We start from the raw sequence: 57,671 nt of genomic DNA on the forward strand, positions 1-57,671 counted from the left end.
TTGCGCTCCTTCCGGACCTCAGATGCGGCGCGGCATCCCTGCTCTGTGTCGTCGTGACGACCGCCATTCACGGCCCAAACCGGACCTTCACCTCTCAGTCAAGATGCTGCGGTTGCAGCCCGCATAGCCGACATTCGCCGCGCCTGCGAAATCAATGGGTGGCCCGATGACTGCATCGCGGACAAAGTGTGAATTCGCTGCGGCTGCGCCAACGGCTGCTTTGGGGAGGGCGGCAAAACAGTTTTGTGGGCCCGAACTGTGTCTGGAACAGTGCGCAAACGCTGCCATTTAGTTGAGCATCTGAGCAGCACGCACATCTTCGGCAGCCTTCACAATCAAGCGTCTGTTCGCGGTTATGGCCAGTTAACCCTCGGGGAGGCCGGCTTTCCGCAAAGCGTCAAAATACAATTCGCCGCCTTCCGACTGTCCATAATCATTGGTCGCCTTCCACTCCCGCAATGTTCGGTTTGGAAGGAGGTTCCGATACTGTGCCATGACCTCTCGCGCCGCCTCAACCTTCCCTACTAGTACGAGCGCAGCGCTCTTCGCTGAGTAGAGCGTTGGGTAAGAGTCCGCCAACTTAAAGGCAGTATCGCAGTGCTGAATCGCTAGCAATGGCTGCTCCAATTGAACCAATGCAGTCGCCGCACCACCATGCGACGCCACAACAAACGGGCTCAGTTTTCCGTATCGGATGCTCTTTTCAAAGCAATCCAGTGCGGTTTGCGCGTCTCCCGACCAAAGGTGTGCCCAACCACAAAAGCTCAGCAGCCTTGCGTCAAAAGGGGCGAGGCGCAGAACAAGCGAAACTGTTTGGTTTAGCGGTGCGATCCGGCGATTTGACAAATAATCTGCCACCCCGATTGCCAATGTCAGCATTGCATGGCCGCTTGCCAGTGGTCTTGCAGCTTCTACCCATTGCGGCATCGACTGCATATAATCCTGCATCAGCGGGCTGGGCCCCATGGTGTGAGCCGCACATGTGACGATGATAGCTTCGGCATAGGCATCTGCCATGTCGGGTCTCAATCCAATCGCGCGGGCCTGAAATTGCGTCGCCAATTCAAAAGATTCATTTGAAAAAGTCTTCCATGCCATGACGCCCATCAACAGGCATTGTTCGGGAAGTAATTTGTCATCCGGCACAGATGAGAGGGCGAGTGTTTCCGCTTCAAGGATCAAGTCAGCAGCGTTGCCCGAAATATGTTCCAACATCCGGTCTTGCCAGTCAAACGCATCTTCGATGTCGCCATCGGACTTTTCGCTCCACACGGTTGCACCTTGATAGTCAGATAGCCTGATCTCTAGCCTGATCCGCTGACCCTGTGCCCGCAAGGTTGTCCTCAAAACATATGAGTCACTCGAAGGCTCTTCGCTGACCTGGGTATTCAGCCACGCAATACCACCGAAGAAGGTGACAAAGTCTGCCGTCAATGAGTTTGCAATCTCATTAACCTGCGGATCAATTTGGTTCGTCCTTATCGGCATAACTGTGAGAAGCGGAAACGCCGATGATCTGCGTTGCACTTTTCCCTCGGCCCTGTGGATCATCTCCCTGGATAAGGTGCGGCCCCATACCTGAACATCACGCGATATATTCTTGAGTGAACACGGGCCCAGACCCTCAAAGGATGGCGACAATGTGCCGTCCAGACTGGCGTAGACCGCATCAGAGATCAGTAAGCCCCCGTTGGGTGCAATGCCTTCCAGTCTTGAGGCAATATTGACCCCATCGCCGTAAAAATCCTCATCTGTTTTCGTGATATCCCCGATATTCACGCCAAGCCGAACAGAAATTGATGGGTGACTGGATACTCGATCTTGAATTTGCATGGCCGCATTTACAGCACCTGCTACGCTTGGAAATTCCACCAGCCAGCCGTCGCCCATAGATTTCAGAATGGCACCGCCGTATTCAGCGATAACAGGATCGAGTGTTTCCAATCGGAGCCTTCTAACTGCTTCGACTGTGCCCGCTTCATCTTGGCCCATCATGCGCGAATAGCCGACAATGTCGGCAGCTAAGATCGCCGCCAGCTTACGTTCCAAAAACCATCTCCAGTTCGCACTGGCAGTGTTGAGATGTTCGGCAAGTCAAGCCTTCAACCCTCATTTCTACTCGATCTCTATGGCTGAACTCTTGAGTTTTTGCAAATAACCACGACGGGTTCGTGCCTCTATATCAGGGATTTCAGCCTTCCCCAGAGAGCGGGCATTGATGCGGTACGCAGCATCGGGAAGGCTGGGCTCAGAGTTGCCTTGCGGCGGTGCAGCGATTGGATTTTTGCCCATCGCGCATTTCGCCAATATCGGTGGACGCATTGGATGGTCGGTGCCAGCCCAAAGCGGACTTTGGCAGGGGCACAACAATTTGCCGAAATGCGATACGCGTGGGGCGTAAAGCGCAACCATTTATGGTCAGCTCGTCCGGTTGCTCTGACTCAAAAATGTTCAATGATGAATGACTCAAATGGCATCGGGCAGCTTTAAATGAGGATCATCGTCTCGCTGAACTTGGATGACTGCACCAAGTTCAAAAATCAGTCTTCTATTTCGTGCTTTGCGTCCAGAGCGGCATCTCTGCGAGCTTCTTCTTTGGGTGGTAATGTTTCGCCACTGAAAGATCGCTCTCTCAACGGCTCCCAAATCTATAGTGCCTTCTGTGTTTGAAGGCTTTTGACCTGCCCCCCGAAACTTCAATTCAGACTCCCCCGAAAGCAAACGCAGTGTCAGGTGCACTTTTGAGGGAAATCGAGTTCTTGTACCCGGAATCAAAGCTGGTCCATGGCCATATAAAGAGCTTTCGACCACAAATTTTCACAGAGCATGAACATCTTATTCGAATGCATCTTTGCCCGTTTTGTGTGTCGCAACGGTCGCGGCGCACCAGCATTGTCCGAACAATATATCAACGTGCATTCATGTTCTCTGCATCGTCCCGTCTACTTCGCGGGCGTACAGCTGCCAGACCAACCTCTGAGACCGGCAGACCTGAAGGCCTGCTATTTAAGCGTTAAAGCTTCCAATATTCTCTGATGTCGCGACTGTCACTGTTTCAGGTTTGTATCGGGGAAATGTCCGTCTCGAGGCTATCGACGACGGTGTGTCCCATATCATGGCCAGTGATCCAAATCTGTGTCCGGAAGCAATACGTGACACGCAAACGCCGATTTTTCCGCACGGCAATAGCCGGAAGCATCGCTGAACATCGCAGAAATACTGAAACTTCCTTAAGCGCAGGATATGCTGACAGCCCGATAAACTCCAGAAACAGGTGGTCAGACAGCGTAGTGAGCCGCCACGCCTAAATTGTCCTGGCGGCCCGGCTCAGCCCATGGGCAAGCTGGTCAAAGACAATCCTGATACGCCTGCTCGTTTGCAACTCGCGATGTGTAACAAGCCAGATCGGAAACTGAGGCGTTGGAATCTCAGGCAGAACACGTTCGAGTTCCGGCTCAGGGTCGCAGAGGGCGGCTGGAAGAAGCGAGAGGCCGTAACCTGCCTTGACACATCCGGAAATGACAACGCCGGAATCGCTTGTAACAACGAAATTGGCCTGAGTCAGTGGAATTCCAAGGTCGCGCAGGGTTGCGACTACATCTGTTCCGTCGGGAACACCCACAAACGAATAGTCTGCGATATCTCGGGGTGTCTTTGGGCGCCCCTTCTGATCGAGATAAGCGCGCGATGCATAGAGATGGGTTTTAAGATCGCCGACGTGCCGCGCGATCAATTCCGGCTGATCAGGTCGCACGTGTCGTACTGCAATATCCGCCTCACGCTGCAGAAGATCTTTGATAGTGTTTGAAGACATAAGTTCCGGCCGAATGCCGGGTGCTTTTTCGCGCAAGGGGACCAGAATTTGCGGCAAGAGCTGCACAGCCAACATGTCAGCCGCAGTAATCCGGACGGCTCCGGCTACTTCTTTGGATTGGCCGACGGCGGCCATCGAGATCATTGCGGCCGCATCACTCATACCGCGCACGTGATGGAGCAGCTTTTCGCCAGCGTCTGTGAGTTTCGGTCCCTTAATGCTGCGTTCCAGAAGCGTCACGCCCAGCCGGTTTTCCAGCTCTGAAATCTGGCGCCCGATCGTGGGCTGGCTCGTCTTCAAAGCGCGTGCAGCAGCGCTGAATGTGCCTTCCTCAGCGGTTGCGAGAAAGGCGCGTACGTGGTTCCAGTCGAAAGAAATCGCATCCCAGTTCATACATCAGTGTATAGTTGCTATCAGCTTTTAGGCAATCGATCATTCGTCAGTGTATAGAGATAAGAAGGTCAGGGCCACGAACAACGCGTCTTGTCCCCTGAAACTGACTTCTGCTTCGAAGGCAAAAATCGTGAAAATGCAGTGTACTTCAGACTCATGGGCCAGCGTGGCCAAAGGCTGTGACCATGAAGAACTGACGCTTCTCTACAGGCGATCGAACAGGTATTTCGCTGATATCGTCCGCGGCTTTCGGATGGGCTGCCTCGCAGGCTGCGTCAAAAACCATGCCGGATTGCATCGTGCCCGACGACCTCCGAATGTCGCCTGGGTGTCGGACAGGTCAGAGGGTTCGGGGCGTCGCGATCTTTCAGACGGCAGTCATGTTCGCAGTCGCCCCACGAAAGTTACTTTGTCGCCGTCTGATCTCAGGCAGTTTGTTGGCTGCTTTGGTGCCGCCCCGGCTGCGCAAAAAATCCCCGGCGCGAGGTCCGCTGCGGCGTCTGAAGCTTTTCTGTACCTGGGCCGGAGCTTTCCCCCGATCCGTGTAACACGTCGTTGGTGTCGTATCGGACTCAGACGTAGTTGGCGAAACAAGTGCGCAAAATGACACTCATGAAAGCGGATCAACCGTGAGCTCCTTGTTGCGTCATCCCGCGCCTGCGGACTCCCGGGGCGCATCCCGTACGCCGTTGCGCGCAGGCGTCGCCGTTTGCGTCGGCGCACCGGCACCGTCCATAAGCCCGAGAAAAGGAAAACCGTCATGACCCTGTCCCGAAAAGAAAAGGCGTTTCTGGCGGCCGTCCTGTTCTATTCTTTTGTTGCTACTTTCGGCGGCCTTTTCAGGGTTGCAGAATTGGCGGGAGTCGGGTCTATCGCTCCGCTTAATCCTCGCGCGGTTACGGCGCCGTTTGCAATTGTCCTGCATATCCTGAGCAGCATAGTTTTCTGTATTGTCGGGGCGCTTCAGTTTCTGCCGGGGCTCCGACATAACAGGCGACCGTTGCACAGAAAACTGGGATATGTGGTCGCCCTATCGGGCAGCCTCAGCGCCGCTACGGGCCTTTGGATGACAACCGTCTTCACTTTTCCGCCGGAGTTACAGGGGCCGCTTTTGTATGTTGCACGTATCCTGCTGGGGACAACGATGCTTTGCCTGATTGCGTGGGGCACAGGCGCGGCGAGGGCAGGACAAAGGCATGTCCACGCTGCGGCCATGATCCGCGCTTATGCGATCGGGCAGGGCGCATCGACACAGGCTTTTTTTGGCCTGACCTTTCTGCTCATTTTCAAACATGAACCGAGTGGTCTTGAGCGCGATGTTCTGATGGTCTCGGCCTGGTTCGCGAACTTGCTGATTGCGCAGATTGCCATTCACCAACTCTCACTGAAGTCACGGAGCGGGTCGCATGCCACCGCCTGAATTCGATCTGGCCCGGCAATCGCGTCCGGGTCAGTGCGGACCACACACCGCGCGATGCCCATTTGCAAGATGAAAGATACCCGCCTGTGCGGCACCCTGATGAACCAATTCTCCTGTCCATCCCTTTGGTTCCTTGTTCTGATCAGCAGCATGTTTCACGAACTGTGCCAATCTGTCAGGAAGATGCCCCTGAGGTGCTGCCGGATGGAAACGAGCAAATACATGTTTTAGCTGAAGAAATGGCCCGCGTGGGCGAGTTTCCGATCCGTGTGCCATTCGGCAGGATCCTGTTCTTGCAGGTCCCGGAAAGACGCGTTGCGCGACCACTCTCCTTCGTCGCGGACTTCAGCCTGACAGTGACTAAGTCTTCCTGCCCATTCAGCGATCCAGACGACACGCTGCGCCCCCTGGCTCAGATTCTGAGCATGCTGGCCATTGTTGCGTCATCCTCGCGACGGGTTGCACGTGCCGCGTTGATGAGTGCGGCAGTGGACCGCGAGGCATAGGATCATGGCTCGTTCGACGCCATCAGAGGATAAGATGATCCGTGTCTATGACCATCTTGCACCGTTCTATGACGTGCTGCACCGGCGCTGGCTTCGGTTTGCAGGCGGTGAAGCACAGGCTGCTCTGGAGGCGGCGGTGCGCATGGCAATGACGCCGCACTCTCAGCTGCTTGATGTGGGCTGCGGGACGGGGCATTTTGCCCGCACGTTGCTGTCGGAAGGCACCTCACCCCGCCAGATCACTCTGCTTGATCCATCAGAAGCGATGCTTGCGCATTGCAGGGACATCCCTGTTTGCCAGCGGCGCAACCGGCTGGAAGCGATGCCGTTTGCAGATGAAACATTTGATGTTGTCACCTGTGCGTGGGCACTTGAGACTGTTCCCCATCCCGAGCGCGCTCTGCATGAACTGATCCGAGTTTTGCGGCCCGATGGAGCGCTTTGCCTGACATTCTGCGCCGGGGTACCTGCTCGCAGACCGACGGAGTGGCTCGTTCAAAAAAGCATGACGTTGCGCGGTACGGGCAGGTTCCTCGATCCGGCCCAAGTCATTTCAGTTCTCAGGAACACTGCGTTTTGCGACGTCCGGGTCGTGCCATGTGCTGGCCTCGCGGCAACGCTGATCGCAAGGCGCAGCCTTTCATCACACGACACACCCGGCCCACAGGCCACCACGCTTGACAGCAACGGTTCCGGGGCCTACCCAGCGCTCAGGCACCAGACGCCTGCCGCCCGCCGACACTTCGTCACGGTGAAGCTCTGGCCAGATCACTAATGCGTCATCCTCGGCAATTGTTGCGCGGATCGCAATGCGGGCCCCGTCCAATCCATGCGCGACATCTGTCAGAAGGATTACGGGGTCATGTCGTCCCAGACAAACAAATTTTCCAACGAGCCGCTTGGCCGGATCTACGCGAAAACTGCACTGCCAATCATTTTCGTCATGGGCATGAATGGTTTTCTCGCCGTGGCTGATGCGCTCTTTCTAGGACACTTTGCAGGACCGGAAGCTCTGGCGGCGGTCACACTGATGTTCCCACTTTACATGGTTATTGTGTCACTTGCGACGCTGGTGGCGTCCGGAATGTCCAGTCTGCTCGCGCGCCATCTGGGCGCACGGCGCGTAAACGAAGCCCGCGCGGTCTTTTCCGGTGCGCATGGTCTGGCTGCAGGCCTGGGTCTCCTCCTGATTCTTCTGTTTGTGATTGCCGGAAAACCTGTTGCTATGCTGGCCGCAGGAGGATCTGAAAACCTTGCGGAGGCGGGACTGGTTTATCTGCGGATCACCGTCTTTGCAGCGCCGCTGGTATTCGTCCTGTCGGTCAATTCCGACGCCCTGCGCAATGAGGGACTGGTCGGTTTCATGGCCGCGATGAGCCTTTTGGTGTCGCTGACCAACATTGCTTTCAATTACGTGTTGATCGGCATCTTTGCGATGGGGGTGGCGGGATCCGCTTATGGTACTGCCCTCGCACAGGCTTTTGCACTGATCATCATTCTTGCCTTTCGCACCTGTGGTAACACGGAGCTGCGTCCGTCAGCGATCTGGCGGCAGTCCCCGGTCAGGCGCTGGGGTGCGATGCTTGCGCTCGGAGCACCACAAAGCCTGAATTTCGTTGGTTTCGCGCTCGGCTCCGCCGCGATCATTGCAGCTCTGCAGTGGGTGGGCGCTCAGAATTACGACGCGACCGTTTCTGCGTATGGGATCGTTACGCGGGTTATCACTTTTGCTTTCCTGCCGCTTCTGGGTCTGGCGCATGCCATGCAGACCATTACCGGCAATAATTACGGCGCGGGCAAAATTCACCGAAGCGATGCGAGCCTGCAGACGGCTGTCCTGGCCGCGCTGATCTATAGTCTCCTGGTTCAGCTTGGCGTGACCGTCTTTGCTGAAGAGATCGGAGCGTCCTTTGTGGAAGACCCGGGTGTCGTTGCCGAAGTCGCGCGCATTCTGCCTGTAATCTCAGCCACATTTTTTCTGTCCGGTCCGCTGATGATGGTCGCAATGCACTTTCAGGCAATTGGTGACGCCGGCCGGGCCGCAGTGCTCGGGCTGTCCAAGCCATATCTGTTTGCGATCCCGCTGACCTTCATACTCGCTTTGTCGATCGGAGAGGCTGGGATCTGGCTGGCAGCGCCTGTGGCAGACAGTTTGCTGCTCGGGCTGACTGTTCTTGTGCTCGCACAACGGGCGCGAACGCGCGCACTGCGGTTTGGTCTTTTCCAGCACACAGCAGAGGCGCGGTTATGACCGGCCATTTCCCGACAACCGCGGAAACCGAAATGCAGGCAACAGGGCTACTTGTGGATCCAGCCACGCAGACTACGGGGGTCAGCCACAGGCAAACGCCGGGATCAGTCGCCCGCCGGATCGGTTTCCGCAACCGGAGGGCCTCTGGCGAAACCAACGGGGTCATTCCTGCTCACGGGCGAGTCTCCGAGCGTGACCCGCCGGCTGGTGTCCCAGTCCATGACCGGTTTTGTCGACGCCACCCTGTCTGTCTCTGGTGGTGTCGCAGAACAGACGAGGATTGTCCCGAAACTATCAAGCGGGCTGACGTCCTGCAGGTCCGCTGGATTTTGCCCTGTACCCCGGACTATCCCGAAAACTGACACGCGATGCGCGCACGTTTCAGTGACACCAGCCGAACGCAGATTTTATGCGCGGCGCCAACACGGGGCATCGACCCGGGTTTTCCGACAGTGGCGTCACATTCCAGATCACTGGGTCTTCCCGGATTTATCAGACGGCAAAAAGCCGGTTACGGAGACCATATGAACCAAAAAACCGGAATTTTCGGGCAGAGCCTGACCAGAGGCACACCATTACACATATCTTTTCCAGTATTGGCTGATCAGGTACCGGCGGGTCCGTTCCCGGCCGGCGTAGTCCGTCAGATCCCGTTTACGTCTCTGACAGGGACTGGTCCTGGATCCTGCGAACCGGGTGCAGAAGATAACTCAAGACAGATCGCTCACCTGTGAGAATATCCGCGGTTACCGTCATGCCCGGGCGTACGGCAACTGAATCATTGCCAGTCGGGACCGTATCGGGAAGATTGACTGTCACGCGGTACACGACATCGCCATTGCCCGTGACAAAACTCGTCGGTGAAACTTCGGTGACCTGTGCCTCTATTGCTCCAAAGCGGGTGAAATCATAGCTCGTCACTTTCAGGCGAACATCCATACCCTCACGAATTGCGCCGATCCGATCGGCTGAGATGTCAACGACTGCCCGATATTCGACGTCAGGCGGCACGATTTCGGCTATGATATCGCCCGGCGCCACCACTTCTTTTGATCGCAGTACTTCTAGCCTGCTGATCTGTCCGCCGATTGCGGAACGCACTTCTGCACGCCTGATACGCGCATCGGCATCGGCTGCTGCCTGACGGAGCGAGACCAGCTCTTCATTGATTTTTGTCCACCGGACAGCGGCATCACGGCGTCGCTGCGCGAGCAGCTCGCCCCTGTGCAGGGCATTCTCTCTGCGCGTTGCTTCCAGATCGATACGTCGGGCTTCCGTCTCCTCAATACTGCGCCTGAGCTGCAGGGCCTCTCGTTCCAGACGTTCACGATCAATCAGGCGAACCGTACCGTTCTGCGAAAAACGGTTGAAACGGACGAGCTGTTTTTCGACAATTTCCTGTTCTTCGCGAATGATGCGCGCGCGGGCGACCGCGCTGCGGATCTGTGCTGCAATGCGTGTATCTTCAGACTGGATTCTATCCAGCTGCGCGATCAGGAAAACCTGTTCAGCCCAGAATGCCTCGGAGCCAGCATCGCCGGTAATGCGATCAGCTGGCAGGTCGTGTCCATCTGTACGCAAAAGGAAACGAACACGCTCAGCTTCGTTTTCGAGCGTATCTATACGTGCCGCGAGAGCCAGCGACTCGCGCTCCAGATGGCTGGTGTCAAAGCGCAGCAGAATTTCTCCCGCATCAATAATCGCATTATCACTTGCAACCAGGGTTTCCACGACGCCACCGTCGGGATGCTCAATCCGTTCTACCTGTCCACGGGTTTCTATTGTGCCTGTCCCCGTTACTTTTTCTTCAACGATCACCTGGGCAGCCCACACCAGAGCAAAGGCAACACTGGCACTGCAGGCCGCAACAGTCAGACGCGCTGCGCCGCTGTCCCGCACTTCATCAAGGGCTGAATGCGTTGTCAGGTCCGGGGCCGGGACGGTTGGCGCGTGCACGGTTCTGTAGTGTGACGAAGGGGTCTGTTCGGGTGAAGCATGGCTGTTCATGAGGCTTGCTTTCTTGTCTGGTCCAGTAACTGGAAGCGGGTTCGACCTTCTGCAATCTGAAGGACCGCATCGGAAGAGCGGATCAGGCTTGGCCGGTGCGTGACTACAAGACATGTCATGTCCCGGCGCCGTTTCAGGGCAGTTTCGATGGCGCGGTCGGTTTCCGGATCGACATCCTCGGAGGGTTCGTCGAGCAGAAGCACGGCAGGTTTCATCAGGAGAGCCTGGGCAACGGCGATGGCGGTGCGGACGCCACCCGTAAGTGCCGAAGAATCAACGCTTGGATCAATCCGGGTGTGAATGCCATCTGGCAGTCTTGCTATGAGCCGGGTGAGCCCGACTTCATCGAGAACCGCGCTGATTTGTTCTTCCGGGATTAACGGATCGATAAAGCGCAGGTTCTGCGCAAGTGTGCCGTATATCAGCATCGGACGTTGCGGAATAAACATGATCTGCCGTCCCAGCGAGCGATTGGACATCTCCGTCAGACCGGTGTTTCCAAGCCGGACGCTTCCGGCCTGGGGTTGGATCTGCCCGGCCAGTACGCCCAGGAGCGCGGATTTTCCGGATCCCGAAGATCCGACCACGGACACGAACGTCCCTTTGGGGATCTCCAGCGAAACCCCTGCGAGCGTGGGGATGTGCGCATGTGGACCGCGCAAAAAGAGGTTCGCGGCTATGAGACGCTGATCCTGTTGTGGACGGGCTCCTGTATCTGAAGCACCTTCGTCTTCCTCAAACCGCATCATCATGTCGATCTGCCGGAAAAGGCGTACGAGATCCCGGGTGCCAGGCAGGATCAGCAGGCCTTGTTGCAATGGTGCAAGTGCACGCCAGGCCAGCATCGTCACCGCAACCAGTTCCCCGCCGCTCAGCGCGCCTGCGATCACGCGTTCTGCACCAAGAAAAATGACGCTGCTGGCAGTAAGCGGTACAAAAACGTATGAAAGCGCTTCCAGATGTGAAGCGGTTCTGGCAAGCCGGTATCTGGCGAGAACGACGCTGTTCAATGCGCGGTGGCTGGATTCAATCCAGGGCCAGGCAAGGCCATTTCGCGCAATGACTTCCCGTTTGCGGATCAGTTCCATCTGGCGTTTTGTCAGTCGGTTACGAGCTGCTGACAGGCTTGCTGCACGCCTTGCCAGCGCAGGAACCAGGGCAAGGCTCGACACAAAGAAAACTGCGATCAAACCAAGTATGACGAGTGCAAGCGCTGGTGAGAGGAAAGCGATTGCAGCAAGGAGCATCAGCGTAACTGGCAGTTCCAGTGCCACGATCGCAAAGGGACCCGAAAAGACATCCCGCAGCCCTTCAAGTTCCCGAAGCCGGACGGTCTGTTCGCTGATCGGAGCCTGATCGATCATCCGACGCGGGAGTTTCAGCAGTTTCGCAAAGAGTGCGCTGCCGATCAGATATTCGAACCGTCCGGAAACATGTCCCAGCAATCTGGCCTTCAGTGCACGGAAGACGAGGTCGAAAACGAAAAGGCCTCCGGCAGCGAGAAGGACCGCGGCAATGACACGCGGCTGCTGGCCTGTCACGACGAGGTCGAACAGGAAAATTACCATGATCGAGAACGCCACCGTCAGCATTCCGCTGATCAGTGTCAGGAGAAGAACGAGGCGAAGGTCCGGGCCGAAGCGGGCGAAGGTTTCCGGGATAAAACTGTTTTGTTGTGAGGCGCCCGCACCGGACAGGGTCTCGGTGTCCGGTGCGAAGTCTATAAAATCATAGCGTGTGCGGGCGTCGAGGGGGCGGGTGTCTGTATCTGCACTTCCGGACAAATGCCGGACTGCCTGGTATCCCGAGACTTCCGCGCGTCCGACCATCCACAGTCTGTCTTCGTTGTCTGCCAGGACGCCCGGACATTTCTGACGGATTATTCTGTCCGGCGGCAGCTTCCTTATGCGGCAGCTAAAGCCAAGATTTCTCAGAATTGTGCGCAATACGGCGCTGTTAAGCTCGGCTGCAAGATACGGAACAGCGGCCGCCAGCTGGCCCGCGTCCGGTTGCCAACCCAGCTTTTCCAGAAGCTTTACCAGGAGATGGGCGTCCGGGCCGCTCATTGGCTGACCTGAAATATTCCCTGCAACAAGACCATCCAGAATGCGGTCAAGATGCCATTGGGCAGCCTTTTCCGATCTCTTCGGCCGGGGAATTCTCTGGTCCGGTGTCAGTCTGAGCGGCTCCATCGCATCAGACCTCAGCCAGAACCGGTTTGCGGTTCGCAGGCAGATCGAGTGTATGGGTTGCCAGTGACATGTAAGACGGGCGGTTGGTCACCAGGATCAGAATATGCTGGCTCGCGTGGTCCCGGAGCCAGCCAAGCATCTTCTGGTCAGTGTCGTGGTCGAGGCCTGAGTTTGCTGTGTGAAAAACGATCAGGTCTGGTGAGGTCACAAGCCCGCAGATGTTTGATGCGATCCGCTGAGCGGACTGAGGCAGGCCATCGTTGTCCGCGCGCACCTGGGTCATGACCCCACGCGGGCTGTGCCGCATTATCTTCTGCAATCCCAGGATCTGTGCGAGGCGCAGTGCGTCAGTGCGATACTTTTCGGGACGGAAAGCGCAGATGTTGTCAAGCAGACTGCCTTCCAGCAGCTGAGCGTCTTCGGACAAAAGCCGGATCCGCTCCTGCCTGTCTTCCAGTCTGAAGTTTTCAAGGGGTCGATCGTTCACCTCAATGGTTCCGTCTGCAAGATCCTGCTCGCCCAGGAACAGTCTTACGCCTGCAGAAATACTTCCCGGGTTGTCGCTGCGCAGCAGAACACAGTGACCCGGCCGAAGGGTCAGGTTAATTCCGGAAAGGACGGCGCCGGTCTGCGGATCCGGCTTGGTCGAAACATTCCGCAGCGCCACTGATCTGATTGCAGGCAGTGGCAGGAGGCCACCGGAACGCTGGGGCAGCCCGGTCAGGGCGTGGAAGTCCGCAGAGCTCTGCCGTGTACTTTCGAGGCTGGAAAGGTAGCCCTCGAATCTAAGAACAGGCTGGACGATGCGGCCGCTCAGTACAACGACGGCTGCAAGAACGCCGATGCTGGCCTGACCATTGACCACCAGATAGCCTGCAGTCGCAGCAGTGATCAGCGGGACGAGGTTCCCAACCGCAGCGGTCAGACCCTGTGCCATGTGAATGCCGCGTGTCATGTCGCGCGTGTGGCCGGCGGAACGTGCCAAAAGGCGCTCCTGCCGTCGGTTCATAAGATCGCCGATCTGAAGGGCGCGTACAGATCGGATGCCTTCCAGCACCTCGCTGAAAAAACTGTAGCGGCGCGCTTCGGTCTCGAGGCGGTTCTGCCGGTCGCCATCGATCCTGTGGCGGAGAATTGCCAGCACGATAAAAGTCAGCATCAGGGTCACTGTGACTGTCAGAGCGACGAAGGGCGACAGGATGGCCATTACGATCAGGAAAAGCGCTGCAAAGGGCAGATCCAGCATGGCAGCGGCGGCACCGTCCGCACGCTGGCTGCGCAGGCGGTCAATCGACGACAGGCGCGTAACAAGCGTACCGCTGTCAACGCGACGTCTGTGTGCAGGATCTTCCATAATCAGCGACCAGAAGGCATGCCCGTAGGCGCGCTCTTCAAACCGCGCGGAAAAGTAAGCCAGCAGACGAGCCCGCGAAAGGCGCAGCGCCGCATCTACGACAAGAGCGGCAGCGACCATGAGAGCGAGGACAATAAGCGTCTCATGGGCCTGGTTCGGGATCACCCGATCATAAATCTGCAGCATTGCCAGGGGCACCGCGAGTGAAAGCAGGTTCGCCACCAGCGAGGCTGCAAGGATCGCGGGATCCCAGGTCACAGATTTCAGTACTGACAATTCGCTCATTGCACCGCTCCAGAAACGGTTTTGTAGTCCGGAGACCTTAAAATTGAGCTAAGTCAGACAGTTCACCACGTGATGCGTTCAAGGTCCGTGAAGGAGACGCTGCCTCCGTCATCAAACGAGACGACCCCTGATGCATCGCTGGACATCTCAAGTACGCCACTGTTGAGCGATGTGACCGTGTGACCACCGTCCAGCATCAGCGTCCATCCGTCGCCATCAACAGTGTTTCCGCTGATATTCGCGCCACCGCCGCCCATGCCGTCCAGGTGGAGCGTATCCGTCCATGAAGCGCCGGCACCTCCGTCAATGGTGTCGTTGCCCTGCATTGCAGCAATATAGAACGCGTCGTCTCCTGAACCGCCGGAAAGTAGGTCGTCGCCACCACCGCCGATGATCTCATCGTCCCCGCCGTATCCCGAAACCACAGCACCTGAATCATGGCCCGTCAGATCGACCGTGTCGTCATATCTGCTGGCCTCAATCGCCTCTATCCCGGTAAAGGTGCCGTTTGAGCCACCACCGTCTGTATAGGCATAGGTACCTGATCCATCTCCGGTGAAAGCGATGTCTGTTCCTGCCCATCCGACAAAATCGAGTGTGTCCATGCCGCTGCCGCCCGCGATACTGTCGCTGTCAGCGGACTCCGATATCTGGATGCGGTCATCGCCACCACCTGCGTCAATGGTGTCATTACCCCACTGGCCCTGGATCAGGTCGTTTCCGTCTCCGGCCTGAATGACATCGTTGCCTGTGCCGCCGTAGATGCTGTCATTGTCTGCGCCGGAAATAACAGTGTCGTTTCCGCTGCTTGCCGAGATAAAATCATTGCCGGCACCTGTGACAATGCTGTCGCTCCCACTGCCGGCATAAATGGTGTCGGCACCGGATCCGCTGTCGATGGTGTCGGCGCCATCACCCGCGCTGATATAGTCGTTTCCATCACCGGATATGAGCGAGTCATTGCCGCTCCCGGACTGGATCGTATCGCTGCCTGAGCCGGTTGTGATCCTGTCATCGCCCGTGCCGGCTGTGACCCAGTTAGCACCATTGCCGGCGTTAACGACGTTGTCGCCGTTACCAGCGGCGACATAGTCGCTTCCGCCGCCAGAATTGACGGTATCGTTTCCGCCACCTGACTGGATAGTGTCGCTGCCACTGCCGGAGGAAATACTGTCGTTTCCGTCCCCTGTAGCGACATAGTTTGCGCCTTCGCCCGCATTGACTGTGTTCCGGCCACCGCCGGAAACAACGGTATCGTTTCCGTCCCCGGAGGAAACTGAATCGTCTCCGGTACCGGCATCAATCGAGTCCGCTCCGCTGCCGGATGTGATGGTGTCGTTCCCGTCACCTGCAGACACAGAATTCATGCCGCTTCCGGCATCAATTGAATCCCTGCCAGCCCCGGTTACAACAGTGTCGTTTCCCTCGCCCGACGCGATCAGATTATCGCCGCTTGCTGCGGTAATGTTGTCGTTGCCATCACCCGAAGTGATGCTGTCGTTGCCTGCTCCGCTATCTACCTGATTGGCCCCGTCGCCGGCGGCAATTGTGTCGTGGCCTGAACCCGCCGCGATCGTGTCATCGCCCGATCCGGTGCTGATGACGTTGTTCCCATCGCCAGCGTCGATATTGTCGTGCCCGGCATTACCCGAAATCGTGTCGTTCCCGCCGCCAGAGGTCACGCTGGTTTCGGCTACACCTGCATCGCTGAAACTGACGCCGCTCCCGATGTTCAGGGCTTCAGCAATGTCTGATACAGTGATCGTAATGGCCTGCGGCGCAGAAGTCGCATCACCGTCGCTTGCCACGACATAGACGGTGTGGCTGTCTGCGCTTTCAAAGTCGAGATCGGCACCGGACCTGACCCGGATCTCATTGCCGGAGATTTCAAACCGGGTGTCGGCAACAGGGTTGCCGTTTGCATCAGTGATCGCATAGCTGACCGGATCGCCGTCCGGGTCCGTCGAAGACAGCGTTGCTGCCACGGTCCCGCCGGCGCTGTTTTCCGCGACCTCTCCACCACTGGCCACGGCGGGCTCCGCTGGTGCCGAATTGCCCCCGCCAGCAATTCCAACCATTTCGTCATGCGAGTACGCGGTACCGCCGAACACAAAGTTTTCGACACCTGTGATGGTGTCGGTGCCTTCATCCAACCCGTCAGAAGTGTTTGTGTCTGTGACCGAGAAAGTATCGGTCGCATCGTCATAAACGATCGTGAAACCAGCAATATCACCGCTGTACACCACGGTATCGGTGCCACCGTTGCCGCCTGTCCCCAGCGAAGCTATGCCCGAGGCATCAATCTGCTCTCCATAGACGACAAAGTCATCCAGCTGACCGGTGAAATAGTCCTGCAGGTTGTCAGCCGTCCCGTCACCTGAGGTGATCTGGCTCGCCCCAAGTGTCCAGGGTTCGTCATTTCCGGTCAGGCCACCGGTGTAGCTGTCGCTGTCGACCTCGGTTCCGTCCACGTATAGGTGCAGGCCATCGGGACCGAAGGTCACCGCAACATGGTGCCACTCTCCCGGGCTGACCACGCCCGCACCGGAAGTCACATAATAACTGTCGCTGTCACTCTGCAGCCGCACCCGGACGCTGCCATCTGTACCGATTTCCGCGTCAAGATGGCCGCCGTCATCAAAGTAACGGCTGTCGCGGGAGAAGAGGGTCCCCCGGCTGTCAAGGTTGTCCGCATTGAACCGGATTGAGATGGATCCTTCTGCGAGATCGAAGTCACCGCTGTCGGGAATTTCGACGTAGTCCCCGCTGCCATCCAGAACGAGCGCCGACCCCGTGCCATTCCATCCACTGCCGCCGGAAACTGCATTGCCCTGGTAGATGCCATCATGACCGTTACCGCTGCTGTCAGCAGCAGTACCCGATCCGTTATCGGAGAAATCCATTCGGATGACAGGCGCCGGCCCGCTGGCGCCGGGGCCGCCATCAATCACGTCATCTCCCGCACCACCGGTCAGCGTGTCGGCTCCTGCACCACCGGTCAGTGAGTCGTTGCCCGCACCGCCATCCAGTGAGTCGCTGCCAGACCCGGCACGAAGCGTGTCGTCTCCGGCACCCCCGTCCACGGCAGTCCCGGCACCGTCACTCGTGGCGTCCAGTATATCCGCCTGCTCTGTCAGGATCAGTTGCTCGACCTCTGAGAAGGTGATTGTGTCGGTGCCATCGGTAATCGTGCCTGCCTCATCCCCGCTGTAGATTGCCGTTACCGGCCCGGTGACAGCGGACAGGTCAATAACGTCCTGATCGTTCCCACTGCCTGTGGTTTCGCCACCCGTGATCGAGTCGTTGCCAAAACCATCTTCAACAACAAAACGATCCGCGTCACCGCCGCCGTCAAGAGTGTCGGCACCACTGCCGCCCCGGATCAGGTCGTCGCCGTCCCCGGCATGGATAACGTCATCGCCTGCATCTCCAAGCAGCCTGTCGTTGCCTTCGCGGCCATGAATGGTGTCAGCACCATCACCGCCACTGATCGTATCGTTGCCAGACCCGCCGCTGATGACATCTTCTTCGGAAGTGCCGTTGACGGCTTCGCCACTGTTTCCTGCAGTATAGCTGCCTTCGAAATCTTCAACGGTAAGTGTCAGCACTTCGTCGTATGATGCGCCCCACTGATCCGTGGCGCGAATGGTCAGATCGAACGTTGTGTCTGTCTCGAAATCGGCACTCTGGTCACTCCGCATACGGATTTCGTTACCGGAAATCTCAAACCGGCCGGATGGATCGGAAATCAGCGTGAATGTGTGTGTGTTGCCGGGCGAATCCGCGGCGGACAGGGTTGCAACCGTCGAACCGGACGGGTCATAGGCCGCGGCAATTGAGCCACCGTCGCTGACTGTTTCTCTGACAGAGCCGCCGGAGGCAAAAGAGATATCCGTCGGCGCAACGTTCGTCGCGAACGAGGCCAGCTCCGCGGCAGTGTATGTCGTCCCGCCAAAAGAAAATGCCTCGACGCCCGTGACTGTGTCGCTGCCGTCATCCCCATTCCCGCTGTTCAGGTCGGTGATTGTGAAGGTGTCACTGTCTGCATCATAGCTGATGTCGTACCCGGACATCTCGCCGTTATAGTAGATCCGGTCACCGTTGCCGTCGCCGCCATCGACCACGTCATCGCCTGAATGGGCTTCAAACAGATCGTCACCGCCGCCGCCCAGCAGGGTGTCATTACCTGCATCACCATCGAGGAAGTCGTCACCTTGCCCACCGGTGATGGAATCGTTTCCGTCTCCGCCCCGGAGGGTATCGTTGCCGGTGTCTCCACGGATAGTGTCATTCCCGGATGCACCCGAAATCGTATCGTTTCCCGCTCCGCCGGACAGCAGATCATTTCCGTTCTCACCGTCAATATTGTCGTCACCGGCAGAGCCGGTGATCGTGTCCGCGGCACCGGTTCCCGAGATTTCGTCAACGCCAATGAGTGTAATGTCCGAGAAATCGAAGTCAGCCCTGGCGTCCTTGGTCTCCAGGCTTTCGCCGGAAGCACCACTGCCATCAATGATCTCAAACCCATCAGCCGCAGAGAATGTGCCCTGAATTGAATAGGTGCCGCCAGCGCCATCAAGCACTATCCGGTCTGTGCCGCTGGTGCCGCTGTCCGTCAGCACATTGGAATTTCCGCGGTCGGTCGCGTCGAGGAAGACTGTGTCCGAGCCCTCGCCGGTGTCGACGGTGTCATCGTCCTGCCCGGTATAGACCACGTCGTCGCCCGCACCAGAATTGATCAGGTCTTCCTGATCAGACCCATAGATGGTGTCGTTCCCGTCGCCTGCGGAAACGGTTACCCCTGTGTTGTCCGCGCGTGCGTCCAGCTGGTCTGCGTGGTCGGTCAGGACAACACGCTCGATACCGGAGAAAGTGAGCGTGTCCGTACCATCTGTTATTTCGCCGGCTTCGTCGCCGGTGTAGGTGACTGTCACCGGGCCGGACATCGCGGATGCGTCGATGATATCATCATCTGACCCACTTTCACCGCCGGTTATCGTGTCGTTTCCAAATCCGTCTTCGAGAATGAATGTATCCGCGTCTGCGCCGCCGGACAGGAGGTCTGCTCCTGCACCACCGGAAAGCGTGTCTGCGCCGTCACCGGCGATTACCGTGTCGTTGCCGGCACCGGTTTCGATCAGATCATCGCCCGTTCCGGCATCAACAGAATCCGCGCCATCGCCCGTGCGGACCGTGTCTTCGCCTGCTCCTGTGAGATAGCTGCCCCCGTTGTCGTCGGCGCGGGCATCAATGGAATCGTCGCCCGCGGTGCCATCGATATCGTCAATGCCGGAAAAACGTCCTGCAGCCCCGGCGTCGGTGGCAAAGCTGCCCTCGTCATCTGCGGAAAATACAACGGTTGAACCGCCTGCGCCGCCGCCAAAGTCCAGCGTGTCACGCCCTGTGCCACCGTCGATCGTACTGCTGCCGTCCGTACCTTCCACGTAGAGGAAATCGTCTCCCGCACCACCGTCCAGGCTGTCGTTGCCGGATCCTGCATAAAGCGTATCACTGCCGTCACCGCCCAGCAGCGTGTTGTCACCGTCGTGGCCGTTCAGCAGGTCGTCGCCTGTGCCGCCGGCAATGCGGTCATTCCCGTCCGAGCCGTCAATCGTGTCGTTGCCCGCGCCGGCATTCACCGCAATCGCAGCACCCGACAGACCAGCGCCCGTAACGACGTCGTCGCCCGGCGTCAGGTTGATCTGTTCTATGCCGGTGAAGGTCAGGGTGTCATTGCCGTCTGTGATCTTGCCCGCTTCGTCACCTGTAAAGCTGACAGTGACGGGCCCGGAATTCCCGGATATATCAATGATGTCGTTGTCTGCTCCGCCTTCGCCGCCATCAATCACGGTGCCGTTGAATCCGTCGAAGACACGGAACTTGTCTGACCCGTCACCGCCGGACATCTCAGCTGCCCCTGTCCAGCTGGACAGTGTGTCGTTACCGGCGCCTCCGGTCATCGTATCGTTGCCAAAGCTGCCGTCGAGGCTGTCATCCCCTTCGCCGCCGGACAGCAGGTCGCTGTCAGACCCGCCAAAGAGCGTGTCGTTTCCGGTGCCACCGCGCAGTGTATCGTTCCCGGCCTGACCTTCCAGCCTGTCATTATCATCGCCGCCGTCGATAAGATCATTGCCGCCGCCACCGATCAGCCTGTCGCTGCCGGTACCGCCGTCGATCGTATCGTCACCCCAGTCGCCGGAAATGGTGTCGTTGCCAGCACCCCCATCCACGGCATCGGCCGCATCACCGCCGATGACGCTGTCGTCGCCTGCGCCAGCTGAAATATTCAGCCCGCTGTTGTCCGCAGATCCGTCAACAACATCCGCAAAATCAGAAAGGATCAGTGTTTCCGTTTCTTTAAAAGTGACTGTGTCCCGTCCGTCGGACAGATCACCCGCTTCGTCGCCAGAATAGGTAACTGTCACAGGACCGCTCAGACCAGAGGCATCGATTGCGTCATTGTCCGAGCCGCTCTCGCCGCCGGTGATTGTGTCAGCGCCGACGTTGTCCCGGACAACAAAAGTGTCGCTGCCTTCGCCACCGGACAGAGCATCGTCGCCCGCGCCGCCGGTGATACTGTCGTCTCCTGCGCCGCCGGTGATACTGTCATCTGACACGCCGCCCAGAATTGTGTCCGCGCCGCCGCCGCCGGTCAGCGAATTTTCCTCAGAAGTGCCGGTAAGGGCTTCTCCGGTATTTCCGGCCGTGTAGGTTCCCTGAAAATCCTCTGTGCTGATGGTCAGGACTTCTTCGAAAACGTCGCCGGCCTGATCAAAAGTCCGTACTGTCAGGTCAAAGGAACTGTCTGTCTCAAAGTCAATTTCCTGGCCTGCCCGCACCCGTATTTCGTTGCCGACGACTTCGAATTTGCCGGAAGGGTCAGACACGAGGCTGTAACTGTGATTGTCTCCAGCGTTGGAATCCACAGTCGACAGGAACGCAACAGTGTCGCCTGAGGGATCATAAGCGGCGGCAATCGTGCCGCCGTCTGCGATCGTCTCGCGAACCGTGCCGCCGGTCATTGTGATATCGGTGGGCGCCTGATTGTCGATATGCCCCGCGGCGACGTCGCCGTCGGCGAAACGGAACACCTCTGTTCCGGACACTGTATCGGTACCGTCGGGGCTACCCGGACGATTATCCACGACTGTAATCGCATCGCCGTCACGTGTGATAGTGTAGTCACTCCGGTTGCCGGAGAAGGTGATGGTATCGGTGCCGCCACCGCCTTCGATCAGATCGTCACCGCTCTGTCCGGCCAGCAGATCGTCTCCGGTTCCACCGCTTATCGTGTCATTGCCAGCACCACCGCTGAGCAGGTCATTCCCCTGTTCGCCGGACAGGGCATCCTGTCCGGATCCGCCGGTTGCCGTGTCATCGCCGCCGCCTGCGGTGAGCCGGATGCCTGCGCTGTCTGCAGATCCGGTCACCACATCAGCCGCGTCTGACAGGTCAAGGTGCTCAATGCCGCTGAAGGTAATCGTGGCAGTGCCGTCTGTGATCGTGCCGGCCTCATCGCCAGTGTAGGTAACGGTCACCGGTCCGGACAGGCCGGAAAGATCGATCCGGTCAAAATCTGGTTCGATTTCGCTGCCGGTAATCGTGTCATCTCCGAAACCGTCTTCTATCACGAATGTTCTGTCAGAGGCTGTTTCAGGCGCATCCTCTGTATTTGCCTGTGTCGGGGCAGTGCTGTCTGACAGGGCAGTGTCGTCGGTTCGCTGGCCCTGCCGGGCTTCCGGTGCTGGCTGTGGTGGTCTGGAAGCTTCATCCTGTTGCCGATCTGTCCGGGAAGCTTGCGCATTTCCAGACTGCAGTGGAGGGGTGCCCGGCAGGTCGAGCGAGGCAGCGGTCTGCGGGTCGGCTGTTGAACCGGTGTTGTCAGGCGTGGCACTCCGGGGAGGCGTCGCCTGTGCCGGAGAGGTGCTTTGTCCGGGTGTGTCAACGGATCTGTCCTGGGGCGGGTTGCCTGCAGCGGGTTCGCCGTCCTGAACCTGATCCGGGACATGTGTCGCGGCGGCACTTTCGTCAAAAACGGAAAGCGCACCAAGAAAGGCCGCCCCGGCAGCGCCGACCTGCGCATCTGCGCCACCGGTCGAGCCGTTGTTCTGCAACGTGCCGGATTCTTTTTCAGTCTTGGACTTCTGTTCTGCCGCTGCACGCGCCTGCGTGCTGGCGCCAGGCTTTGCCGGACCACTACTCATTACACTTTTCCACTCACCATGCGCGGCAAAATCCGCCGCAGCGCGCGCACTAAAGGCGATAGTTCTTAACAGGTGGTAAAATTAACTAAAAACCCATTCATATCAGGGTCAGCGCCGGCAATCCGGCCACTGTGTTCTGATAACTTCAGGTAAATCTTTAGGCGCTAACTCCGGAAAAGAGCGTTCTTTTCGGGCGCTGAAGATTTCTGCAGAGAGCTGTCAGGCCGTGAAAATCCTTTTCGTCCATAAGAATTTCCCGGCTCAGTTCGGCCGTCTGGCGAACTGGCTTGCCGGTCAGGGATGGGATGTCACTTTCGCTACCGCACGCAAAGGAGCCCGCTCCGACCAGATGCGGATTGTACCGTTTCGCGAACACCGGGAGCCATCAGCCAGTACCCATCATTATCTGACAGGTACAGAGCGGGCTGTAATCGCCGGTCAGGGGATGGTGCGCGCCGCGATTGCGCTGCGCGAGCAGGGGTACATCCCTGATGTCGTCGTGGCGCATTCCGGCTGGGGCGTTGGGTTTTTCATCAAGGACGTCTGGCCCGAGACGCAATATGTTCAGTATGCCGAATGGTATTACAGTTTTCCACATGCGGACGGCACGCCCTATTTTACCGCGCAGCACCCCGTAGAGGAAAGTGCCAGAGCACGCTCGCGGAATGCGCCCTTCTGGCTGGATTTCAGTGCAGCCGACGCCACAATCTGCCCGACGCGCTATCAGGCGTCGCGGTTTCCTGAAAAAGTGCGGGACCACATCACCGTACTGAGCGATGGTTTTGATACAAAAACACATTGCCCCGGACCACGTGATCCGGACTTTTTGCAGATGCATGGAATTCCGCCGGATGCCAGCGTGGTAACGTACATTGCCCGCGGCATGGAACCGACACGCGGTTTCCCGGAAGTGATGAAGGCCGCTGAACGACTTCACAGAGCCCGCCCGGACGTGCATGTCGTCATCATCGCTGATGACCGGGTTGCCTATGGTCCCAAACCTGACGGCGCCTCGTGGAAAGAGCGCATGCTTGCAACGCTGGATCTCGACCTGACACGCCTGCATTTCACCGGGCTGGTTTCGCGCTCTGATATGATCCGGTATCTGCGCGCATCCGACGCGCACCTTTACCTCTCGGCGCCATTCGTTCTGTCGTGGTCATTTGTCGAGGCGATGTCCTGCGGGGCTCCTCTGATTGCTGCACGGTCAGCACCGGTAGAAGAATTCATGACGCATGAAACCGAAGGGTTGCTGGTGGATCCGTATAATACCGGAGAAGTGGCCGATTGGGTTGTGCGCCTGCTGGACGACAGGGATCTTGCTCGCAGCCTGGGCTCGGCTGCCCGTGACAGAATTGTGCGTCGCTATGATGCAGATACCATCGTTTTCCCTGATGCAGCGCGTTTCCTGTCTGATCTTCTGGCGCACTCTCCACGCGCCGCAGGGAGTCCGCCAAACACTGGCAGGCCGATACAGGCATAGGTTCAGCACGGAGTGGCACAATCCGGTTGCATCGTCTTGTGGAAAAGACTGTATGCGCCCAGCCGGCACTTGTTCAGCCTGATTGCAATCAGTGCCGATGCGCGGCAGCGCAGGTGAACTTGTTCCTGGCCCGCCTTCATTCGGGCACTGCTCAATCTGATGCACCCGGGCGCCTATCCGCTGTCTGACAGACCCTCTGTGATTGTCACGGATGCATGGCAGGCACCCTCGCGCTGCTGGCGTGCCATCTGGTACGCCTGTGATGCATAACAGGCAAGTGCGCGCTCCTTACTGTCAAATTCAATGATCACATGTCTTTGCCATGGATCGCCTTCGAGCGTGGTAGAATCCCCGCCCCGGGCGACAAACCGTGCGCCGTACTCTGCAAAAGCTTTTGGTGCATGGTGCTGATAACCGGCATAGCGTTCCGCATCGGTTATCGTGACATGTGCAATCCAGTAGCCTTTAGCCATCTGCGGTCTCACCTTTCTGTGTGTCCAGAAACGGCTGCGCTGTGCGCCCGGCATCACTGATGTGCTCCTCGACAGCAGCCCGGGCGTCTTCCGGTGATCCGCTCAGGATAGCTGCGTGGATGCTGCGCATGTGCTCTATCCCTGGCCTGGATCTGTCCTTTGCTGCAATTGTCAGGGCACGCAACCTGCTGATCCGTCCGTTAAGTCTCTGTACCACTTCCCAGGCGATCGTATGCCCTGCTGCTTCGAAAATGATCTGATAGAACCGCGTTGTTGCCTGGAGCAGCCGGGACCATTCGGTGTCGTGCAGGGTGTCTTCGAGCACGTGCAGAGCATTGGTCAGATCCCGTGCAATACGTTCGTTTCTGTTGCGTGCACAGGCGGCTGCCGCTGACCCTTCCAGCTGGCGTCGGATGTCATAGATCTGCTGTGCCTGATCCCAGCTCAGCGTTGCAACAACAGGCCCGCGGTTCGGCAGGATTTCGACCAGGCCTTCCGCTTCGAGGAAACGGATTGTCTCGCGAATGACAGTACGGCTGACGCCAAGCTGGTCGCACAGAGGTCGCTCGACCAGCCGCTCCCCCGGTGCAAAGTGTCCGTCGATAATGGCTTCCCGCATGCGTGCCTGTACGATGTCCCGCAGTGTCTGAGGGGCCTGTTCGATTTTGCGAAGTGCGGTCTTTGGTGCGGCCATGCCCGTGTTTACCAGCGCACCCGGAAGCAAACAAGGATTATTGACATACGGTATTATGGTATACCATAGTTACGGCTCAGTATTCCTGACCCGGAAAGCCATATGCCTGCCGAAATCCGAAAGACGCTCCTTCATGTTGAAAACACCCTGATCGAGGGCGGGCGGCCAGCGACTGTGCCGCTGCGGCTGATTGCTGCGATGGCGGTGATCAGCAACCCGTGGTCCGGAAAGGGTTTCGTCGAAGATCTGTCACCTGAAATCCGCGATTGTGCACCCGGTCTCGGCGCGTTGCTCACCGAAATGATCCTCGATGCGGCAGGTGGCGGTGACAGGGTCGAGGGTTATGGAAAATCAGCAGTCGTCGGACTGAACGGCGAGGTAGAGCACGCTTCTGCTCTGATACACACGCTGCATTTCGGCAACCATTACCGCAATGCCGTGGGTGCCAGGTCCTATCTTTCCTTCTGCAACACACGCGGTCCGGCCAACGCGCCGCTTATGATCCCGCTGATGGACAAGCACGACGGTGGACGCCGCTCACACTACCTGACCATTCAGACATCGGTAGCGGATGCACCGGCGGCAGATGAGATACTGATTGCGCTGGGCGCCTCCATCGGCGGCAGGCCGCACCACCGCATTGGTGACCGGTATCAGGACCTGAAGGAGCTGGGTCATGACGCAGACAATCCTGCCGCTGTCTGAAAGCGGGCTTCGGGTTTCGCTGCGCGAAGCGGGCGCCGGCGACACAATTCTCCTGATACACGGCGTTGGCCTGCAGTCCGCCGCATGGCAGCCGCAGATAGACGCGTTGCGGCGACGTTACCGTGTTATTGCAGTTGACATGCCCGGGCATGGCGGCAGCGACGCGTTGCCAAAGGGCAGCGACCTGCCTGGTTTTGTGGACTGGTGTCGTCAGGTCGTCCGGCAGACCCGGAGCGGCCCGGTCAGTATCGTTGGTCATTCCATGGGAGCGCTGATTGCGGCGGGATTTGCCGTGCAGTTTCCGGACATGACCCGCCGGGTCGCACTGCTCAACGGCGTTTTCCGCCGCGGTGCGGAGGCAAGGGATGCGGTAACGGCGCGGGCTGATCGGATTGCTGCCGGCGACATTGATGTGGATACGCCGCTGCAGCGCTGGTTTGGAGCAAGCCCGTCAGAGATCGCTGCGCGGGAGCGCGTGGCTGGCTGGCTCAGTGACGTAAACCCGCGCGGTTATGCGACGGCCTACAGCGCTTTCGCGCGTGGTGACGCCACATATGCCGACAGGTTTGGCAGTATTTCCTGCCCTTTTCTGGCGATGACAGGCGATATGGACCCGAATTCCACACCGGCGATGTCACGACAGATGGCCAACATCGTGGCGAAGGGTGAGGTATGTGTCATCAGGGGGCACCGGCACATGATTAACCTGACCGCACCAGATGCCGTGAATGCGCATCTGACAGACTGGCTTGACCGCACCGCGGAAACGGAGGCCGCGGTATGACCGGTATCGATCCGAGAGCGCTACGGTCGGCATTTGGCAGTTTCATGACTGGTGTCACTGTGGTGACGGCAATGGATGACCACCAGAAACCTGTGGGTTTCACAGCAAATTCATTTACGTCTGTGTCGCTTGAACCCCCGCTTTTGCTTGTGTGCCTCGCAAAAACCTCCGGCAACTATGACGTGCTGACCGCAGCAGCGAATTTTGCGGTCAACGTCCTGGCCGAAGATCAGACGGAAGTCTCGAATACATTTGCCCGCCCCGTTGAGGACCGTTTCGCAACGGTGAAATGGCGCAGAGGGCCAAACGGTGGGCCGGTGCTGGAAGGTGTATGCGCGTGGTTTGACTGCAGCATGCACCAGCAGGTGGACGCTGGCGACCATGTGATCCTGGTCGGTGAGGTGCAAGCGTTCGACAGTACACCCGCGCCGGGTCTGGGATATGTGCGGGGCGCCTATGTGACACCATCAACCGGGGCGGACCTGCTGACATCCGGCACCGACCTTGTCGTTTCGGCGATCATCATCCGGGACGGACACGTGCTGCTTGTAGACAGTGGTGACGGAGGATCAGGCCTGCCCGAAGCCGCAGTAAAGACAGATGGTGCGTCCGCTGCTCTGACAGCGCTGATTGCTGGAACCGACGTGCCCGCTGAGCCTGGTTTTGTTTATTCGGTTTTTGAGGACACCGGCAGACGCCGTCAGCACATTTCGTTTCTCTGTCAGGCGGACGCCGGGGTGCCGTCACGCGGCACATTTGTACCTCTGAGTCCTGCTGCGCTGGACGACATATCTGATCCGGCAGTCCTTTCCATGCTGGAAAGGCTCTCGCAGGAAATGGAACTGGGGCAGTTCGGCATCTATTTCGGAAATCAGAACAGGGGCCAAGTACGCCCGGTATTGCAGGGAGACTGAGCAGATGCGGTTCTCATTGTTCGTTCATATGGAAAGAATTTCGCCCGAACAGGACCAGCGCGCGCTCTATGACGATTTTGTCAATCTGGCAAAGATCGCGGACGACGGTGGAATGCATGCGGTCTGGACGGGTGAGCACCACGGCATGGACTTTACCATCGCACCGAACCCGTTTCTCAATCTAGTCGACCTGGCCCATCAGACCAAAAACGTACGCCTGGGTACGGGAACAATAATCGCCCCGTTCTGGCATCCGATAAGATTGGCTGGCGAGGCCGCAATGGCCGACATGATTACGGACGGACGGCTGGATCTCGGGATCGCGCGGGGCGCGTATAATTACGAGTACGAGCGGATGGTGCCGGGTATGGATGCATGGGATGCCGGGTTGCGCATGCGCGAGCTGATCCCGGCCATACAGGGTCTCTGGCGTGGTGATCATGCGCTTGACGGCACTTACCACAGCTTCCCGCAGACCACTTCCTCGCCACGGCCGGTGCAGGAAGGCGGGCCGCCGGTCTGGGTGGCTGCACGCGATCCGAACAGCCACGAGTTTGCCATTTCAAATGGGTGTCATGTGCAGGTGACGCCCCTGTGGCAGGGCGACGACGAGATTGCGCGCCTGATGCAGACGTTCGAGGCGTCGTGCCGGAAATTCCCTGAGGTGCCGCGGCCCCAGATCATGCTGCTCAATCATACCTATATCGCCGCTGATGCCGCAGACGCCCGGCTCGCGGCAGAGGAAATCAATCGGTTCTATTGCTATTTTGGCGCCTGGTTCAAAAACGAAAGAGCCGTGTCGCAGGGGCTCATCGCACCACTGTCGGATGCAGAGATCGCCGCCCATCCGTTTTATTCACCCGAAGCGATGTTGCGGGACAATGTCATTGCGACGCCGGATGATGCCATCACGCGGATCCGCACGTATGAGGCAATGGGTTATGACGAATATTCCTTCTGGATCGACAGTGGTATGAGCTATGAGCGCAAGAAAGCGTCGCTGGAGCGGTTTATCTCGGACGTGATGCCGGCTTTTGCCTGAAGGAGCGGACATGCAGCAGTTTCAGCAGTACATCGGCGGGGGATTTTCCGACGGCAGCGCGCGGTTTGACAGTGCGGACCCTGCGACAGGTATCGCCTGGGCGCAGATGCCGGAAGCGCGGCGCGATGATGTCAATGCTGCGGTGGCTGCTGCAAAGGCCGCTTTCTTCTCTCCTGAATGGGCCGGGATGACGGCCTCTGAACGGGGCAAACGCATTGCCCGTATGGCAGATCTCGTTGCGGAAAACGCGCAGAAACTGGCGGAGCTGGAAACCCGGGACACCGGAAAAATCATCAGAGAGACCTCCGCTCAGATAGCCTATGTGGCTGAATATTATCGTTATTACGCGGGGCTGGCCGACAAGATCGAAGGGGCGCACCTGCCGATTGACAAGCCTGATATGGAAGTCTGGCTCCGCCGTGAACCGGTGGGCGTCGTTGCTGCTGTTGTGCCCTGGAACTCGCAACTGTTCCTGTCCGCGGTCAAAATCGGACCGGCACTGGCCGCAGGCTGCACAGTGGTCCTGAAAGCATCCGAGGAAGGCCCGGCGCCATTGCTGGAGTTTGCCAGGATATTTGATCAGGCCGGTTTTCCGCCAGGGGTGCTCAACATTGTTACAGGGTTCGGCCCGGAATGTGGTGCCGTCCTTAGCAGCCACCCGGATGTTGATCATGTTGCGTTTACCGGCGGGCCGGAAACGGCGCGGCATATCGTGCGGAACTCGGCAGAAAACCTTGCGTCGACCTCTCTGGAACTGGGTGGCAAGTCGCCTTTCATCGTTTTCGCCGATGCAGATCTCGAAAGTGCGGTAAATGCGCAGGTATCCGGCATTTTTGCGGCATCGGGACAGAGCTGTGTCGCGGGTTCGCGCCTTGTTATCCAGGACAGCATCTTTGATGCTTTTCTGGCGCGCCTTAAGGAAAAGGCCGAAGCCATAGTGATCGGCAGGCCGGATGACATGGCAACCGAAGTGGGCCCTTTGTGCACGAAGGCGCAGGTCGATCGGGCCGCTGACCTGGTTGCACGGTCATGCGCGGCGGGTGCCCGGGTCGTCACGGGAGGCACACCGCGCGGCGGCAATGGTTATTACTTCCCGCCAACGATTCTGGATTGCAGTGATGCGCCACAGGCGCCGTGCCTCACCGAAGAGTTCTTTGGCCCGGTGCTTTCCGTTGTGCAGTTTTCTTCAGAAGCGGAGGCCGTCACGCTGGCCAATAATACGGCATACGGGCTCGCGTCTGGGGTTTTCACCAAAGACCTGACCCGGGCGCACAGAATGATCCGCAATATCAAAGCCGGTATTGTCTGGGTTAACACCTATCGTGCGGTGAGCCCGATCGCCCCCTTTGGCGGCCATGGACTGAGCGGTCACGGGCGGGAAGGCGGGCTGCAGGCCGCACTGGATTATACCAGGGTAAAGGCAGTCTGGCTCCGGACCAGCGATGACCCGATACCCGACCCGTTTGTCATGCGCTGAACACCCCCGAAAAACGCCCTTGCACCCGCAGGATTTCTGCACTCCTGCATCTCAGTCACTGTCTTTCTCCGCCCGGAAAGAACCCGGGGACTGGCCGTTTTGCTGCCGGAAGGTCCTGCTGAAAAATGCGGGGTCCTGAAATCCCGAGCGTGCGGCGATTTCGGCGACAGAATGACGGGTAAATTCCAGCAGTCGGCGTGCTTCTACCATCCGTCGCTGGCGCACAAGCTCATTTGGCGTGATGCCAAGAAGCCTTTTGCACACACGGGTCAGATGTGCCGGGGAAACTCCCGTGAGGCGCGCGTAGTCACTGACTGAAAGGGCATCGCCGAAATGCGCTTCGACCGCGTCGCAGAATGCCTGCGCCTGTTTTTCATGCAACGTGGTTTCGGGGCTTTCCAAAGGGCGCGAACCAGAGTTCTGTTTTTTTTCGCCGGACCGGAAACAGAGAACCATAAGGCGCGCCAGAGTACACAGCATCGCGTCCCGGTTGACGGACACTCCGGCGAACGTCCTGCGAAGTTGCGCGGCTGTTGTTCGGATATCAGCAAAACCGGGCGCGCCGGTCTGTTCAGTTAGAACAGCACCACTGCCCGACAGAGCCATGATCCGCGACTGTGTGTCAGCGTCCAGCGCAGCCATTGTGAATGTAAGCACATCGCCTTCGGTATTCTCGGGGAACCGGAAGCCATGCGCGATCCCGGGTGCGACCAGCAGGGCAGCCGGTGATCTTGTCAGAAAGTCGGTGTTCTCCAGACTGATCGCGACCCCGGGTGTTTCAAACACGAAAACCTGAGCCAGCCGCCGATGCCTGTGAAGTCGGATTGTCCAATCATGATTGCGGCTGCGTTCTCTTATACGCTCGTGGTGAACAGGGTCGTTGTAGCTCCCTGCGAGAAGGTTTCCGTATAAATCATAGTTTGGTACAGAGATCTGCATGGCCCGGTGGTCTTTGATGTAAATCTGACTCTGACTGAATAGTGCAAGAGACTGCTCTCAAAGTCCATTTCATTGCGCATCCGAAGACTTAGGATGACGCTCTGCCAGAAAGGGAGGGCGTTTGATGGTGAAGACAGTGAAAACGTCCGTCTGCATTATCGGTTCAGGGCCTGGCGGGCTCTTGCTGTCGCAGCTTCTGTCAAACGAAGGGATCGATACGGTTCTGATTGACCGGCGGGATCAGGTACACATTGAGGGGCGGATACGCGCCGGTGTTCTGGAACAGGGAACGGTTGAGGCGTTGCAGGAAGCGGGTGTAGCCGACCGACTGAACCGCGAGGGACTGCAACACTATGGATTTGAGCTGGCTTTTGACGGGGACAGGCACCGGATTGACCTGCGTGCGCTCACCGGAAAACCGGTCACAGTTTACGGGCAGACTGAGGTCACAAAAGATCTGTTCTCCCGGAGGCATGCGCAGGGACAACAGTTCTTCTTCAATGCGCAGAACGTACAGCCGGAAAACCTGCTTTCGACCAAGCCATCTGTCAGCTTTCTGATCGACGGGCAGGCCTTGCGGGTGACCTGTGACTATGTTGCGGGCTGTGATGGTTTTCAAGGGGTGTCGCGCCGGTCCATACCCGCTGACGTGCTGAAAACTTTCGAACGTGTCTATCCCTTTGGCTGGCTTGGCATTCTGGTCGACAGGCCACCGGTCAGTGAAGAACTGATTTATGCCAACCACGCACGCGGCTTTGCTCTCGCTTCAATGCGGTCGGAAACGCGCAGCAGGTACTATGTCCAGTGCGGTGCAGATGACCGCCCCGGGGACTGGTCAGACGATCGTTTCTGGGAAGAATTCGAAATCAGGCTCGGGCCTGACGCTGCCAGGGGGCTGCAGACCGGGCCGTCGTTCGAAAAAAGCATTGCGCTGCTGAGGTCGTTCGTTGCCGAACCGATGCGGTATGGAAACCTTTTTCTGGCCGGTGACGCTGCGCATATTGTACCACCAACCGGCGCCAAGGGCCTGAACCTTGCCGTGGCGGATGTGCGAATCCTGTCGCGCGCTCTGACAGAGCACTACCGGACCGGCAATGACCACTGGATCGATACCTATTCAGAAACGGTTCTTAAACGTGTGTGGAAGGTCGAACGGTTTTCCTGGCAGCTGTCGACCCTGATGCATCAGTTTCCACAGAATTCGGAATTTGAAAAACGGATGCAGCGGGCCGAGTTTGATTACCTGTGCAGTTCGGAGGCCGCTTCGCGTACAATAGCGGAGAACTATGTTGGCCTGCCGCTGGAGTGATGCGATGGACGCGATAACCCTGCGCGATCAGCTGATCGCCTTCCGCCACCGGCCTTCTTCGGCGGGCACAGTTGTTTTCATCAGTCCTGCCGGGTTTGATCAGGGATATTGGGACCACGTGATTACAGCGCTCGACCGTGGGCTGGGAACGCTGACGTTCGATCTGCGGGGGCAGGGGCTCAGCGGGACACTGTCAGAGGACGTCATGGCAGGTGATCTGGCCGCCGATCTGGCCGGTCTGATGGCGCATCTGGACACTGGTGCAGCCACCCTGGTTGGCGCGGCAGAAGGAGGTGTTGTTGCGGCAATGCTGGCCCAGTCGCGCCCCGATCTTGTCCACCATCTGGTTCTCGTTGATCCGCATCTTGCAATGGGACCTGAGGTATCTGCAGATGAAGCTGTGATCATGAGGTCCGATGCTGCTGCGCCTGCCTCTCAGAGAGTTAATCGGTATCTTTCGGAAGCGTTCCGCGATGCGCACCCCAATCAGGCCTCACTGTTCCGGCACATGCTCGAGCGTGGTTCCGGTCGCGATGCGGTCAGACTGCAAGCTGCTTGCAGTAAGGTGTCACTTGCGGAACTCGGGTCGCAGCTGGCGGTTCCGGTAACGTTCATTTCGGGCACAGATTGCGGGAGTAAAGGCGCAGAGCGGCTGCGCGCGCTCAGAGCGGCTCTTCCTGCCAGCACGTGCATATCCATCGGCGACGGGGCAATCTGCCTGCCTTTTGAAGAAGCGTCCGAACTCGCGGGGAAAATCAGTGCGATTGCGGCGTTGGATTTGCCGCGGGAAGCCGCCGGTGCGCTGGTGCGCCGCGCTGTTCTGGGGGATGCGCATGTCGACCGCGCAGGTGCAGCAGCCACAGCGTTCGACAGATCTTTTCAGACGCTGATCACAGAAGGTGCATGGGGTACAGTCTGGGCCAGTAACGCAATATCCCGTCGGGAACGGTCAATGATCACTCTTGCGCTTCTTGCAGCACTGGGAAATTTTGACGAAATCCCCATGCATATCCGCGCAACCCGGGCCACCGGGGCAAGCCGGACGGACATCGAACAGGTATTCCAGCATGTTGCCGTTTATGCCGGTGTGCCACGTGCAAACCACGCTATCAGACTGGCCAAAGAGGTATTCAGGGAGATGGAGAGTGATGACTGACATACCCTTCAGGCGCCGTGATCCCGACTGGCATCCGCCCGCTCTTGCGCCGGACTACCGGTCCAGCCGGCTGCGGTCACCGCACCACAAACTGCTGCACTACGCCCCGACAGAAACCGAGATGACAGGACCTGCGTTCGGGCAGGATATGCCAGGTCCTGAAGACCATGATCTTCTGATCAACTTTGCGCAGCCCGGGGAAACTGCGTTGGGGCCGCGCATTATTGTTCATGGCAGGCTGCTGGATGAAAACGGCCGCGCGCTGCCGGGGAAACTGATCGAGATATGGCAGGCGAATGCCGGTGGACGTTACAGGCACAGATCCGACGGGTATCTGGCGCCGCTTGACCCCAATTTCGGCGGGTGCGGGCGGTGCATCACGGATGCGGAAGGGAAGTATTTGTTCCGGTCAGTGCAGCCCGGACCTTACCCCTGGCCCAACGGGGGGAATGACTGGCGTCCGGCGCATATTCATTTTTCTGTTTTCGGGGACGGCTTTGCCCAGCGACTGATTACCCAGATGTATTTCGAGGGTGATCCGCATATTGCGCTCTGCCCGATTGTACAGTCGATCCCGTCAGAGGCGGCTATCGACCGTCTGGTTGCCCGGTTTGACCCGGGTGCCACTGTCCCGATGGATATCCGGGCATATCGTTTCGATATTGTGTTGCGCGGGCGGCAGGCGACCGTGTTTGAAAACCGCAGGGAGGGTCTTTGAGTGACGGAGTTCAGAGAATCCCCCTCGCAGACTGCCGGGCCCTATGTGCACATCGGGTGCATGCCGGGTGTCGCGGGTATTCAGGGCATGTACGGCGACACGGACCCCGGCTCAGAAATGGTGCAGACCGTCTGTGCCGACCCCGTCATATCACTGGAGGTCGGCGTTCTTGATGGCGCTGGCGCGCCTGTGTGCGATGCGATGATCGAGATCTGGCAGGCGGGTCCGGAGGGAAGCTTTGGGGTCACGCGGGGCTTCTGCAACTGGGGCCGCGCGGCGACTGACGCAGCGACAGGCGTTGCAACGTTCGAAACTCTCAGACCTGGCGCCATCGGGTCTCAGGCACCACATATCCTGGTATGGATCGTGGCGCGCGGCATCAACCTGGGTCTGATGACACGGATTTATTTTGACGATGCGCCAGAGACCAATGCCCGGGACGAGGTTTTCAAGATTGCCGGTGACCGGGCCGGAACGCTTGTTGCCAGGTCCGTAAGTGGCGGGTTCAGGCATACTATCCGCCTGCAGGGTCCTGACGAGACTGTCTTTTTCGATGTCTGAATTCGCCAGCTGTCAGGTTTTGTCACACTCATAGGTTATTTTGCCGTCGCAGATCGTCAGTACGGCCGAAGCGTCAGTGATATGCTCCGGCGCCAGTGAGGTCAGATCGTGGCTCATGACAGCAATATCGGCCATCATGCCTGGCCGCAGGCGCCCTTTGCGATCCTCGCGGAATTCGGCCCAGGCATTGTTGCATGTATAACTCGCAAGCGTATCCATCAGGCTTTGCGTCTGGTCTCGCCATTCAGGTCCCGGGGACAGCGGGTCAATTGCGGCTCTGATATTCGGCATGACATCCACCGGCATCACAGGCCAGTCGGTCGAGAAAATAACCGGCGCACCGGACCGCCGGATATCCTGCCAGGCAAAGGCACCGGGCAGCTGATGCGGGTGCAGATACTGCCCGGCCGCGTCAGGTGGAAAGATGTGTCCTGTTGGCGCATGGCCGGGCTGAATTGAGGCCACAATGTCAAGCTTTGCGAGCCTGGGGATATCATCCGGGTGCATAACCTCCAGATGTTCGATCCGATGCCTGCTGTCGCGTCGCCCGTTTGTCCTGCGGGCCGCCTCGTATGCATCGATGGTTCGCCTGATGCCGGCATCCCCGACCGCATGCACAGCAATCTGAAAACCCAGCCGGTCGGCAAGGGTACAGGCGCTGACAAAGTGGTCCTGGGTGAAAACTTCGTCACCGGTGTTACCGCCGGCGCCGAGTTTACCCGGATAGGGCTCCAGCATCAGGGCCGTGCCGCTTTCCATCACGCCGTCGATAAACATTTTGACGTGGTTGCAGCGTATCCTGTCCCCCTGAAACCGGGCCCGCATGGCAGGCGCCTCTGATGCCAGCCGTTCGAGCGGATCTGTTCCTTTGAAATGGAACGGGACCTCGCAACGACACGCCAGTCTGCCCTCATGGTCCAGTTCGGAAAGCAGTTCCAGCTGGTAGGTATTGCCATCCATCAGATGCAGGCTGGTAATTCCCTGCGCGGCGCAATGCAAAAGACCCCGGGCAATGGCATCTTTGTCCATCTCCCGCTGGGCCGGGGTTGGTGGGGGAACGGGGTCCTTTCCCGTCGTCAGCCCCAGCATTTCGCGGCCCTCGTGGCGCGTCATTCCGAGCACCGGACCGTAGGCCCCGGGTTCAAGCAGTTCACCGCTCGCGAGCCCGTCGGATCCCAAAACAATCTCGGAGCCGGGTTCGACGCTGCCACCTTCCAGTAAACCCGCCGCCTCAAGAGCAGCCGTATTGGCCCATACCGTGTGGTGATCCGGGGCGAACATCGCCAGTGGTCTGTCTTGCAGTACCTGGTCGAGGTCATGACGCGTCGGGGTCCGGTTGCTGCTGACGATGTCGTAATCGGCCATCACGCAGAAAACCAGCGCGTCATCCGGATTGGCACCTGCATAGGGTCTGATGGCGGCTTTCATGGCATCAAGGCCCGAAACGCCGTACAGGTTCAGACAGCTGAGCTCGACCGATCCGCCAAACAGATGGACATGGCTGTCAATAAATCCGGGCAGAACGGTCGCACCTCTGGCGTCGACGACTTTTGTTCCGGTTCCTGCCAGGGCCGCGATGTCAGAACTCCTGCCAACGGCGGATATGAGCCCGTCAGTAATCGCGAGGGCGTCTGCACCTGCGGCACCTTCGTCAAAAGTGATGAGCGCGGCATTCAGAATGACAATATCTGCGGTCATCGTGAGGCCTCATGAAAAGCGGCGCTTCCGGATGTACCGCGAAGCGATGCTAACCGCCGCAGGCCGGCTGTTTCAAGTACCGCCGCCTGCCAGAGATCCGGCAGCGCCACGGTGAGCGCCGACCGGTAGCGTGCTCCCGGATCCTTCTTCCGACAATGCCGGCTTCAGCCGGCTGACGCGACCGCCAGGCCTTCTGCATCAAAGAAATGCGTTCTGCCATCCTCAAAGGAAAGGCCACAGACATCCCCCGGCGCAAGTTCTGTATCGCCCGCGATACGCACAGTGATCCGGCCCGCACTACCGCAGTCCATCACGACAAAAGTGTCCGCGCCAAGATATTCCAGCACGTCAACTGTTCCGTCGATGTTGCCGGTACCGGCACCGGTCACCGTGATGTGCTCTGGTCTGATACCCACCTGCTCGGCTCTGCCGGGCTGTGCAACACCAGTGGTGCAGGACGCTGGAAAAACATTCATTCTCGGCGAGCCGATGAACTGAGCCACAAAGAGGTTCGCGGGATTTTCATAAAGTTCCCGCGGTGATCCGACCTGTGCGATCCTGCCACCATCCAGAACCACGATCCGGTCGGCGAGTGTCATCGCCTCTACCTGGTCGTGGGTGACATAGATCATTGTGGACCTGAGTGTCTGGTGAAGTTTTGCGATCTCATACCGCATCTCAACACGCAGCGCGGCATCGAGGTTCGAAAGAGGTTCGTCGAACAGGAAGGCAGTGGGGTCACGAACGATTGAACGCCCGATGGCGACGCGCTGACGCTGGCCGCCCGAAAGGTCCTTTGGTCGCCGGTCGAGGTACGCGTCGAGCTTGAGCACACGTGCTGCCTCATCCACTTTTTCCTCGATTTCAGCGGCAGGCAGGCCCGCCGATTTCAGAGGAAAACCCACATTGTCCCGCACGGACATATGCGGATAGAGCGCATAGCTCTGGAACACCATCGCAAGGCCGCGTTTGTTGGGGGGCTCTGCCGTGGCGTCGCGGCCGGCAATGATAATCTGCCCGCGCGATGTCTCCTCGAGCCCGGCGATCATGCGCAGCAGCGTGGACTTCCCACAGCCCGAGGGGCCAACGAAAATAATGAACTCGCCTTCTTCGATTTCCAGATCAACACCTTTGATGACCTGAACCTCACCATACCATTTCTCGACGGTTTTCAGTGCAATTGAAGACATTATGCGGCCCCCTGACATGTTTCCGGAGACTGGCCGGCCCATCCAAGCCAGACAGCAGCTGTCCAGGTAAAGGACCCTCCACCAGCAGGTGCACCGGTGAGCGGGTCGTAGTATTCGGCAAAACCGTGTTGCTCCATCAACCGGGCGGTGTCCTGACGGATGCGGTGCGCCAGGTCATGATGGCCCTGTTCCTCAAGGCCGGAGCCGACCAGATAATTCATGATGGGCCATGTCGGTCCGCGCCAGTAGCGCAGCGGCTCGAACCCTTCGGCCTTCGGATCAAAGCTTGCAAGGCCGTATTCGGCAGCGCCAAGCATCCTTTCAAGCGCGGGGCGTGCGCGGTCGTCGTCAATACCGGCATACCAGCACAACGACGAGGCATTGCTCAGCACTCCGTTGAACAGCCCTGTGTGCACATCGCGGCTGTCATAGCTGCCGGTTTCGTCGTTCCAGAGCGACTGTGCGCCTTCTTCCAGCGTCCGGATCCATTCTTCGACTTCCGAGACATCCTGTCCGAAGCGACGGCCCATGGTTTCCAGATCGCGCTGGGCACGCAGGAGCGTGAAGGTCATCGTAGGGTCAGCGACCCGAAAGGGGTTGAGCTCCAGAAGCCGTGCCTGGTCCCAGTTGACCGATACGCCGATCTGCACCAGCTTTATGTAACGGTCGTAGTCGTATTTGGTCGGGCGCATGGCCGGATCGACATGGCTTGTATCGCGACGCGTGTAGGTACCCACATCACTCGGGTCGATAGCACGCATGGCGTTGTCCCAGTCCGGCGCATTGTCACGTCCGGCCTCCCAGGGATGGGTGACGCAGACAGCACCCTGATCGAGGCGCCACGTCATGAACCAGCGGTGCCACTCCTTCAGCTTTGGCCAGATGGCGCGGGCCCGGGCCTCGCCTGTCGGATCGGCGGCCAGCATTTTTGCCATGAAGGAGGCCGCGACCGGCGGCTGACTGATGCCCGAAGAGGGGATCGGGCCGCGACCCTTCCAGACATCCGGTCCCGGGTAATAGCCCGGGTCGGGTCTGTGAAAGAGAATGTGGGGGATCATGCCGTCTTCCCACTGGCCGGCAACCAGAGTTTCCAGCTCCTGCCAACCGCGTGCAGGATCGAAGGTCGAAAACCCCCACGCGGCAAAGGCACTGTCCCAGTTCCACTGATAGGGATACAGGCCATGTGTGGGCAGCGTGTAACCGCCTTTGTCGTTCTGGCGGAGAATGTTTCGTGCGCGTTCTGTCAGATCAGTCATTGCTCGGTCCTCGTGCCGGCGCGCTGCAACGGGGCAGCAGCGTTATTGTCAGGTGCATGTGTCATCCTTTCACCGAGCCGGCCGTAAGGCCCTTTGTCATGAAACGTTCCAGTCCCAGGAAAATTGCCATGATCGGAACGGTCGCGATCACCGAACCGGCCATCAGGTGCTGGCGCGGGATTTCCGAAGAATTCAGCGATGCAATGCCACGGGTCAGGGTGAATTTGCTCGGATCATCCAGCAGCATGAAAGCCAGCAGGAACTCGTTCCAGGCGATCATGAAGACATAGAGTGATACCGATGCCATTGCGGGCAGAGAGAGCGGCAGCGTTATTTTCCAGATGACCTGGAGACGGTTGAGGCCGTCCATGAGACCCGCCTCCTCGACCTCGCCGGGCAGCCCCCGGAAGTAGCCCTGCAGCATATAAAGAGCCACAGGAATCGTGGTCACCGGATAGATCATGATGATCCCTGCAATCGAGTTACGCAGGCCCGTCATCGAAAAGGCGATGTAGATAGGCAGCGCAAGAACGATCATGGGCACCATATAGATCAGCAGGATCGACCGCGAGAACGCCGCGCGCCCCTTAAAGCGCAGTCTTGCAACCGCATAGGCACCGGGGATCGCGAAAAGCAGCGTGATAATTACTGTCAGTACCGAGATCACGAAAGAATTCAGCAGATATGTACCAAAGTTGAACTGGCTGAACAGTTCTTCGTAGGACCGGAACAGTTCCGCGCCACGGGAAAGCTCGATAGAAAAATCCAGTGGGTTCTGGATCATCTCAGACTGATTTTTCAGGCTTGTCAGAACCATCACATAAAATGGGATCAGCACGATTGCTGTGAAAAAGATGTACCCAAAGCCAGTAAGAAAGCGGATCACCGAGGCTTCAAAAACATGCCGGTTTATTGCGCCGGTCTCGACATCCTCGAGCATGATCCACAGCCCCAGAGCTGAAAATCCGGCAGTGGCGAACGCCCCCAGAACGGCTGAGAACCCGGAGACGTTTTCGCCGATTACGATGGGGCCGAAACCGGCCAGGGTCGCCGCGGTGACCGCGAGCGCGGCGACGGCTGGTTGCCACGACTTTCCGCGGATGCAGGCGAAACCGGTCAGAATACCCCAGACCATTGCGCCGGTGCCCGACGGCCGGAAGGCAGAGCCCGTTGAAAAACTCATAGCGACGGCGACAGTCGTGGCGATGATAAACAGCCACAGCACACCGAGCACAGGCGCGGTGATATACCCATAACGGAGCATGCTCATAGCCCTTCCTCCCGGCTGATAAATCTGAAGAAGAAGACAGAGAAGAGCAGCAGGCAGCCAAAGATAACCACGGCAACCGCCGCACCTGCGCCGATATTGGAGATGGCAAATGCCTGTTCGTAGACATTCACAGTCAGTGTTCGCGTGCCGGCGTTGCCGCCGGTCAGCAGGAAAATGTCGTCGAATTTGTTGAAGGTCCAGATGAACCGCAACAGGAACAACACACTGAGAATACCCAGCAACTGCGGCACCGACAGCGCCCAGAACTGCTGGAACGGCGATGCGCCATCCATATCGGCGGCCTCGTACATATCCGTGTCAATGCTCTGCATGCGTGCCAGGATGAAAAGGAAGGACAGCGGGAAGTACCGCCAGATTTCAAAGACGGTGACCATGATCAGCGCCAGCGGTCGCTCTCCGAAGAAATTGATCGACTGCTGCGTCACACCCATCTGTACCAGCAACGCGTTTGCCGAACCTGAAAACGGGTCAAACAGAATGATCCAGGCAAATGCCACGGCGATCACCGGCGAGACGTAGGGAAAAAGATACAGACCGCGCAGGATGCCCTGTCCGCGGAAGGACTTGTTCAGCAGAAGTGCTGCGAAAAGGCCAAAGAGCAGCGCGCCTATGGTGCCGAACACGGTATAGAAAAGCGTGACCCAGAGCACCTCCCAGAATTCGTCCCCGTCAAAAACACGGGCGAAGTTGTTAAAGGTAAAGGTCGCGTTGGTCAGAATGTTGGAGCTTTTGCCACTGATGGCAACCGGACTGTCCTGGGGGCGCAGGCCGTTGTCGAGATAGGCCTGTTCAACCGTCACCGGGATCATAAGGCGCTCGCGCTGACCACCCTCCCAGTCGCCAAGATCACACCTCAGATCGCGCCCTTCGAGCACACAGCGCTCGTCAAGCGTGCCGACGACAAGGCCCTCCGGGATGACATCCGCAATACCTACGCCGGTAATGGGTTGTTCCTGAGATGAATTGCGCAGGCGGTAACGGATATTGGCCTGATCTCCGGCGGCTTCAAAATCGCCACGGATATCCTCGCGCACGACCATCTCCGGGGCGCGCAGATCAGACAGGGAAACCGGCTTTACCGATATCCAGAAAATTGCGAGCAGGGGCAACACAACGACCAGTGCGACAGCGGTGATCGTGGGTGCCAGCAGGCCCCAGGCCAGCCGCGCTTCCAGCCGCGCGAGGGGGCCCGTGCCCTTCGGTGGAACAGCATCAGTCATGGTTCATCCTGAAATCAGATAAGGCAAGAGGAGGCGGCGGCAGGCGCCGCCTCCGGCGGTGCGCTGGTCTTACTGTACGCTGGCAATCGCCGTGTTCAGCTCTGCGACGGTGGCCGCTGCGTCCCGTTCGCCGTCAATGAATTCCCGTACGAGGCGGTTGATCACCTGGCTGTTGATGATCTTGGAGGCCACTGCGAGCTGACCGTCCGAGACGCCCCAGCGTTGTGCTACGTCCAGACCGCCAACGATCTCATCGATCATCGCCTGGTCATACAGGTCGCCGAGCGGCGCTTTGCGGTCTACACCCACATCCAGTGTGGCCCACAGGTCAGAGAACTGGCCCGGGTTCTCCGCCGTTCCGCGCCGCACCGGGAATTTGCCTTCCGGCGCGATGGCCAGCGTCTGACCGTAGCCCTCATTCATTGAATACTGCACGAATTCCATTGCTGCATCCGTAGAGGCGTCTGATGTGATCCCGAAATAGCGGATGTCACCCCAGGCAGCGCCGTCCGGGTTGGACGGACCGGCAAAGTTTGTAACGATGCCAGTCGCCGCTGCAAGATCGCGCGAAGTCGGGTCATCATTTATTGTGGGTGGTGCACTGTCGCGCAGTCCGGCCAGTTCATCGAGGATAAACGGTGACCAGATGATCATTGCCGCATTGCCTGAGAAATACAGCGTCCGGGACTGATCCCAGTAGAGATCCCCGGGAGGAGAGGCTTTTGCGATTGCCTTGTAGAACTCCAGTACCTCAATGGTGGCCGCCTCATCCAGCGGTTCGATCCCGTCGGGCCCGACCGGCGAGACGCCATTGGCAAGGAAAACGTGTTCCAGCACCTGTGACATGAAATTCTCGTCGATCTTGGTTGCTGCGACAAAGCCATACATCGATGGCGGGTTGTGCAGTGCCTCGACCGCTGCAAGGACATTGGCGTAGGTGGTTGGTGGTTCGAGTCCTGCTTCCTCGAACTTGTCGGCGCGATAGACCAGCATCTGCGTCCAGCCATCCACCGGAACAGAGGCGTAGCCGTCTGCATTTGCAGCCATGCCGAGAGCACCCGGCGCGAAGGTGTCTTCGCCAAGAGCTTCGATCACGTCAGTGGCCGCGTCCGTGTCCAGAATACCCGCGTCTGCCCATGGAAGTGCATACTGCAGCGGGTGATAGATCACATCCGGAAGGTCGCCGGCTGCGAAAGCAGCAGTCGCCCGCGTACCAAGATCAGATTCCGTGACCGGGATAACCTCTACGGTGTGTCCGGTGGCGGCTGCAAAATCAGACGCCATCTGTTCCTGCCGCGCCAGACGCTCGGGCTGCTCTTCGGTTGTCCAGAAGCGGATGGATTCTGCGTTGGCAGCGACCGACGACAGGCAAAGTGCCATCGCCACGCCGGCCAGCAGTGTGGATTTGTGGTTGAGTTTCATTGTCTTCCTCCCATTGAAGTTCTGTTTAAGCGGCGTGTTGTGCCACGCGCCCGGCAATTTCGCCGGATGTGAGTGCAGGCGGGCCTGCGGATCCGCGATCCAGAAAGACCGCCTGTTCGGTTTCGCGCAGATCCTGCGGGTCCTCGCCCCGTATTCTGCGGATCAGCAGGCTGCTGAGCGTGCTGCCCGACCTGGTGAAATTGACGGCATATGTGCTGAGCGGAGGCGTCGCATGAGCGCCATCGGGTGTTCCGTCATACGACAGCGTCGACAGGTCGGAACCGATCACGAGGCCGCATTCTGCCGCTGCCCGGTACACACCCAGAGCGGCCATATCGACAGCACAGACGATCGCCGTCGGCGGCGCGGGCAGCCGAAGCATCCGCAGCGCTTCGAGGCGACCTTCGGCAATTGTCACGGCGTCATCGCCCATCAGATGCGCGTCTGCCTCCAGACCTGCCTCCTGCATGCCCAGCAAAAAACCGTCACGGCGCAAGGCCGCATAATTGTATTGCAGGCCGCCATTGATAAAGCCGATGCGACTGTGTCCCAGAGCGGCCAGTCTGCGCACTGCGTCCTGCATCGCATCCTCGCCCAGCAGATCGAACCAGGCGCAGTCTGTGGGATCGGCTGTCCGGCCGAACAGAACAAAGGGAATGCGTTTGCGGCGGAGAAGCTCGATGCGGTCATCGTGCACCAGTGTGCGGGGAATGATAAATCCGTCCACTTTGCGATCCCGGATCATCGACGAAAAAGTCTCGAGTGTGTGGTCCGGATCGTTGGCCGCAGCCAGGGTCAGCGTCCAGCCCTCGGCGCTCGCACCCTGCGATACCCCTGCCAGGAATTCTGCAAGGAACGGGCGGTGTGCGTCGTGGTCCGCCATCTGGATCACAAGTCCGACCGACCGGGTCAGACCGGTGCGGATCGCCTGCGCAAAGCTGAGCGGATTGTACCCCATTTTTTCGGCCATGCGCCGCACCCTCAGGCGGGTGCCTTCCGCAATATCCGGGTAGTCGTTGAGTGCTCGGGACACTGTTGATTTCGTCAGGCCAAGCGCATCGGAAACGTCAGAAATCGTCACCCGGTTTGCACCGGTATTCTGCACCGACTGATCCGCTGCTGTCCGCAAAACACTGTCCTCCCTGGAATCAGGGTGAGTTCCGAAACCGGTTTCGGCAAGGGAAAATGCGGCTTTCTCCGATCCGGTTGCTCCGTACCCGATTGCCTGATCGCCGTCTGGAGGTGTTTCTGCACAAAGCGAAGCCGTCTCCGGATTTCAACCAAAGGCGGCAGATCATTATGTTTTCATGGACCTTTCGCGAAGTGTTCGCTGGTGTCAGAACCTTATTCGGGTTGCCATTCCCGGCGCGTGAAACCAACGAATGTATCGCCCAGTTCAGTGGTCACATTCCGCGCAAGAACCTCGCGGATCGTGCTGGTGTTCTGGATCGCTTTCCAGCCCGGACCGGAAAAAGTCGAGGGTTTGAACACGTGTTTCGACAGCAGGGGATTCGTCAGTGCCTGGCTGAATGCATCAAGCGCGACAAAAATCAGAATGACGTTTGGCAGAGGGCTGTTTTTGACCCTGTCCTCGCAGAAAAGCCCAACGTGAAAATCGACATCCCGCGTGTTCCTGTAGAATTTGCGCAGCATTCCGGCGACCTCCGGGTCAGAGGAAATGCTTTCAAACGAAAAGGGCCGGTTCTGCCCGAGGTAGTCACAGTAGTCGGAAAACCCGGCCAGCTGACAGAAACGGTCCTGCTCAATGGACGACACTTCAATGTGAAGCAGCGGTTCTGCCGTGTTTCTCGGCCCCAGTTCTGCGGCCTGTGTCGCGCTGATATCAGCGAATGCGCCGCCCAATCCGCCGTCGATGAGCAGACTGTTGTTCATAAATGTGGACCCCACCGGCTGCATTTTTCCGCCCCAGCGTATCTGGTCGGGGATAAGAGCATGCCAGCGGTAAAGCAGGCTGAATTCGGTGGTGATCCAGTTTGGTTTGTTCCAGACAGCATTCCAGGCGGCCGCAGGATCTGCGCGCAGGTTGAACGGCATGGGCGAGATGTGATTGATGTAGTCCTCGACCACAATCTTGATGAACAGAACAATCACCGTATTGCGTGCTGTCTCAAAGACACGGTCGTCATCCCAGTCAGGGTTCTCAGTTTCTATTTCGCCGGCAAGGCGATTGTGTTCGCGCAGGAAAAGGGTGTTCATCATTGCTGTCTGGGGAACCGAATTGGCCCGGTCTCCGCCAAAAGCAAAGAGCCTGGCGCGCTTTTCATCGTCGATTTTGCTTTCGCCGAGCGGATGATCAAGCACGGCAAAATCAGGATCTACTTTCCCGTCTTTGTAGAGAAATGGTGCGTAATCCTCACCGTTGATCGTCTGCGTCCGCATCCGCCCCCTGCTGCCCTTCCTGTTGGATCTGAGCCGCAGAGCGTCGGTCTGATCTTCGGTTCTGCCATAGAGCGGGCAAAGGTCAATCTCGTGGTTTGACGTATTGCGTTTCAGCCGGGTTTTAACGGTTTCGCCCCCGGCGGTCAGGTCCTCTGTTTCGGTTCGGATAAATCCGTCGGTCAGGTACTGAGCAAAGGCCGGGAAAAGGCATGTCGATTTCGGACACATCCGCTGGTGCCCGTCACGGCGCCTGAACAGATCGGCAAGCGCTTCAGGGTCGGGCATGTCCACACGTTCTGAGGGCGGCAGATGGCGCCCGCTCCAGCGGCGGTCCGTGAGCCCTGCCCAGGACACATAATCGTGGCGCGTGCTCAGGGGGTGCGGGCGGAAACGGGCGCGTTTGACGACGCGATTGATCGCCCATTTATTTACGAAAGAGGCGAGAGGCGGAATTTCCTCGATGATGCGGAACAGAAATTCCTGAAGGCGGTATGAAAAACTGGCCATGAAAATCACTCTGAAATGGGTCAACTATACGTTGATTATCATCCGGACTTTCAATTTTTTCTAGTGAATTGTCCGGTCAGGTGGTTCAGGGCCGGTTTTATCGGCTGATTCCTGAGCGTTGCAGGATCGAACGGATATCCCCGTGCTGATATTGTGATTGGCAATGCGCGGTCTTTCCGGGGCACAGTCAGACCGGGAGGCACTGTCAGCCATGCAACGGTTTGTCTGACACCACAGGCACGCCGTGCTTATGGTGGGGATGAAGGCCGGGAAGAAGCGCGGCAGACACAGAATGTCCGGAATGAAAGGAATCACATGAAGAAGACGTCCATCTACAGGCTCAGTGAGCTTGCCGACCGGAAACCGGAATACGCACTGGTCGGGGAAGTCGACCTCGTCGTGGTGAGATTTGACGAAAATATCTCCGTTTTTTATGGGCGATGCCTGCATCGCGGCGCACTGATGTCGGACGGACACGTGCGGGGCAATGACCTGATCTGTGGCGTTCACAACTGGGACTACAGACTGGACAGCGGTGTTTCAGCTTATGCCAATGACGAAAAGCTGCCGAAATTTACCTCCTGGGTCGAAGGTGATGACATCTGTGTTGATGCTGACGAGATCAGCGAATGGGGCTACAAAAATCCGCAACCTTACAATCGCGATGCATATCTGGGGCTGTACGCAGACCCCAGCCACGGTATCGACGAAGAGCCGTACAACGGGCTGATCCAGACCTATGCAAAGTCTGGCCTGTCGAAAACCGGGCATCATGGTGTCGTGGAATCCATGGGTGTGCCGCGGACCGAATTGCCGGACTGGGACGACATCCAGTTGCTCACAGCGCAGCTGCACCGCGCGCCGCTGCTGGACGACGAACCCGTCGGAACCGACGTGGTGATTGGCCCGAATGCGCAAAAACCCCTGAAGCTGGATATCCCGCTTTTCGTATCCGACATGAGCTTCGGGGCACTATCTGAACCGGCTAAAATCGCGCTGGCCCGCGGTGCCGAAATAGCCGGCACAGGCATCTGTTCGGGCGAGGGGGGTATGCTGCCCGAAGAGCAGGAAGCCAACAGCCGCTATTTTTACGAGCTTGCATCCGGGCGTTTCGGCTTCAGCTGGGACAAGCTCGACAAGGTTCAGGCATTTCATTTCAAAGGCGGGCAGGGAGCCAAAACCGGGACCGGCGGACATCTGCCGGGCGAAAAAGTGCAGGGCAAGATTGCTGAAGTGCGTGATCTGGAGCCGGGAACATCCGCAATATCACCGTCGCGGTTCCCCGACTGGACCGATGTCGGCCAGATCAGGGCCTTTGCTGACGAGGTGCGCGACCGTACGGGCGGTATCCCGATCGGATACAAACTCTCTGCCCAGCATATCGAGCGGGACATTGATGCAGCACTTGCCGTTGGCGTCGACTACATCATCCTCGATGGGCGTGGTGGTGGAACTGGTGCCGCACCGGTGATCTTCCGCGACAACATTTCCGTTCCGACGATACCGGCGCTCGCACGCGCACGCCATCATCTGGATCGCCTGGAACGTCGGGACGTGTCGCTTGTGATTACCGGCGGGCTGCGCAAACCCGCTGACTTTATCAAAGCGCTGGCGCTCGGGGCGGACGCTGTTGCGGTGTCCAACTCTGCCATGCAGGCCATCGGATGCCTTGCGATGCGGGCCTGTCATACCAATAACTGCCCGGTAGGTATCGCCACACAGAAACCCCATCTGGTCAATCGCCTGGTGGTCGAAAAATCAGCGCGACAGCTGGCCAATTTCTTTGAGGCAAGTGTTGAGCTGATGCAGGTGATGGCGCGTGCCTGCGGGCATGACCATCTCAACGGATTCAACGCAGATGACCTGACGACCTGGAAACGGGACATGGCTGACATCTCGGGTGTGGCCTTTGGCGGCGTGGCATAAGGAGAGTGATTATGACGACTGAAAACCTGGACTGGATCTCTGTAGGTCATATTGAAGATCTGCCCGAAGGCCGGATTAAAACCGTCACAGCCCGTACGACGTCGATCTGTCTTGTGCACTTTGATGGCCAGTGGGCCGCGATGAACAACCATTGTCCCCACCAGCGCGGACCGCTGGGTGAAGGGTCTATTGAAAAAGGTGTTGACGATAAATGCTGGATCCGGTGCCCCTGGCACGGCTGGGATTTTGACCCCCTCACGGGCAAGCCCCCCGGTGGGCACGAGGATACAGGCCAGCAGATGTATCCGCTCGACATCCGTGATGGCGAGATTTTCGTAGGGCTCGAGGCCGAGCCGCCGCACGTGCGGACCACAACGGATGTGATGACCGAAACAATGGTGAACTGGGGCGTGCAGTCGGTGTTCGGTATGGTGGGCCATTCGAACCTCGGTCTGGCCGACGCTATCCGTCTCGCGGTCGTGGACAAAAAACTGAAATACTACGGCATACGCCACGAGGGTGCCGCGGCTTTCGCGGCATCGGCCTATGGCAAGCTTACCGGCAAACCTGCGGCCTGCCTGACCATCGCAGGGCCGGGTGCTACGAACCTGATCACAGGCCTGTGGGACGCCAAGGTTGACCGCGCACCTGTACTGGCACTGACCGGTCAGGTGCAGACCCAGGTCTTTGGCCCCGGCGCGTTCCAGGACATCGATCTTGCGTCAGCCTTTCAGGCGGTGTCGAAATTTTCCCAGACAGCACTCAGTACGTCCAACCATGCCGAACTGATGTCGCTTGCGTGCAAGAATGCAGTTGTGAACCAGGATGTGGCACATCTGATCTTCCCGGACGACATGCAGACACTGCCGTCTGATCAGCCGGCGGGCGGGCCCGAAGGGCGCGTGGGCAGCACCCGCATCACGCCCTCGCAGGAGGATACCGACGCTGCTGTCGCGCTGCTCAACAGTGCGAAAAGACCTCTGATCGTCGTCGGTCATGGTGCGTACAGCGCGCGCGACCAGATCATCGCGCTGGCTGAGAAAATCGGCGCGCCGGTAGTCACAACCTTCAAGGCCAAGGGACTTGTGCCGGACAGCCACCCTCTGGGTGCAGGTGTGCTTGGCCGTTCCGGTACGCCGATCGCAAGCTGGTTCATGAACGAGGCCGACGTACTGATCGCCTTTGGAGCCAGTTTCTCGAATCACACCGGAATTGCGCCGAAAAAGGATATCATCCAGGTCGACTATGACCGCATGCAGCTGGGCAAATTCAACCCGGTCAAAGTGCCGGTCTGGGGTGAGATAGGTGCCTTCTGTGATGTCGCCGCGCCTGCGATCATCAGGCATACGGATGCTGTGGATCAGGTTGCCGAACTTGAAGAACGCTGGCAGATCTGGCGGGACGAGAAAACGCGAAGGCTCGCTGAAGAACATGGTAACGGCATCCACTCTTTTGCGATTTTTGAAGCGCTGGGCCGCCTTGTGCCCGATGATACGATTTTTGCGGTGGATGTGGGGAACAACACCTATTCCTTCGGCCGGTATCTGGAGACAAAGGGCTCACAGCGTGTGCTGATGTCGGGGTATCTGGGCTCCATCGGCTTTGGTCTTCCCGCTGCGATGGGGGCCTGGGCTGCTACGCAGGACATCGACAGTCTGCGCGGACGCAAGGTGATTTCAATTTCAGGCGACGGTGGTTTTGGTCAGTACCCGATGGAGTTCACCACAGCTGTGAAGTACGGCATGGATATTACGCATATCCTTCTGCACAACGGCGAGCTTGGTAAGATATCCAAGGAACAGCGTTCCGGCGAATGGCCGGTCTGGGAGACCGACCTGCAGAACCCGTCCTTTGCGGCATTCGCCAGGCTCTGTGGTGGCCACGGCGAAAAGGTCACTGAAACCGGCGAAATCGAAGAAGCGATCCGACGCGCTCTGGATGTAAACGGTCCTGCTCTGGTGGAGATCATGACGGACGCAGAACTCGTCTGAAAAGGGGCTGCCCGTGTCCCCGGAGCGGGCGGTCAGCTTTCGTCAAATACCTTCTTTGCCACCCGAAAACACTCCAGGCCCTGCGGCACGCCACAATAGATCGCGATCACATGGATGATGGCGCGGACTTCTTCTTTGCTCACGCCGTTGCTGACAGCGCCGCGGCAGTGCAGTTCCCATTCGTGCATCTTTCCCAGGGCGCCGATCATCGACAGGTTCAGCATAGAGCGTGTTTTGGCATCGAGCGTGTCGTCGCCCCAGCCAAACCCCCAGCACCAGGCTGTCATTGCCTCCTGAAACGGACGGGTGAAATCGTCAGCCGCTGCCAGATTTCGTTCAACATATTCGGCGCCCAGCGTCGATTTGCGTTGCTCAAGGCCCTGCAGAAAAAGATCTTCATCGAAAACGCTCATTTTTGGCTCCTTGCTATTTCGTTCATGTCACGCTCCACACCGGACTGTCAGACAGGATGCGGCGGGTCAATTGCTTCGCGCATCCATGGTTTCGTCTGTGCAGCCTGCTGCTCAGTCTGACGCCATCGCCGGCATCGCGCGGCGGCGATCCGGCGCGGCACCCCGGACGTCAGTTAAATCCGGCCTGGAAAACTGTTGCCGAGCATTCAGCAAACCGGGGTCGGGTAATTTTTAGGCAGATGCTGCGAAAATCGGCGCGGAATTCAGCAAAATCGGCCGATCCGGAAAATCTGGAGTGCAATCTGTAGCCAATTTCTGATCGCTGGGTCCAACTGGCGGCGCTCTTCGGGGCGCTGAGATGCCGCGCGATGGACGATCCTGGCAGATGCTGACCACCGCGCGACTGCAACAAAACTGCTGCGGGTTCTAACTATACCAGTTGGAGCGGGGACAATAGTGCGAAGTGATTTCGACCCCCGTGCGCAGCTCTTACAGGGACTGTTTTCCAGATGGCTCAATCACTGAAATTTACTTCTTACGTTACGGCCGCAGTGCTTGCGTCCACGGGTCTTGCCGCTGCCGAATGTGCGGATCCGGTCAAGGTCGGTGTTCTGCACTCTCTCTCGGGGACGATGGCGATTTCCGAGACCACGCTCAAAGACACAATGCTCATGCTTATCGAAAAACAGAACGCTGCCGGCGGTGTTCTGGGCTGTGAAATCGAAGCCGTGGTCGTCGACCCGGCGTCTGACTGGCCGCTCTTTGCGGAAAAGGCGCGCGAGTTGCTGACCGTGCATGAAGTCGACGTTATTTTCGGCAACTGGACCTCTGTGTCCCGCAAATCGGTCCTGCCGGTTATCGAAGAGCTGAACGGTCTGCTTTTTTATCCGGTGCAGTATGAAGGCGAGGAAAGCTCGCGCAATGTCTTCTACACGGGCGCGGCCCCCAATCAGCAGGCTATTCCGGCAGTTGACTACTTTCTCGAAGAGCTTGGTGTCGAAAAATTCGCGCTGCTGGGCACAGATTATGTCTACCCGCGTACGACAAACAACATCCTCGAGCAGTACCTTCAGGACAATGGCATCGCTTCCGACGATATCTTTGTGAACTACACACCCTTCGGTCATTCTGACTGGGCCACGATTGTAGCTGATGTTGTCGCCCTCGGAGAGGACGGCAAACAGGTCGGCGTGATCTCGACCATTAACGGCGATGCGAACATCGGCTTTTACAAAGAACTGGCAGCGGCGGGCGTCTCGGCGGACGATATTCCGGTGGTTGCATTCTCGGTTGGTGAAGAGGAGCTTTCTGGTCTCGACACTTCCAACCTGGTCGGTCACCTGGCAGCCTGGAACTATTTCCAGTCGGCAGAAACAGAAGCCAATGCCGAGTTCATCGAAGCATGGAAAGAGTTTGCCGGCGCTGACCGCGTGACGAACGATCCGATGGAGGCCCACTACATCGGGTTCAACATGTGGGTGAACGCCGCGACCGCAGCGGGCACGACGGATGTGGATGCAGTTCGTTCTGCCATGTATGGTCAGGAATTCCCGAACCTGACGGGCGGTACAGCCGTGATGCTGCCAAACCACCACCTGGCGAAACCGGTGCTGATCGGCGAGATCACTGCCGAAGGTCAGTTCGACATCATTTCCAAGACGGGTGAGGTTCCGGGTGATGCCTGGACAGACTTCCTGCCGGCTTCCAAGGTTCTGACGTCCGACTGGAAAGAACTGGGCTGCGGTATGTACAACACTGAAACCAAGACCTGTGTTCAGCTGACGTCCAACTACTGACGTCTTCCTGCGGGGCTGCAAAGGCGGCCCCGCATCCCTCACAGTAAACCTTCCTGAACCACCCGAAAGTCCGGATTTATGCGTCGTTTCCTTCTTGTCACCGCATTCATTTGTGGTGCGCTGCCGCAGGTCCAGGCGGGCGAACTGCAGGACATTCTGCAGATCCACGCAGAGGAAGTCGCCAAGCCGTCCCGCCGCAGTGTCGGCGCTCTGCTCGATGACCTCGTTACCTCCGGCCTGCCTCAGGTGCCGGTCTTTCTTGAAGAATGGTCGGCCAAGAATGTCTGGCAGTCACCTGACGGACAGTTTGTGTTCGCGGTGCCTGATGGAGACACGCTCGAAATCCGCGATGTCGACACTGGCGACATCGCCGCCGTTCCGAAAGACGGTTATGACCAGATCAGACCGAATGGCGGCGTTCGGCGCACAATCGGCACCGCACTCGTACAGTTTCAGCTTTCGGACCCTGACCCGGTGCGGCGTCAGAGCGCGCTCGAGGCAATCTCACGTCGTCCTGAGGCCGCACAGCTGGCACCACTGCAGGCATCTGTCGGAACCGAAACAGACCCTGCGCTGCGCGCTCAGAAAGAGCAGCTCGTGGTTTTCATGTCGGCCCGGTTTGCTGACACATCCCGGGACCGTATCGCGGCAATCAACAGTCTGGCAGAAGATACGAGCGTCGAGGCCCGCGGCGTACTGAACAGTATTCTGAGCACAGAGGAAGGTGTTGCCTCAGAGTTGCCGGATGCAAACATTGCCAGGGTAATCGACCCAGCTGGCGCGCCTGATGCCTTTTACGAGAAGCTGGTCGAAGAGGGTCTGGCGCCACCGGTGGTAACGGAGGCCGCGATCAGATCGGCGCTTGAGCAGAATGTTTCCGGCGGCGCTGTCGGCGGTGTTCCCACAGCCCGGCTGAACACCACAGATGCGCGGCACAAAGCGTATGAACAGCTTGCAGCAGATGGTCTGGTACCACCGCTGATAACAGTCGCGGACCGTGATGCCGCGCTCGCTGCGCATGTGTTCTTTGAGGTTTACGACGAGAAAGACCCGGCTGTCACTGCCGCCGCAGCTGACGCACTGGCCACAGTGACACAGCGCGTCAGCTGGGAACAGGCCGCCGACCTCGGGCTGGACGCTCTGTCGCTTGCGTCAATATATTTCCTTGCGGCAATCGGGCTTGCCATCACCTTTGGTGTTATGGGGGTCATCAACATGGCCCATGGCGAATTCATCATGATGGGCGCTTATACCGGGTATGTCGTGCAGCTTTTTGTGCCGGATTACACCCTGTCGATCATCATCGCGCTGCCGCTTGCCTTTGCGGTAACCTTCGGAGCGGGCGTGACAATGGAGCGTCTGGTGATCCGCCACCTCTATCACCGTCCGCTGGAAACGCTGCTGGCGACTTTTGGTATTTCCATCGCGCTGCAGCAGCTGGCCAAAAACATTTTTGGCACTCAGGCGCGCCCTCTGACATCGCCAGGATGGCTGGACGGGGCATGGATCATCTCAGATGTGATCCAGATCAGCTATATCCGCATCGCAATCTTCGTTCTCGCGCTGATGTTTCTGGCGCTCATCCTTTTTATCCTCAAACGCACCCGACTTGGGCTTGAGGTACGTGCGGTCACCCAGAACCCGGGGATGGCCGCGAGCATGGGCATCAACCCTGACCGCATAAACATGCTGACCTTCGGGCTGGGATCCGGCATCGCCGGCATCGCGGGGGTGGCCATCGGGCTTTATGCCAAGGTGACCTCTGAAATGGGCGCGGACTACATCGTGCAGTCATTCATGACGGTGGTCGTCGGCGGCGTGGGTAACGTCTGGGGCACGCTTGCGGGTGCGTCGATGATCGGCTTTCTGCAAAAGGGCATCGAGTGGCTGAACCCGTCGAACACGCTCGCAGCCCAGACCTATATGATCCTCTTCATTATCCTTTTCATTCAGTTCCGGCCGAGGGGGATTGTCGCCCTCAAGGGCCGGGCTGCAGCGGACTGAGACCATGCGCAAAACGTTCATTGCAGAAAACCCGTCAGTGCTCTGGTTCCTTGCTGCGCTGGGCCTGTTTACCCTGGTGGTCACAGTACTTTCGGAATGGGTCGGAACGGGTCTTATCCCGACGTCCTTCGTCAAAACACTTGGGAAAACACTCTGCCTCTGCCTCATCGCGATCGCGATGGATGTTGTCTGGGGGTATTGCGGCATTCTCAGCCTCGGGCATTTTGCGTTTTTTGGGATCGGTGGATACGCCATCGGCATGTGGCTGATGTACGCCCGCACGGAATCGATCGTGCTGGAGAGCTTTGGATCACAGGTCATCCCGCCGACGCAGCAGGAAATCTCGGATGCCATTGGCAACCAGATTTTTGGCGTCGTCGGCAGTTCAGAATTTCCTGCAATCTGGGCCTTTGCCGACAACCTCTATCTTCAGTTACTGATGATCGTTCTTGTGCCTGGTCTGCTGGCGCTGGTCTTTGGCTGGCTTGCGTTCCGGTCCCGCGTGACGGGCGTCTATCTGTCAATACTGACACAGGCGATGACGCTCGCGCTGTCGCTCTACCTGTTCCAGAACGATTCCGGTCTGCGCGGGAACAACGGTCTGTCCGGTCTTCAGAATATCCCGGGTTTCGAAACTGCGCCCCAGTCGGCGGTATCGCTGGTCTTCTTCTGGGCGTCCGCTTTTGCTCTTGCTGCGGGATATGTATTTTTTGCCTGGGCCGTATCGGGCAAGATGGGCAGTGTGATCAAGGGGATCCGCGACAACGAGGCGCGTGTGCGGTTTCTGGGATACCGTGTTGAAAGCTATAAACTCTTCATCTTCACGGTAACAGCGGTCGTATCGGGCATCGCCGGAGCGCTCTACTATCCGCAGGCCGGTATCATCAATCCTGGCGAAATCGCACCAATTGCATCGATCTACCTTGCTGTCTGGGTTGCTATCGGCGGACGTGGCCGGCTCTACGGTGCTGTGATCGGTGCGGCCTTTGTGTCGCTTTTGTCCAGCTGGTTCACCGGCGGTGGTGCGCCAGCGATCAACCTGGGCTTTTACACCATCCAGTGGACGGACTGGTGGCTGGTGCTGCTTGGTCTGTCGTTTGTTGCGGTCACGCTCTTTTTCCCCAAGGGAATTGGCGGCCTGTTTGACTATCTTGTGAGAAAACCATGAACTCCACGCTTCTCGAAGTGTCCGGCCTGACCGTCAGTTTTGACGGGTTCCGGGCAATCAACAACCTGTCCGTGCAGTTTGAGGAAACCGGGCTGCGTGCGATTATCGGGCCCAATGGCGCAGGCAAAACGACGTTTATGGACATCGTCACGGGCAAGACCCGACCAGATGAGGGCCGGGTGATCTGGGGCGAAAGGAACATTTCGCTGCTGGGCATGTCCGAGAGCGACATCGCTATGCAGGGCATCGGGCGCAAGTTCCAGAAGCCCACAGTGTTTGAGGCCCAGACGGTGCGACAGAACCTCGCGATGGCGCTGAAGAACCCGCGCAGCCCTATGGCGGTTCTGATGCACAGGCGCACCGCCCGAAATGGCGCCAGGATCGAAAAGATCGCTGAAGAAACCGGCCTTGCAGATGCACTGACCCGCGTCGCCGGCGAACTGAGCCACGGCCAGAAACAATGGCTGGAGATTGGCATGTTACTCGCGCAGGACCCGCGCCTTCTGCTGGTGGATGAACCGGCTGCGGGAATGACCGTCGAAGAGCGAGAAAAGACGACCGATATTTTGAAAAAGGCGGCACAGACCTGCTCTGTTGTGGTGGTTGAACACGACATGGAATTTGTGCGCCGGCTGGAGTGCAAGGTGACGGTCCTGCACGAAGGGTCCGTGCTTGCCGAGGGCAGCCTGGATCATGTCACGTCGAACCAGTCTGTGATCGATGTTTATCTGGGGCGGGCCCATGCTTGAAGTAAATGATCTCAGTCTTCACTACGGGCAGAGCCAGATCCTCTATGACGTGACACTTGATGCGCCAACCGGCCAGATCACGGCAGTGATGGGTAACAATGGTGTTGGCAAGACAAGCCTGCTCAAGGCAGTGGCAGGCCGCCATCCGTTTTCCGGGGGAAAGGTCCATGCGTCAGGTGTTTCTGTCGGCTCAGGCAGTGCCGTCCGCTCAGCCCGCGCTGGCATTGCCTATGTGCCGCAGGGTCGCGAGATTTTCCCGATGATGACCGTCCTGGAAAATCTCGAAACAGGATTTGCGCTGCTGCCCAGGGACGCACGCACCATTGATGAGGATATCTTTGAACTCTTTCCGGTACTCAGCGACATGCGCACCCGGCGTGGTGGCGATCTCTCCGGAGGTCAGCAACAGCAGCTGGCAATCGCGAGGGCTCTGATCACGCGCCCTGGGGTTCTGTTGCTGGATGAACCGACTGAAGGCATTCAGCCCAATGTTATCCAGCAGATTGGTGCCTGTCTGCGCCTGCTGCGGGATCGTGGAGACATGGCCATCGTTCTGGTCGAGCAGAATGCAGATTTCGCCTATGACATTGGCGACAGGTTTGTCATGATTGAAGGGGGGCGCGTACGCAGGCGCGCTGAAAAATCCCGGTACAGCCGGGATCAGATGCTTGAAGATCTGGCATTGTAGCCCGCGCGTCTCAGAAATTTCCCCCGCAGGCTGTTGCATGCCTGCGTCGCCTGTCCGATGCTGACCGGCACCCGAACTGCGCGGGAAACGAGTGACTGGAACTGCTATGACCTCCGACGAAATCCGCTGTACCGTAGAGGGCGTATTTACGGGCCGCATTGAGAGACACTGGCCGGACAAAGCGCCGTCGGCGATACATAAAACCGCTGCCGATGGTCCTCAGATCATCGGGCCTTCGGGCATCGAGACCGATGCTCAGGCTGACCTGACGGTCCATGGCGGCGCTGACAAGGCACTGCACCACTATGCCGCTGATCACTATGTAACATGGCGCGAAGAGGGACTTTTGCCCGGAGATGCCACACCTGCGGCTTTCGGAGAAAACATCTCGACGACCGGGATAACCGAAACTGACTTGTGTATCGGTGACGTGTTCCGCCTTGGGACGGCACTCGTTCAGATCAGTCAGGGGCGCGAGCCCTGCTGGAAGCTCTGTGAATACACCGGTCAGCCGACCATGGCATACCGGTTCCGCAAGACTGCCCGTACCGGCTGGTATTACCGTGTTCTTGAGGCAGGCAGGCTGGCGCCTGGTGACGAGATGTCACTGACAGACCGCCCGCATCCCGAGTGGTCACTGCACGAAGTATCGGTTGCTCTTCTGTCGCGGCGCGTGCCGAAACAGACAGCGGCGCAACTTGTGGCACTCCCGGTTCTGGCAGAAGCCTGGCGCAAGACCTTCTCGCAGCTTGCCGGGTAAAAACCCGACCGCGCCAGTGCCGCGTTCACATTTAATTTTGGCCTCGACGCTCTTGCATACGAGTGGTTAAGTCGCGCTGAAAAGCGCACAGCATCGGACATGGATATGACGCACAGACACGGTGGACAGATACTGATCGAATGCCTGAAAGCTCTTGGCGCGCGGCACAGTTTCGGCGTGCCCGGCGAAAGCTACCTCGCCGCCCTGGATGCGATGCATGATACTGCCGGCGTCTTTGATTTTACCCTGTGCCGGCAGGAAGGCGGCGCCGCCTTCATGGCAGCGGCATATGGCAAGCTGACCGGAAAACCCGGTATCTGTTTTGTGACCCGCGGACCCGGCGCCACGAATGCCTCGATCGGTGTGCACACAGCAATGCAGGACAGTGTGCCGATGCTGCTGTTTATCGGGCAGGTAGGCGCGGACATGAAAGACCGAGAGGCCTTTCAGGAAATCGACTACCGTGCGTTTTTCGGACCCGTGGCAAAATGGGCAACCGAAATTCCGGATG

General features: G+C 58.4%; 40 protein-coding genes and 1 pseudogene (1 of these 41 running past the window's edge). 23 read left to right on the forward strand and 18 right to left on the reverse strand.

Going from position 1 to position 57,671, the window contains the following annotated elements:
• Positions 1-363: 363 nt before the first annotated feature.
• On the reverse strand, positions 364-2,049 hold the full coding sequence (locus Q0792_RS17540) for an adenylate/guanylate cyclase domain-containing protein (protein ID WP_298843869.1): 1,686 nt from the start codon (positions 2,047-2,049) through the stop codon (positions 364-366).
• 1,255 nt (positions 2,050-3,304) lie between these two features.
• The gene (locus tag Q0792_RS17545) at positions 3,305-4,207 is read right to left on the reverse strand and encodes a LysR family transcriptional regulator (RefSeq protein ID WP_298843872.1); all 903 of its coding nucleotides are present in this window, start codon (positions 4,205-4,207) and stop codon (positions 3,305-3,307) included.
• Positions 4,208-4,967: 760 nt separating this feature from the next.
• Between Q0792_RS17545 and Q0792_RS17550 the strand changes: the two genes are divergently transcribed.
• The 3 genes from Q0792_RS17550 to Q0792_RS17560 all read left to right on the forward strand — a co-directional run bounded on the left by Q0792_RS17550 (position 4,968) and on the right by Q0792_RS17560 (position 8,384).
• On the forward strand, positions 4,968-5,627 hold the full coding sequence (locus Q0792_RS17550) for a DUF2306 domain-containing protein (protein ID WP_298843874.1): 660 nt from the start codon (positions 4,968-4,970) through the stop codon (positions 5,625-5,627).
• A gap of 510 nt (positions 5,628-6,137) precedes the next feature.
• Positions 6,138-6,908, forward strand: a complete 771-nt coding sequence (locus Q0792_RS17555) for a class I SAM-dependent methyltransferase (RefSeq protein ID WP_298843877.1) — start codon at positions 6,138-6,140, stop codon at positions 6,906-6,908.
• An 87-nt stretch (positions 6,909-6,995) separates the two neighbouring features.
• Complete coding sequence (locus Q0792_RS17560; protein WP_298843880.1) at positions 6,996-8,384, forward strand: MATE family efflux transporter; 1,389 nt, start codon at positions 6,996-6,998, stop codon at positions 8,382-8,384.
• A 654-nt stretch (positions 8,385-9,038) separates the two neighbouring features.
• On the opposite strand, the gene Q0792_RS17565 is transcribed toward Q0792_RS17560, so the two are convergent.
• From Q0792_RS17565 to Q0792_RS17580, 4 genes are all read right to left on the reverse strand, one after another.
• Positions 9,039-10,391, reverse strand: coding sequence for an HlyD family efflux transporter periplasmic adaptor subunit (locus tag Q0792_RS17565; protein WP_298843882.1), 1,353 nt, complete (start codon positions 10,389-10,391; stop codon positions 9,039-9,041).
• Positions 10,388-12,457 carry an ATP-binding cassette domain-containing protein gene (locus Q0792_RS17570; RefSeq protein ID WP_298843885.1) on the reverse strand — a complete coding sequence of 690 codons (2,070 nt, stop codon included), beginning with the start codon at positions 12,455-12,457 and terminating at the stop codon, positions 10,388-10,390. Before Q0792_RS17570 ends, Q0792_RS17565 begins: the two co-directional genes overlap by 4 nt.
• A gap of 130 nt (positions 12,458-12,587) precedes the next feature.
• Positions 12,588-14,222, reverse strand: a complete 1,635-nt coding sequence (locus Q0792_RS17575; RefSeq protein ID WP_298843887.1) for an ABC transporter transmembrane domain-containing protein — start codon at positions 14,220-14,222, stop codon at positions 12,588-12,590.
• A 62-nt stretch (positions 14,223-14,284) separates the two neighbouring features.
• On the reverse strand, positions 14,285-22,426 hold the full coding sequence (locus Q0792_RS17580; RefSeq protein ID WP_298843888.1) for a LamG-like jellyroll fold domain-containing protein: 8,142 nt from the start codon (positions 22,424-22,426) through the stop codon (positions 14,285-14,287).
• Positions 22,427-22,652: 226 nt separating this feature from the next.
• Between Q0792_RS17580 and Q0792_RS17585 the strand changes: the two genes are divergently transcribed.
• Positions 22,653-23,909 (forward strand): glycosyltransferase, encoded by a 1,257-nt coding sequence (locus Q0792_RS17585; RefSeq protein ID WP_298843890.1) that lies wholly within the window; start codon positions 22,653-22,655, stop codon positions 23,907-23,909.
• A 173-nt stretch (positions 23,910-24,082) separates the two neighbouring features.
• Here Q0792_RS17585 and Q0792_RS17590 read toward each other — a convergent pair whose 3' ends face one another.
• Together Q0792_RS17590 and Q0792_RS17595 are read right to left on the reverse strand one after the other, a co-directional pair.
• On the reverse strand, positions 24,083-24,382 hold the full coding sequence (locus tag Q0792_RS17590; protein WP_298843892.1) for a DUF1330 domain-containing protein: 300 nt from the start codon (positions 24,380-24,382) through the stop codon (positions 24,083-24,085).
• A complete protein-coding gene (locus Q0792_RS17595) occupies positions 24,375-25,076 on the reverse strand; it encodes a GntR family transcriptional regulator (protein WP_298843893.1) in 702 nt (233 codons plus the stop codon). Before Q0792_RS17595 ends, Q0792_RS17590 begins: the two co-directional genes overlap by 8 nt.
• A 102-nt stretch (positions 25,077-25,178) precedes the next feature.
• Here Q0792_RS17595 and Q0792_RS17600 point away from each other — a divergent pair, with 102 nt between their 5' ends.
• Genes Q0792_RS17600 through Q0792_RS17620 form a run of 5 tightly spaced genes read left to right on the forward strand, consistent with a single transcriptional unit; the run spans position 25,179 to position 29,998 of the window.
• Entirely contained in the window at positions 25,179-25,781 is a 603-nt protein-coding gene (locus Q0792_RS17600) for an amino acid synthesis family protein (RefSeq protein ID WP_298843895.1), read from the forward strand.
• Entirely contained in the window at positions 25,753-26,565 is an 813-nt protein-coding gene (locus Q0792_RS17605) for an alpha/beta hydrolase (protein WP_298843896.1), read from the forward strand. The genes Q0792_RS17600 and Q0792_RS17605 overlap by 29 nt, the downstream gene beginning before the upstream one ends.
• Positions 26,562-27,479 carry a flavin reductase family protein gene (locus tag Q0792_RS17610; protein WP_298843898.1) on the forward strand — a complete coding sequence of 306 codons (918 nt, stop codon included), beginning with the start codon at positions 26,562-26,564 and terminating at the stop codon, positions 27,477-27,479. The genes Q0792_RS17605 and Q0792_RS17610 overlap by 4 nt, the downstream gene beginning before the upstream one ends.
• Before the next feature lie 4 nt (positions 27,480-27,483).
• Positions 27,484-28,521: an LLM class flavin-dependent oxidoreductase gene (locus Q0792_RS17615; protein ID WP_298843900.1), complete on the forward strand. Its 1,038-nt coding sequence runs from the start codon at positions 27,484-27,486 to the stop codon at positions 28,519-28,521.
• A 10-nt stretch (positions 28,522-28,531) separates the two neighbouring features.
• A complete protein-coding gene (locus Q0792_RS17620; RefSeq protein WP_298843905.1) occupies positions 28,532-29,998 on the forward strand; it encodes an aldehyde dehydrogenase in 1,467 nt (488 codons plus the stop codon).
• Between the two features lie 51 nt (positions 29,999-30,049).
• Here Q0792_RS17620 and Q0792_RS17625 read toward each other — a convergent pair whose 3' ends face one another.
• Entirely contained in the window at positions 30,050-30,784 is a 735-nt protein-coding gene (locus Q0792_RS17625) for an AraC family transcriptional regulator (protein WP_298843908.1), read from the reverse strand.
• Positions 30,785-31,061: 277 nt separating this feature from the next.
• On the opposite strand from Q0792_RS17625, the gene pobA reads away from it, so the two are divergent.
• The 5 genes and pseudogenes from pobA to pcaG all read left to right on the forward strand — a co-directional run bounded on the left by pobA (position 31,062) and on the right by pcaG (position 34,681).
• Positions 31,062-32,246: a 4-hydroxybenzoate 3-monooxygenase gene (gene pobA, locus Q0792_RS17630; protein ID WP_298843911.1), complete on the forward strand. Its 1,185-nt coding sequence runs from the start codon at positions 31,062-31,064 to the stop codon at positions 32,244-32,246.
• Positions 32,247-32,250: 4 nt separating this feature from the next.
• Positions 32,251-32,814 (forward strand): annotated as a pseudogene (locus Q0792_RS17635) (alpha/beta fold hydrolase); the annotation flags it as partial.
• Between the two features lie 204 nt (positions 32,815-33,018).
• Positions 33,019-33,402, forward strand: coding sequence for a 4-carboxymuconolactone decarboxylase (gene pcaC / locus Q0792_RS17640; RefSeq protein WP_298844384.1), 384 nt, complete (start codon positions 33,019-33,021; stop codon positions 33,400-33,402).
• Complete coding sequence (gene pcaH, locus Q0792_RS17645; protein WP_298843914.1) at positions 33,395-34,120, forward strand: protocatechuate 3,4-dioxygenase subunit beta; 726 nt, start codon at positions 33,395-33,397, stop codon at positions 34,118-34,120. Before pcaC ends, pcaH begins: the two co-directional genes overlap by 8 nt.
• Positions 34,121-34,681: a protocatechuate 3,4-dioxygenase subunit alpha gene (gene pcaG / locus Q0792_RS17650; protein WP_298843917.1), complete on the forward strand. Its 561-nt coding sequence runs from the start codon at positions 34,121-34,123 to the stop codon at positions 34,679-34,681.
• Between the two features lie 12 nt (positions 34,682-34,693).
• Here the strand turns inward: pcaG and Q0792_RS17655 are convergent, their stop codons facing one another.
• The 8 genes from Q0792_RS17655 to Q0792_RS17690 all read right to left on the reverse strand — a co-directional run bounded on the left by Q0792_RS17655 (position 34,694) and on the right by Q0792_RS17690 (position 45,665).
• The gene (locus Q0792_RS17655) at positions 34,694-36,379 is read right to left on the reverse strand and encodes an amidohydrolase (protein WP_298843920.1); all 1,686 of its coding nucleotides are present in this window, start codon (positions 36,377-36,379) and stop codon (positions 34,694-34,696) included.
• Positions 36,380-36,543: 164 nt separating this feature from the next.
• Positions 36,544-37,569 carry an ABC transporter ATP-binding protein gene (locus Q0792_RS17660; RefSeq protein WP_298843922.1) on the reverse strand — a complete coding sequence of 342 codons (1,026 nt, stop codon included), beginning with the start codon at positions 37,567-37,569 and terminating at the stop codon, positions 36,544-36,546.
• Positions 37,569-38,825, reverse strand: coding sequence for a hypothetical protein (locus Q0792_RS17665; protein ID WP_298843925.1), 1,257 nt, complete (start codon positions 38,823-38,825; stop codon positions 37,569-37,571). The genes Q0792_RS17660 and Q0792_RS17665 overlap by 1 nt, the downstream gene beginning before the upstream one ends.
• A gap of 61 nt (positions 38,826-38,886) precedes the next feature.
• Positions 38,887-40,095 carry a carbohydrate ABC transporter permease gene (locus Q0792_RS17670; RefSeq protein ID WP_298843927.1) on the reverse strand — a complete coding sequence of 403 codons (1,209 nt, stop codon included), beginning with the start codon at positions 40,093-40,095 and terminating at the stop codon, positions 38,887-38,889.
• Positions 40,092-41,336, reverse strand: a complete 1,245-nt coding sequence (locus tag Q0792_RS17675) for a carbohydrate ABC transporter permease (protein ID WP_298843929.1) — start codon at positions 41,334-41,336, stop codon at positions 40,092-40,094. The genes Q0792_RS17670 and Q0792_RS17675 overlap by 4 nt, the downstream gene beginning before the upstream one ends.
• A gap of 69 nt (positions 41,337-41,405) precedes the next feature.
• Positions 41,406-42,758 (reverse strand): ABC transporter substrate-binding protein, encoded by a 1,353-nt coding sequence (locus Q0792_RS17680; protein WP_298843931.1) that lies wholly within the window; start codon positions 42,756-42,758, stop codon positions 41,406-41,408.
• 25 nt (positions 42,759-42,783) lie between these two features.
• Complete coding sequence (locus tag Q0792_RS17685) at positions 42,784-43,887, reverse strand: substrate-binding domain-containing protein (protein WP_298843933.1); 1,104 nt, start codon at positions 43,885-43,887, stop codon at positions 42,784-42,786.
• A gap of 215 nt (positions 43,888-44,102) precedes the next feature.
• The gene (locus Q0792_RS17690; protein ID WP_298843936.1) at positions 44,103-45,665 is read right to left on the reverse strand and encodes a peroxidase family protein; all 1,563 of its coding nucleotides are present in this window, start codon (positions 45,663-45,665) and stop codon (positions 44,103-44,105) included.
• Positions 45,666-45,980: 315 nt separating this feature from the next.
• On the opposite strand from Q0792_RS17690, the gene Q0792_RS17695 reads away from it, so the two are divergent.
• Positions 45,981-47,591: a glutamate synthase-related protein gene (locus Q0792_RS17695; RefSeq protein WP_298843939.1), complete on the forward strand. Its 1,611-nt coding sequence runs from the start codon at positions 45,981-45,983 to the stop codon at positions 47,589-47,591.
• A gap of 11 nt (positions 47,592-47,602) precedes the next feature.
• The gene (locus Q0792_RS17700) at positions 47,603-49,582 is read left to right on the forward strand and encodes a thiamine pyrophosphate-dependent enzyme (protein WP_298843942.1); all 1,980 of its coding nucleotides are present in this window, start codon (positions 47,603-47,605) and stop codon (positions 49,580-49,582) included.
• A 32-nt stretch (positions 49,583-49,614) separates the two neighbouring features.
• Here the strand turns inward: Q0792_RS17700 and Q0792_RS17705 are convergent, their stop codons facing one another.
• Positions 49,615-49,995: a carboxymuconolactone decarboxylase family protein gene (locus Q0792_RS17705; protein WP_298843945.1), complete on the reverse strand. Its 381-nt coding sequence runs from the start codon at positions 49,993-49,995 to the stop codon at positions 49,615-49,617.
• Positions 49,996-50,504: 509 nt separating this feature from the next.
• Between Q0792_RS17705 and urtA the strand changes: the two genes are divergently transcribed.
• The 7 genes from urtA to Q0792_RS17740 form a co-directional block, all read left to right on the forward strand.
• Positions 50,505-51,791: an urea ABC transporter substrate-binding protein gene (gene urtA, locus Q0792_RS17710; RefSeq protein ID WP_298843948.1), complete on the forward strand. Its 1,287-nt coding sequence runs from the start codon at positions 50,505-50,507 to the stop codon at positions 51,789-51,791.
• A 78-nt stretch (positions 51,792-51,869) separates the two neighbouring features.
• Positions 51,870-53,795 (forward strand): urea ABC transporter permease subunit UrtB, encoded by a 1,926-nt coding sequence (gene urtB, locus Q0792_RS17715; RefSeq protein WP_298843951.1) that lies wholly within the window; start codon positions 51,870-51,872, stop codon positions 53,793-53,795.
• A 4-nt stretch (positions 53,796-53,799) separates the two neighbouring features.
• Complete coding sequence (urtC, locus tag Q0792_RS17720; RefSeq protein WP_298843954.1) at positions 53,800-54,963, forward strand: urea ABC transporter permease subunit UrtC; 1,164 nt, start codon at positions 53,800-53,802, stop codon at positions 54,961-54,963.
• Positions 54,960-55,712, forward strand: coding sequence for an urea ABC transporter ATP-binding protein UrtD (gene urtD / locus Q0792_RS17725; protein ID WP_298843956.1), 753 nt, complete (start codon positions 54,960-54,962; stop codon positions 55,710-55,712). Before urtC ends, urtD begins: the two co-directional genes overlap by 4 nt.
• Positions 55,705-56,400, forward strand: coding sequence for an urea ABC transporter ATP-binding subunit UrtE (gene urtE / locus Q0792_RS17730; RefSeq protein WP_298843958.1), 696 nt, complete (start codon positions 55,705-55,707; stop codon positions 56,398-56,400). Before urtD ends, urtE begins: the two co-directional genes overlap by 8 nt.
• Before the next feature lie 106 nt (positions 56,401-56,506).
• The gene (locus tag Q0792_RS17735) at positions 56,507-57,160 is read left to right on the forward strand and encodes an MOSC domain-containing protein (RefSeq protein ID WP_298843961.1); all 654 of its coding nucleotides are present in this window, start codon (positions 56,507-56,509) and stop codon (positions 57,158-57,160) included.
• 105 nt (positions 57,161-57,265) lie between these two features.
• Positions 57,266-57,671, forward strand: the beginning of a protein-coding gene (locus Q0792_RS17740) for a thiamine pyrophosphate-binding protein (protein WP_298843963.1). The gene runs 1,265 nt beyond the window's last position; the window shows 406 of its 1,671 coding nt (coding positions 1-406); it begins with the start codon at positions 57,266-57,268; the stop codon falls past the right edge of the window.

The sequence above is a fragment of the uncultured Roseobacter sp. genome, from assembly GCF_947495025.1.
GTDB lineage: Bacteria > Pseudomonadota > Alphaproteobacteria > Rhodobacterales > Rhodobacteraceae > Roseobacter.

Bases quoted from the DNA above. Each gene is read 5' to 3' on its own strand.
- Q0792_RS17570 (WP_298843885.1), bottom strand. From the start codon at position 12,457: ATGAGCGGCCCGGACGCCCATCTCCTGGTAAAGCTTCTGGAAAAGCTG.
- Q0792_RS17545 (WP_298843872.1), bottom strand. From the start codon at position 4,207: ATGAACTGGGATGCGATTTCTTTCGACTGGAACCACGTACGCGCCTTT.
- pobA (WP_298843911.1), top strand. From the start codon at position 31,062: ATGGTGAAGACAGTGAAAACGTCCGTCTGCATTATCGGTTCAGGGCCT.
- Q0792_RS17565 (WP_298843882.1), bottom strand. From the start codon at position 10,391: ATGAACAGCCATGCTTCACCCGAACAGACCCCTTCGTCACACTACAGA.
- Q0792_RS17695 (WP_298843939.1), top strand. From the start codon at position 45,981: ATGAAGAAGACGTCCATCTACAGGCTCAGTGAGCTTGCCGACCGGAAA.
- pcaH (WP_298843914.1), top strand. From the start codon at position 33,395: ATGACTGACATACCCTTCAGGCGCCGTGATCCCGACTGGCATCCGCCC.
- urtB (WP_298843951.1), top strand. From the start codon at position 51,870: ATGCGTCGTTTCCTTCTTGTCACCGCATTCATTTGTGGTGCGCTGCCG.
- Q0792_RS17660 (WP_298843922.1), bottom strand. From the start codon at position 37,569: ATGTCTTCAATTGCACTGAAAACCGTCGAGAAATGGTATGGTGAGGTT.
- Q0792_RS17575 (WP_298843887.1), bottom strand. From the start codon at position 14,222: ATGAGCGAATTGTCAGTACTGAAATCTGTGACCTGGGATCCCGCGATC.
- Q0792_RS17705 (WP_298843945.1), bottom strand. From the start codon at position 49,995: ATGAGCGTTTTCGATGAAGATCTTTTTCTGCAGGGCCTTGAGCAACGC.
- Q0792_RS17665 (WP_298843925.1), bottom strand. From the start codon at position 38,825: ATGACTGATCTGACAGAACGCGCACGAAACATTCTCCGCCAGAACGAC.
- Q0792_RS17605 (WP_298843896.1), top strand. From the start codon at position 25,753: ATGACGCAGACAATCCTGCCGCTGTCTGAAAGCGGGCTTCGGGTTTCG.
- Q0792_RS17680 (WP_298843931.1), bottom strand. From the start codon at position 42,758: ATGAAACTCAACCACAAATCCACACTGCTGGCCGGCGTGGCGATGGCA.
- Q0792_RS17590 (WP_298843892.1), bottom strand. From the start codon at position 24,382: ATGGCTAAAGGCTACTGGATTGCACATGTCACGATAACCGATGCGGAA.
- urtC (WP_298843954.1), top strand. From the start codon at position 53,800: ATGCGCAAAACGTTCATTGCAGAAAACCCGTCAGTGCTCTGGTTCCTT.
- urtE (WP_298843958.1), top strand. From the start codon at position 55,705: ATGCTTGAAGTAAATGATCTCAGTCTTCACTACGGGCAGAGCCAGATC.
- Q0792_RS17620 (WP_298843905.1), top strand. From the start codon at position 28,532: ATGCAGCAGTTTCAGCAGTACATCGGCGGGGGATTTTCCGACGGCAGC.
- urtD (WP_298843956.1), top strand. From the start codon at position 54,960: ATGAACTCCACGCTTCTCGAAGTGTCCGGCCTGACCGTCAGTTTTGAC.
- Q0792_RS17610 (WP_298843898.1), top strand. From the start codon at position 26,562: ATGACCGGTATCGATCCGAGAGCGCTACGGTCGGCATTTGGCAGTTTC.
- urtA (WP_298843948.1), top strand. From the start codon at position 50,505: ATGGCTCAATCACTGAAATTTACTTCTTACGTTACGGCCGCAGTGCTT.
- Q0792_RS17615 (WP_298843900.1), top strand. From the start codon at position 27,484: ATGCGGTTCTCATTGTTCGTTCATATGGAAAGAATTTCGCCCGAACAG.
- Q0792_RS17595 (WP_298843893.1), bottom strand. From the start codon at position 25,076: ATGGCCGCACCAAAGACCGCACTTCGCAAAATCGAACAGGCCCCTCAG.
- Q0792_RS17555 (WP_298843877.1), top strand. From the start codon at position 6,138: ATGGCTCGTTCGACGCCATCAGAGGATAAGATGATCCGTGTCTATGAC.
- Q0792_RS17550 (WP_298843874.1), top strand. From the start codon at position 4,968: ATGACCCTGTCCCGAAAAGAAAAGGCGTTTCTGGCGGCCGTCCTGTTC.
- Q0792_RS17735 (WP_298843961.1), top strand. From the start codon at position 56,507: ATGACCTCCGACGAAATCCGCTGTACCGTAGAGGGCGTATTTACGGGC.
- Q0792_RS17700 (WP_298843942.1), top strand. From the start codon at position 47,603: ATGACGACTGAAAACCTGGACTGGATCTCTGTAGGTCATATTGAAGAT.
- Q0792_RS17600 (WP_298843895.1), top strand. From the start codon at position 25,179: ATGCCTGCCGAAATCCGAAAGACGCTCCTTCATGTTGAAAACACCCTG.
- Q0792_RS17675 (WP_298843929.1), bottom strand. From the start codon at position 41,336: ATGACTGATGCTGTTCCACCGAAGGGCACGGGCCCCCTCGCGCGGCTG.
- Q0792_RS17580 (WP_298843888.1), bottom strand. From the start codon at position 22,426: ATGAGTAGTGGTCCGGCAAAGCCTGGCGCCAGCACGCAGGCGCGTGCA.
- Q0792_RS17690 (WP_298843936.1), bottom strand. From the start codon at position 45,665: ATGGCCAGTTTTTCATACCGCCTTCAGGAATTTCTGTTCCGCATCATC.
- Q0792_RS17655 (WP_298843920.1), bottom strand. From the start codon at position 36,379: ATGACCGCAGATATTGTCATTCTGAATGCCGCGCTCATCACTTTTGAC.
- Q0792_RS17670 (WP_298843927.1), bottom strand. From the start codon at position 40,095: ATGAGCATGCTCCGTTATGGGTATATCACCGCGCCTGTGCTCGGTGTG.
- Q0792_RS17560 (WP_298843880.1), top strand. From the start codon at position 6,996: ATGTCGTCCCAGACAAACAAATTTTCCAACGAGCCGCTTGGCCGGATC.